Here is a 47399-nt window from a genome sequence, read left to right on the forward strand (position 1 = left end):
AGTGGGTGAACTTCTACGGCGGCCAGCTGGCGAAAGCACGGGTCGACGAGTTGTACGCCGAGGCCGTCCTGGAAGTCCGGCGCAACGACGTGATCGCGGCGAAAGCCGCCAAGAGCGTGACAGCGGCTAAGGCCGGGGCCGAGGCCGACCCCGAGGTCAAGGACGCCAAGGACGCCTACAACGACGCCAAGGCGGTACGGCTGCTCCAGGAGAGCGGCTACGCCAACGCCGAGCGGCTGAACTTCCTCGTCAGCCGCGAGCTGACCCGCCGCGTCGGCCGCTCAGATCGAGAGAACAGGAACACGAGATGGAACACCTGATCGCCACGGTGCTGGCCGGGCTGGCCCGCTACCGGCTGTCCGGCGACGAGGACTGCGGAGTCGACGTCCAGTGCCGCAACTGCAACACCGACGGCAGCAGCTTCGCCTACTACGACGGCGGGCTGGGCCCGAGCACCAACCCGGACGTCCCCAGCGTCAAGACCCTGCCGGAGCTGGTCGTCCTCGTGGCTGCCCACGAACTCACCTATCACACCGAGGGAGGAAAGGGATGAAGGCGACCCTCGCCGGGTACACCGTGGCGACCGAGCACGTCTACGACGCGCTGAACCCGCTGAAGTTCGAGGACACCATGCCGCGCCCGGCCGACCTGCTGGCCGAATTCGCCGGGCGGCTGTGTTACCTGAGCTTCCACAAGCCGAACCCCAAGACGCGGCTGAACCGGCCCTACCTGGACCACATCATCGAGCTGCAGCACAACAGCGTGCTGGAGCACGCCAGCGTCAGCTTCAAGGTGGAGGGCGTCTCCCGGCACCTGCTGGGCGAGCTGACCCGCCACCGGCACGCCTCCTACTCGGTGGAGTCGCTGCGGTACTGCCCGCCGCGCACCTTCGCCATCCACCCCACCGTGGCCGAGCACCCCGAGCTGGAACAGAACATGGCCGAGTGGTGGGACCTCGCGCTGGAGCGTTACAACGAGGTCTACGACTTCCTGACCCGCCGGAAGGTCCCGCTGAAGCAGGCCCGTGAGACCGCCGCCCAGTGGCTGCCGCTGTCGACGGACACCTCCCTGGTCATCACCGCGAACCTGTCGGCCTGGCGCTACATCCTCGCCCGGCGCCTGGACCCGTCGGCCAACCGGGAGATCCGCAAGCTGGCCGAGGTCGTCCTGGAGGCGCTGAAGGAGTATGCCCCGGCGACCTTCCAGGACATGGAGGTGGCCGCATGACCTGGCTGTGGGTCGTCCTCGCGTACGTGCTCGGTGTGGTGGGCGGTGTCCTTCTGCTCGCCGCCTGGATCGTCTACTGCGTCGGCGACGGCGAGCTGAAGATCGGCCACGACGACCAGGGCGTGCTCCGGGTGCGCTGGGAGGAGAAGCCGTGACTGACGCCGACGCCAACCTCCTGCTGGCCTTCTGGATCGGCTGGGTCGCCATCGTCCTGGCCGTCATCTGGAAGTCGTGATCATGTCCGCAATTCAAGCGATCATCAACATCTACTTCGCGGTAGCCATCGCGGTTCTGTTTTCGAGGCAGCCATGATCATTCTCGGACTCCACGGCTTCGCCCGCGTCGGCAAGGACTCCTTCGCCGACGCCCTGGTGGAAAACCACGGCTTCACCAAGATCGCCTTCGCTGACGCGCTGCGCGACACCCTCTACGCCATGAATCCGCCCCTGGTGGTGGAGGACGGCGAGACGGTCCGCCTACAGCAGGTCATCAACTCGATCGGCTGGGAGGAGGCCAAGGCGCTCTACCCCCACATCCGCGAGCTGCTGATCGGCCTCGGCGAAGGCGTGCGCGCTCATATCCACCCGCGCGCCTGGATCGAAACGGCTCTGCGGCGGATGCCCGACCCCGTCGGCCGCGTCGTGTTCACCGACGTCCGCCACATGAACGAGGCCCGCGCCATCCGCGAGCAGCTGGGCGGCCAGCTCGTCCACATCACCAAGCCGGGCGTCGGCCCGGCCCACCCGACCGAGACCCCGCTGCCGTCTGGCCTGCTGTCGTGGTCGGTCGCCAACGACCGCGACCTGACCTGGCTGCGGTCGGTCGCCGACATGCTCATGCTTCGACTCAAGGAAAGGGGAGCGGCGTGACCAAGAAGCTGCCCCGCGAGATCTACCTCATCACCACCGACAAGAAGTCCCAGGTCTACACCTCCAGGGGCCGCGCCAGCGCGGCACTAAAGACCAACGGCACCTTCAGCTCGGCCCGCGTCATGGGCACCGTCTCGGTCTACGTGGTCGTCGTCAACCCCCACGGCATGGTGCCGCTCGACATCGGCGAGGACGGCTGGACCGACGTCACCCACGAGTTCATCACCGCGAACGGAGAGATGAAGTGACCGCCCCGAACACCAAGAAGCCGCCGACGCACGTCTTCTTCGTCTACACGCCGGAGGACTACGGCGTGTACTGGAGGGTCGGGACCGTCAAGTCCGCCCTGAAGAACAGCCCGGACTGGAGCACACGGCTTCGCGAGAACAACTGGCATCCCCAGCCGCGCCCCGGCCTGACGATCCTGCGGTCGGAGATCGGCTCGACGGAGGGCTGGGTCGACTTCACCGAGGCGTTCGTGAAGGACGGGACGTGGGCCTGGTGAGCAACTACCGCAAGGACCGGGGGATGCGGTCGCAGAAGGTGTCGGCCGAGTACGTCCGCGACATCTGGCCGTTCGCCGACACCGCCGGGGCCGGGCGCTCCGGTCAGGACATCCTCAACACCCCCGGTTTCTCCGGAGAGGTCAAGGCCCGCACCGGCCTGAACCTCGGCGCCTGGCTGAAGCAGGCCGTCGAGGCCACCGCGCCAGGGGATTACCCGTATCTGGTGGTCCGGCTGAATGGGCAGGGAGAGGCGACCATCGGCGATTGGCCGGTCGTCATGCGGTTCTCCGACTGGAAGCGTCTGGTGAAGCAGGCCGGGTACGGCACCCCCGCGTTTTAACACCTCCCAGGAAACGATCCCGGAAAACGTCCTGGTCGGGGCTGACCATTACAAACGGAAATCGCTCCGCTCCTACCCTGGAATTACGTCCAATAAAACGTGTTCCAAAGTGGAGTTACATATGAGCGACACCCCGGCGCCGGGCGCCGACAGCAATTCGGTCGTCCTGCGAGTGAAGTCCTCGTCCAACGCGAACGCGCTGGCAGCAGCTGTGTCCCACGCGGTCTACGACGGGAAGGACGTCTCCCTTCGCGCCATCGGCGCCGGGGCCGTGAATCAGGCCGTCAAAGCTCTGGCGATTGCCCAGTCATTCGTCGCCTCCCGCGCGATCAGCCTTTCCTTCCGGGCGGGCTTCAGTGAGGCGAAGATGCCCGAGGGCAACGTGACCGCCATGGTGCTGAAGGTCCTGGTCGACTGACGGGATACCAATTTCCGGGCGGTCGAAATCTACACTGGAAACGGTAGAAGTTCATCGCCGGGAAAGGAGGCGGAATGACTGACGGTAGGACCACAGAATTCACTGAGTCCGCCCGCCGGAACGCCGCCATGTTCAACACCCGGCAGCAGGGCGCCGGACAGGCCGGATACCGGCCCGGATCGGTTCTCGAACCCGTGATCAGCAGCACTATCGGCTACTCCAACTCGGAATCCTCGCGCCTGCTCCCCGGCGGCCACGTGCTGCCCAGTCCCAACGGCCAGGCGGCCGAGACCTACCAGCGCCGCACCTGGCTGTCTGCGATCTAAGGAGTCCGAAGTGGCCGACAAGACCAGCCACAACTTCCCCAAGGTGGGGACCTCGGTTGCCACCAACTGGACCAACACCTCCGGCAACCCCCAGCGGGGCACCCTCGTCCCCAAGCACGGCCCGTCGATGGTGGAGGCCGCGCTGGCCGGTAACCGGCGCAACGTCCTGGAGCGCCTGGGTCACAAGGGCGCCGTCCAGGTCCCCATGTACTCCCAGAACGCGCCCGAGGCGAGCGCCACCCAGCGCAACGTCTACACCGTCCCCAGCAAGGCGGGCCTGTCCGACTTCTGGGCCAAGCGGCAGTACGGGCAGGTCCAGCAGTGATCCAGGCACTTCCGGCGATCCTCGGCACGATCGGACGCCTCGCGGCCGGAACCGCAGCCCGATCGGCGGCCGGTGCCGTCGCGGAGTCCGCCGCGTCCGGGGCCACGGGCGCAGCCGCCGGGCGTCTGGGCAACTTCGCCGCCAGCGCCGCCCGCTACACGGCGCTCCACGCGGCGACGCGGCCGACCCCGCAGCCGCAGCACCCCCCGGTCGTGGCCCCCGATCCGTTCCCCTACGAGCCGTACCGGTAGGTCGACGTGTCCTCCCCCTATAACACCTGGAACTACAACCCCCCCGTCGGCCAGCCGGGCGCCACGACGGTCGGCGGTGGGGGAGGCGCTACCGGCTTCCGCGACTTCAAGGACGCCCAGCGCTCCGGCCGCGTGCCGAGCATCCCATCCGCCCAGTACCCCGACGGCTACCTCGGCACGATCCGCTCCCGGCGCGAGGACCGCGTCCTGGACGCGATCAAGGGCAAGCTCAACGACCGCTCCTACCAGCGGGGCGTCCACAAGTTCGAGAAGATCCCGAACTCGGACTACTTCTGGCCCAAGGACTTCAACCCCAACACCGGGCTGCAGGCCCAGGCGCGTGGCCAGCGATGGACGGCGCCGGGTGACCCCGTGGAACGGCTGGCGCACGGGGGCAAGAACGCCATCACCTCCCCCAGAGAGCTGGGCCAGCTGGCGGCCAAGTACGGCGTGAGCAACTACGACCCCGAGGCGCGGCGGGAGACCGACCCCCAGTTCGTCGCCAGCATGCGACAGCACCTCCCCTCCTGGAGATAGCACCATGGCTCCTGCCGACTTCAGCCCGATCGACCCCCGCACGGTCACCCCGCGACGCCTCGGCATGTACCGGCGCAACGTCGAGACGCTGATCAGCAACGCCAACCCCGAGCAGCGCGACTACGGCCGGACCTGGTACCCGCGAGCCCACGACATCGCCGAGAAGGTCGGGCGCGGAGATGTCCGCACGGGGGCGGGTATCGTCGCCGCGCTGTCGCCGTCGACCGAGTGGGGCGCCAACGTCAACCAGGCGCACGAGCTGACCCGCAGCTTCCCCGACAAGCACCTCGCCGCGCTGCGGGGAGCCCACGAGCACCTGGAGGGCCTGAAGCGGCTGCAGACCGAGCACCGCCGGGCCCACGGCTTCAACAACCCCACCATCGCGGCCGACATCGACAAGGCCACCGAGTCCCACAACCGGGTGCGCGCCGAGACCGTCGGCAAGACCCGCGCGCTGCGACTGCAGGCCACCCCGAACATCCTCAAGGCGGCCGACATCCGCGACGGCAAGAACCCCGAGCAGGCCCTGCCGATGCAGATCAAGACCGGCAACTTCTACAAGAACATGGTGGACCCCTCCGACCCCCACCCGGTGACCGTGGACGTCCACATGCACGACGCCGTCATCGGCAGGGGCGACCTGGAGCACAAGGTCCCGCGCGGGCTGTCGTCCGTCGGCCGGTACAACCTGTTCGCCGACGTCGTGCGTCAGGCGGCCGACCGCACCGGCATGCCGACCGCCAACCAGGCGCAGGGCACCGCCTGGGTGGTCCACAAGGCGACCAAGAAGTCCCGCAACTCCAAGACGATGCCCTACGACGACCTCAAGTGGTGACCTCGCCGCCCAGCACCTCGTGCAGGAGGGCCAGGGCCTGGTCCTGCCGGTCCTCCAGGGCGTCCAGGGTCTCCTGGTCGGCGTCCGGCACATGGCAGCTGGCGTACAGCGTTTCGTACAGCTGCCAGGCCTGCTCGGGCCGCAGCACGACGGGGCCCTCCGGCTTGGGGGCCTTGGGCGGCAACTTCAGCACCTGATCCATGCACTCGACGATACGCGCCGGAGGTGACAGATCCCATGCCAGCAGGACCCTGGGCGTCCCTGCCCGAGCAGCTGGTGACCGACCGGCTGGCCGAGCTGATGTACGCCAACGCCGCCTCCATGGAGGCGATCCGCCCGCCCATTCCGAATATCGGGAAGACGGCCCCTCGATTCGGTTATCGGAGCAGGGCCCTCACAATTTACGACGTCGTTTCCGTCGACGAAACATATCCCGGCGCAAAGGCTGACGCGCTGAGCGCCCGGCCGGGCTATTCGGCGACGATGCTACCTGGTTTCGCCCAGTCCTGAATATCCTGGAATAGACAGCCGCTCAGCGCGATTGGAGGAGTCGTGGCCAAGAAGGCCAAGAAGCCACTGAAGGCCACCGACCGCCGCCGCGCGGGGGCCGGTGACAATGTCAAGTTCACGGTTTCTGGAAATGACGGCACCGGAAGGTCGTTTGGCATTTTCAACGACCGCCGGAAGCCGAACGGACACGGAAAGAAGATGGCGTAGATGGCCTATCCGCAGTCCCGCAGCTGCAACAGCGAGCTGCGCGAGGGCATGACCGACGGCGCCGTGCGCAAGCCGACTCCGAACCGGGGCGGCCAGGCCACCTCGCCGTCCAACACCTACCCCGGCCACGTCAACGCCGGGCTGATCGAGAAGGGGAGCTGCCGGTGAGCACGCCCTACAGCTCCCCGATCCCCGAGAACCGACCCGACCTCGCGCCGGTCACCGACGCCGACGGCCCGCAGGAGGGCGACGTCGTCGAGCTGCCCGAGTACGAAGACGGCTGGGAGGGCCACTGATGGGTCTGACCGCCAACCAGATGCTCAAGGTGGCCACCGCCGAGATCGGCTACGCCGAGAAGTCCGGCGCCACCAAGTTCGGCCAGTGGTGGGACAAGAGGCACGGCACCACCGCCTACGCCAAGGCCGCCTGGTGCGACATGTTCCTCGGCTGGTGCGCCTTCGAGGCGGGCGGCGAGGACGGCCTGGACATCGTCGGCGAGTTCGCGTTCACCCCCTGGCACGCCGCCTGGTTCGCCCGCAACGGGCGCTTCGGCAACACGCCGAAGAAGGGCAGCATCGTCTTCTTCGACTGGTCCGGGACCCGGAACATCTCGGCCATCGACCACGTGGGCATCGTGATCGGTGTCGACGGGTCCGGCCGCGTCGTCACCATCGAGGGCAACACCGCCAACCAGGTGGCCAAGCGATACCGCACCCGAGGAACGATCGTCGGCTACGGCTACCCCCGCTACACCAAGGACAGCCCGGCCAACGTGGTCACCACCAAGCCGGTCAGTGTGAAGACGCCCGCCAGCGCGAGCGCGGCCCCGTACTACCCACTGCCGCGCAGCGAGTGGTTCGCCGAGCGCGCAGGCGGCAAGGCCCACAACCGGGGTGACGCCGTCAAGCAGATCCAGCGCCAGCTCAACAAGCGGGGCTGGAAGCTCGCGGTGGACGGCATCTTCGGCCCGGCCACCGACCACGCCGTCCGCGTCTTCCAGGACCACCACGGCCTGACCATCGACGGCGCCGTCGGCCCCCTGACCTGGGCAGCGCTTTGGAACGCTCCAAAGGCCTGACCGTCCCCACGACCTGGAGAAACACATGTCGAAACTCTTCGAGAACAAGTCGACCAAGGACCGATCCGTCTGGGTCTGGCGATTCGGCGACGAACAGCTCACGGTCAGCGCCGCCAAGGGCGCCGACGTCGAGGTGGAGTACATCGTGAACGTTCCCGAGTACGAGGCGAAGCGGCAGCAGGCATGAACACCGAGACCGCCGGACCCAAGGTCCGCCTCGTCGTCTGCCGGACGTGCAAGTCCGTCGAGGAGATTCCCGACTTCCAAGGCCCGATCGAGTACGACGACCTGCTCGACGTCGTCGCCTCGCGGCATGAGTACGCCCTGAACCACCCCCACCCCGGCCTGAACATGTTCAACGTCGAGGAGAAGCACTGGCGCATCCCCGACAAACGCGTGCAGATCCTGGATCGGATCAAGGAGCAGGTCGGGGACGGCCTGGGCGACGAGTTCTACGAGGTCAAGGCCACGTTCAAGGACGACGCCTTCAGTTGCTGGAAGAAGCACAACAAGACCACCAACTGCGACGACTTCCGCTCCGACGCCAAGCGGCTGATCCCCAACACCGCCGCCGAGCGCAAGGAGGCGGGCCTGCCTAAGCCCACCTCGAACCGCTTCCTGTGTGACTTCTGCCCGGTCAACTCCGTGGCGATGCAGCGGATGCGGGCCAAGCGCGGCGACTACCACTACACCGGCTGATCACCACCACCACCACCACCTGCAACCACCACAAGGAGCACGACATGTCGGACTACGACGACGACGAGGGCAGCGCGGAGAAGCGCCCCGAGCGGGCCCCCAAGGCCCCGTTCCGGGACCGCGTCAGGTTCGTCCCCCTGGCCACCTACAAGCGCCTGCAGACCCTCCTGGACGCCGTCGAGGCTCGCATGGCCGACGAGAAGGCCCGCCACAGGGCCGCCTACGCCGAGGCCATGGCCACCGTGAGCCAGGTCGCCGCCGAGCGCGACGCGCTGCGCATCGAGCTGGAGCGGGCCCGGATGACCCCGCAGACCAAGGCCGACACCGAGGCCGCCTACGCCCGTGGGCTGGCCGCCGCCTCCCGCCGGTATGGCCGCTACTTCCTCGGCGAGGTCCTGCCCGAGCACGAGATGAGCGCGCGGAAGCTCTCCCAGATCGCCCGCGACCTGGCCAAGGCCGACCCCGGCCACGACCCCCACGCCGACGACACCACCACGACCCCCAACAAGGAGAACGACCAGTGAACAACTCCGGAGCCATCCCCATCCTCGGCCAGGACCAGCCGGAGAAGCCCCACCTGGAGGCCGTCCCCGACCCCGAGTCCGCTCCCGAGCCGGAGGACATCCCCGTCCACGTCGCGTTCGTCGTCTGGCAGGACCACGACGGCCAGTGGATCGGCTCGAACGACCCGAAGTGGGTGAGTGGCCTGCGGGTCGACAAGGTCGCCCACCCCGACGAGATCTTCGCCGGGTGCGCGGTCGTCCAGTCCGACCTCGTCGCTCAGAAGACGGCCATGCAGACGGTCCAGCAGCAGATGGTCCTGGCCCAGCAGGCCCGCGCGCAGGCGGCCAACGCCCAGGTAATGCAGCGACTGAAGGCCGAAGGCAAGCTCGGCTGATGGGCGGCGCCCTCATCATCGTCTTCGTGGTCATCGTCTGCATGGCGCTCATGGAATAGCAGAACGGAATTGTTTGGAAGCCCCTCGTCGACCGGCGGGGGGCTTTCTATTTCTAACGTCGAGAAAGCCGCCGAACCTAGAATTGGAGTATGGCCGTGGAATCCTCGGAATTCTATTTGAACCGCGTCGCCCAGGCCTCCCCGGAAATCCGGGTTGAGCCGGGCCACAGCGGCTACTTCAACGCGCCGGATTCCCGCCTGGACCCAAACCTGTTCCACGGAGATGTCCTGCGTCCGGAGGTCCGCGAGGGGATTATCAACAGGTTCTACGAATACATGCAGAACCGGTACCGGGGCGCCTACAACTGGTCGCGGCTGTGGCTGGCCGGGTCCGGCATCTCCTACCAGTGGGCCGGGGACCGGGGAAACGGCGACCTGGACGTGATGGTCGGCGTCGACCCCGTCACCTTCCGCCGGTCCAACCCCACCATGGCCGGGCTGTCCAACGCCGAGCTGGCCGACTGGATCAACGCCGAGCTGAAGCGCTCCCTGTGGCCGACCACGGCCGAGACCCGCTTCGGCGGCAAGACCTACGAGCTGACCTTCTACTGGAACGTCGACACCGACGCCAGCCCCGGCGGGGTCAAGGCCATACACCCGTACGCCGCCTACGACGTCACCGGCAACACCTGGACCATCCGGCCGCCCCAGCTGCCCGCCGACCCGCACAGCCTGTACCCGGCCGAGTGGTGGAAGCAGATCAACGCCGAGGCCCAGCGCGCGAACACGATCATCGGCCGCTACAACGACGCCCGCCACCGCGCCGCGAGCACCACCGGCCCCGGACACGTCAACGCGATGACCGAGCTTCGCATCGCCGCCTCCCAGGCCGCCGCGCTGTTCGACGACATCCACAAGGGCCGCCAGGCCGCCTTCGGCCCCGACGGCGCCGGGTACGGCGACTGGGCCAACTTCCGCTGGCAGGCCCACAAGAGCCTCGGCACCGGCCCAGCGCTCGCCGAGATCACCTCTGTCGCCCGCTCCGGCCGCCAGGAGGCCGACGTGGCCACCTATGGCTCGCAGGTCGAGGACGCCGCGCAGGCGCGCGTCAAGGCCCTGCTGTGGGCGAATCGGGGGATCCAGCGATGAGGGGACTCGTGCTGATCACCCTGGACGGCGTCCTTCGGGATCCGGCCAACGGCGGGCCCATCGAGACCGGCCGCGAGCTGTACCACGCACTGTCCTACGTCTACCGGCTGGCCGTCGTCGTCGAGCACGTGACCGACGAGGTGTGGCTGAACGTCAACGGCTTCGACGCCCACCAGTTCACGATCATGCGCAAGCCGGAGGACCCCGAGGACGTCGCCATCCGCCGCCTGCGCCAGGTCGAGCGGCTGCGCGCCACGCGCGAGGACCTGCGCCTGGTCGTCGACTGCGACCCCGGCGTCATCACCACCCTCTTCCGCGCCGGAGTGCCGTGTCTGCACTACGTGGAACCGGCCTTCCTGCGGCCCGACCACCACCCCGACCATGACGGCGCCATCACCCCCTGGGAGCAGATGGTCGCTGAGCTGGACCGTACGCGCGCCCTCCGGGCCGCCTTTCGCCCTGTGGAGGACGAAGCATGACCATGAACTGGGAACTCGCCACCCAGGTCGCCAAGGACCGCCGCGCCCGCGTGGAGAACTCCGGCAGGTGGATGGACAACCCGGAGCTGCGTAAGGCCGCTGTGGCCCACGACCGCGAGCGCTACAAGCGGCAGGCCGCCGCGCACTACAAGAGCCTCCAGGAGGCCGCCCAGGCCCGCCGCGCGGGCAAGGCGCAGCCCAAGCAGGCGCCGCTGGCCGACAAGCAGTCCGCCAGCCCCAACGCCAGGGCCGACTGGGGGCCGAGCCGCGCGCCGTCGGCCGACGCTGTCGACCTGTCGCGCTGGGACACCCCCAGCCTGAAGCCGCGCACGCCGGGCAAGTGGGGTGACAGCTACGGCCGGGTCGAGCACGGCGAGCCGGTGCTGGGAGGCCAGTGGCCCCAGCCGGAGCGCCAGGCCCCGCCGCCCGCATGGAGCAAGACCACCACGCCGCCGCCGAAGCCTCCGGCCGAACCCCGCCTCGGCGGTCAGACGGTGGGCAACGTCAATGGCGTCCGGATCAGCACCGCCCCGTCCGAGCGCGTCCCCGGCACGAACCTGCCTGCGGTGCCGCACCTGGGCACCCTGTCCAAGCCTCCGGCGCCCAGCCCGAACCGGCCGTCCTGGGGTGCGTCCTACGGTCGCGTGGAGCACGACAAGCAGGTTCTGGGAGGCCAGTGGCCGCAGCCCGAGTCGGCCGGTCGCCAGGCCTTCCACCAGCCGACCACGGTCAAGCCGCCCGCCATGCCGTCGGCGCCCGCAACACCCGCGCCGAACAACTGGATCGAAAACCGGCCGCGCAGCACGCCCACGCCCCCCACGGCGCCGAGCCCGAAGCCGCTCACCCCTGGGACCAACCGGCCGTTGCCGACCTCGATCAGCCCCGACCACCGGACGCCGGGCACGAAGATCCCGGTCTACGACCCGATGCAGGGGCCGAAGAAGCTCGGCGGGCGCACCAGCTACACCCCCGGCAGCGACGTGGTCCGGCCGGAGGAGTTCCTGCGGCGGATCGAGAGCCCCATCGTGACCCAGGGCCGTATCCAGCTCGCGTCCTGGACCAAGGACAACCAGCCGAAGGGCGGGCTGCGCGGGAATGGAATCGGGCGCAGCCCGAAGAACCCTGGCCAGGTCTGATGCTGTCGCTGTACTTCAGCGGCGCCGAAGTCCCCGGCTGGCGGAAATTCCTCGCCGAGCAGGGCGTGACCGAGGTCGGATTATCGTTCGTCGGCCTGCTGCGACGGACCAAGCTCACCCGGCCGTGGCTGATCGCGGATAAGTTCCCGGCCGGGCAGCGGATCTTCCTAGACTCCGGCGGCTACACCGTCAACGGATCTCCCGACAAGTACGGCCGGACCGAGATCGAGGAGCTGGCGGACAAATACCGGCGGTTCGTCGAGGCGAATCTGGACGCCGTCGAGATGGTCTCCGAGCTGGACGCGGTCGGAATGGGACCGGACTGGATCGCCCGCCAGCGGTCGGAATTCTGGGATGGACTGGGGGAGAAGTTCCTCCCGATCTGGCACGCCGACACCGGCCTCGCCGAGCTGGAACGCCTGGCGGATTCCTACGGCCGGGTCGGCGTCCCCCAGACCTCGGCCGGTGGCCGGGACATCGCCGGAATCCTCAACCGGCTGGCCCGCCGTGGCGTTCGGATCCACGGCGTCGCCCTGACCAAGATCGACCTCATGGAGTCGATCGGATTCGACTCCGTGGCCAGCACCTCGTGGCTGTCGGTGGCCCAGTACGGCGACAGCCAGATCTGGACCGGCCACGAACTCAAGCGGTACCCGAAGAAGTACAAGGCCCAGGGTCGGAAGCGCCACCGGGCCCACCTGGACCGCCTCGGCTTCGACACCGAGGCGTACGAGGCCGACGACACCACCGAGTCGCTGCGGGTGGCCGTGTGGTCCTGGCAGCAGCTTGTCGGACATATCAACCGCCGTTCCCAGAAGGTACTTACAATGTCGCCTGATCAGGTCCCCACCGAAAACCCGGAAGTCGACCCCACCGAAGTTGGGGCCCCCTCCGAGGAGGTGCGGAACAGCCCCCCAACTCGCCGAGAGGGCGAACGGCAGCTGCTGCCGGGCCTGTCCCTGGCCACCGTCACCCGCGTTGAGCTGGGAGAAGACGGCGAAAAGGTGGAGACGACCGACCGTATGCTGGGGGTCGCCAGCGAGGCGGTCCTGGCCTGCGATACTTGCTATTTGGCCGCCCGGTGCCCGGCGTTCCACGCTGGTTCGAGCTGCGCCTACGAGATCCCCGTCGAGGTGAGGACCCGCGACCAGCTCCAGGCCGTCCAGGACGCCGTGCTGGGCATGCAGACCCAGCGGGTGGCCTTCATGCGGCTCGTCGAGCAGTCCGAGGGCGGCTACGCCGACCCGAACTTGACCAAGGAACTGGCCCTGCTCGATCAGATGATCAAAAACCGGGTGGAGGCCGACACCGAGAGCGTCAGCATCTCCGTCAAGGCGCGCGGCCGGGCCGGTGCCGAATCGGGGGTCGTGGCGAGGCTGTTCGGCAAGGAGGCAAGCGAACAGGCCCGAGCGCTGGAAGCGCCCAGGCCTAGTTTCGAGGTAGCTCAGGAACTCGGCATCGTGGATGCCGATGTAGTGGAGTGATGACTGCCCCGACTGTCGTCTGTTAGCCTGATTACGCACTCGACTTTTGATTCCCTTCAAGTCAGTGCGTGGTGGTGGGGGAGGTCCCGTTCTGTGGTGGTTCAGGGCCTCCCCCGTTAACATGTCCGGACTACTCCGGCGCGGCCTCCAGATCCTCCGGGTTCATCCACGCCGAGAGCCGGTAGCGGTCGCAGTCGAAGATCACGCCGTAGCCCTCCCTGTACTTCTCGTGGACGTAGTCGACCGTCCCGAGCGAACCGGCGGGGATGGCGTCCTCCGGCGGGAAACCCGGCATGGACGTCAGCTCCACCGTAGACCGAACCCGGTCGCCAATGGCGTACGTGGCCATGGTCAGCTCTCCTTCTTGATCTTCAGAGCGTCGTTGGCCTCGGCGATCAGGTCGAGAACCACGTCAGGGAACGTATGCGGGTCGTCCGAGACCATCGCATCCCGCAGGCCCGGCAGCTTGGCCGCCACCTCGGCCAGCGCCACCAGCTTCTCCAACCCCTCCACGCCGATGCTCACGCTGTCGTACGGCCCGCCATAGCCGTACGAGGAAGTTTCCGGCGAGAGATAGGAGGTACCCAGCGCCTTGGCCCGCACCTCCAGCGCCTTGATGCGAGCCAGCTCGGCCTCCCGCCGCTGGCTGCGCTCCTCGCGTTCCCGAGCCTCGGTCTCGCGCTTACGGTCCTGCTCGGCCGCCCACTCGTCGTAGGGCCCGAAAACCTTCGGCAGGTGGGTTACGACATGCAGGTCCAGGCCCTTGGGGCGCTCGGACAGCTCGAAGAACTGCTCCAGGGTGATCGAGGCCGCCAGCGCCCGGTTCTCCGGCGTGTCGTCCCGTACCTGGACCATCGGGTAGCCGGTGTCAGCGTTGCGGCGGTACCCGGCACTCGGCTTTCCTGCGACGGAGCGCTTCATCAGCGGCTCGCCCTCCTTACGGAAGCCGTTCGGCGTGGCGAGCACGTCCGTCGACAGAATGTAGGTCGGGCAGATGTCGTTGCGGGTGCCGTAGGCGTACGGAACGCCCCGCCGGATGTCAGCCTTCTTCATCTCGGATTCCCTTCAAGATCGGCGGTCAGAATCGGCCGGGTAGCCGTGGCGGGGAGCGGACCGGATTCCTCCGGCCCGCGCCCCACCGTGGTCACTCGGACGGCTGGGCGTTGATCTCGTTGACCCGGTTCCACACGTCGTAGGCCAGTTCAGACTCCCGCTCCGGCGTCAGGGCGCCGTCCTTGCTGGCGCGCTCCATCTCCTCCCAGACCTTGTGCGCCGCCTCGGCCAGCGCCACCAGCCGCGCCAGGTCCTCGGTGTGCAAGTTCGGCTTGTAGGTGCTGATCTCGTACCGGGGCCAGATGTCGTACTTGCCGCCGAGGGCCTTGGACCGCGCCGACAGGTCCTCGATGGCCGCCTGCTCGGCCTCCAGGCGGTCCTGGCGCTCCTGCTCGATGCGGGCCGCCTCGGCGTCCTCGGCGTCCCGCTGGGCCCGGATCTCCTCGTAAGGGCCGAGCAGCTTGGGCAGGGTGGTGAGGATGGTGGCCGTCAGCCCGCCGCCCAGGTTACTGCTGACGAGGTCCAGGAACTGCTCCAGGGTCACCGCCGCCGCGCGCTTGACGTTGGCCTCGGTCACCGCCTTGCGGTCGATCTTGACCGCCGCGTAGCCGGAGGCGCGGCTGGAGGTGTGGCGGGTCGGCCGGGAGTCGAGAGAGCGGGTGTACAGCTTGGACTCGCCGGGCGTGTGGCGGTGGCCCCGGATGGTGTCCTCCACCAGCAGGGCGGTGGAGATGACGACCACCGGCTCGATGCCGTAGCGGCCCTCGTAGGCGTAGACGGTGCCGGGCTGGATGTCAGCCTTCTTCATGATCGGATTCCCTTCAGAAACGGGGGGTGGATCTGGCCGGTCGGCCGTGGCCGGAAACGGGCCGGATTGCTCTGGACCGCTCCCGACCATGGTGGGCCGGATCAGGAGGTGATGGCGCCAGCGGACCGGCGGGCGAGCCGGTTGTCCTCGGTGCCGATGTCGACGCGCTCCCCGGCCTCGTCACCGTAGGCCCAGCCGCCGCCGGACAGGACCCGCTTCTTCGGCCGGGAGATCTCGACGTCCTTGCTGGCCCACTGCTTGATCATCGCCTGGCGGTCGACCAGGACCAGTGTGGTGCTGGTGCCGTCGCTCGCGGTCGGAGTCTCGGCTACCGCCTTGGCCCGCTGCTCCTCCAGCCGCTCGTAGATCTTGTTCGCGAAGCCGAGCAACCAGGTCCGCTTAAACGCCTTCAGCTGGTTACCGCGCACCCGCCAGACGTCTGACAGGTCCTTCTTCATCTCGCGGGCGGCCTGCAGCAACATCGAGGTGTACAGCAGCTCGACCTGCTCGGTTTCGGAGGGGAAGCCGCAGACGATCACCTCGGTACGGAGGGTCTGACGACCCCTGACCAGCGTGCTGGCGTAGGAATACAGCCCCAGCGCCTTGGAGATCCGGCCGAGGAGGTAGGCCTTCTCCTTCGGGTACTCGCCGGAGATCTCGATCACGCGCTTCTCCAGGCTCTCGGTGGTCGCGCCGTGATGCTGGAGCATGGCCTGCTCGACGCCGTACTTGGCCATCAGGGACATCGCCGCGTTGCGGAAGCTCTCGGCCTCGCCCTCGTACTCGGTGGCCTCGGCCTTGGCCAGCAGTGCGCGAATCCGCTCCAGCTTGGACTCGGGGATCGGGTTGCTCATGGGGGATTCCCTTCAGTGCGTGGTGTGGTGGATCAGATCGACCCGAGGGGCCGTGGCCGGACGCGGACCGGATTACTGCGGCCCGCGCCCCGCCATGGCTGCTCGGATCAGACCCGGTAGACGTCGAGGATCACCAGCTCCTTGGAGACGTTGGCGTACTCCTCGGTCAGAGCCCGCCGGAGCTTGGCGACGGCCCGCAGTGCGTCGGTGGCCTCGTAGCTGTCGGTCTTGACCGAGTCGCCGGGCACGTCGCTCCTCCATTCCCACTCGATGGTGTAGGGGATGGCCTTGCGGCGCGGGTTGGTGGTGGTCATGTGCTGTCCCTTCAGTGCGTTGCGAGGTTGCGGCGGCTGTAGTAGCCACGGGTGATCTGGGCGCGCGGGTCGCGGGGGCAACCCTGGTTGATGTACTCCTGCCACCCGTTGATGTGGTCGGCCAGCGCCGCCAGCCGGGTACGGAGGACTCGCTTCAGGAGCGCGTCGTCGGCCTCGGCCAGCTGGGCCTCGACCTTCTCGACCTCGGCCTGCCGACCGGCGATCAGGGCCCGCGCCTCGCGCAGGCGCTCGCGGTGCGTGCCCGCTGCGAAGAGGTTCGCCATCTCGTGCTCCCGTTTGGTGCTCCGTCTTGCTGGTGAGACCAGATTAGCAGCTACATCACATGCCTTGCAACCCGTGTGGCGTATTGACTTGAAGAAAAGGGCCTCGGTCATGGACCGGGCCCTTCTCGCAGGTCAGGAGACCATGGCGCCGTCAAGCGCCAGAGCCTCGCTCTCCAGGAACTCGGCCAGCGGCACGACCTCGATCCGCTGGATACCCACCCAGACCCGCAGGACGCCGAACAGGCGCCTGTACGCGACGGTCTCGGCCTCGCGGGCGTCCCTGGCCTCCACGGTCACCCGTACCGCCGTGACGCCGTCAGAGACGCGCCCAGGGATGCCGTGGATCCCCTCCAGCTGCTCGGCCAGCTGCTCGGCCAGCTCCTCGGTAAGCTCGGCCTGCCAGTCCAGCCGTACGGCCCACTCACCCATGTAACCCTCGCTCTCACGCAGACGACCCCACCACCATTGTCGGTGGCGGGGCGCTGCTTGTCACTTCCGTTCTACTCGTCGCCCGTGGCCGGGTTGTAGCCGGTGACGGTGACGATGTCGCGGGAGAACTCGGTCTCTGCCCAGAACGTCTCCAGGACCTTGCCCGGCTGGGACTTCACCGTGTGGTAGCCGATCACCTTGCGGTCGCCGTGGTCGGTGTAGGTGTACCGCACGGTGAACTTCTGCAGCGGCTCGTGGTCGGCGTGGGTGTGCTCCTCCTCGTCCTCGGCGCGCGACACCTCGACCACCTGGAGGATGTTGGCCTTCTCGTGCTCCAGGTTCAGCTCGGCCCAGAACTCCGACAGCGCGGCGTCGGCGCTGGTGGCGCGCACGTACCGCGTGTCCATCGGCCGCAGCTGATCGCCGACCCGGTACTGCCAGACCACCTCGAAGACCGGGGTGTCGGTGGCCTCGGCCGCAGGCACGATGTCCACGAACTTGGCCGTCTGGCCGGGGGCCTCGCCGGACTCGGCCCAGAAGTGGCTCACCGCGACCTTGCGCTTGGCGTGGACGGTGAACTGGTCGAACTCCTCGGCGCGGTCGTGCTCCTGGCAGATCCGCACGTAGGTGATCGTGTAGTCGGCGGGCGTCTGGGCGTCGATCTCGGCGATGTCCCTGGCGCCCTCCTCGGTGGCGTAGTTCGTCAGCAGGACCAGGGGCAGCCCCTCGTCTTCCTGCCAGACGTCGCGGACGATCTCGAAGCCGTGGCCGTGGTGCTTCAGGAACGCCTTCAGCAGGATCGCCGTCGTCCAGCCCTTCTCGTCGACCTGGTCGAGCCAGTAGGCCAGCCGCCAGTCCAGGGACGGGCCGCCCTCGCCCGCGCCCTCGAACCGGCCGCTCTCGACCTGCTCCTCCCACGTGGCGCGGTCATCGGACCACAGCAACGGCGGGCTGACCAGCTTGGCGAAGTCCTCGCCGTCCATGTCGACGGTGATCATGTTCTGCTCCTCGTGCGTGGTGGTGTCAGGCGTTGGCGGGGTGGGCGCTGACCGTGTCGTCCCGCAGAGTGAGGACGTACCGGCGGCCGTCGACCGCGACGATCGCGGCGTCGTTGTTGGTGTCTTCGACCTCGTACGAGACGACCTCACCAGGCCAGCCGAGGCTGTCGGCCATGGCGAGCCAGGCCTCGGTCGCCGCCTCGGCCCAGTTCCAGCTGTCGGCCCGCGCGGGGCGCTCCACCCAGGCAATGATGTCGGTCGGACTCATGTTCTGCTCCTCGTGCGTGGTGGTGTGGTGGCCCGGCCCCCGGTATTGAGGGCCGGGCCGACAGTTCTAATGGCCCTTGTAGACGAACCCGTTGCGCCGGAGGAAGGCGATCGAGTTGGCCAGGCTCCGGATGTCGCTGGGTGTGCTGGCCATGGCCGTGATGAGTTTGCCGTCCAGGTACACCTTGAGGTGGTTACCCTTGGCCCTGGTCACCTCGAACCCTTGTGCCTCCAGCTCCTTGACCAGGTTCTTGACTTCCTTGTTGGCCATTGCCGTTTCCCTTCAAAGCGTGGTGGTTGCTTGGTTCAAAGTATTGCATGTGTGCCACATGAGTTGCAAGGCGTGTGGCGATATTGGCCGAGAAATCGGCGACCCCCGAAGCTGGGGGCCGCCGACGGCCCGGCTACTTGGCCACGTACGTCCGGTAGTACTGGGCGTTAACCCACGCATCCCCGGCCGCCCCGCCCTTGACCTCATAGGAGGTCGTGACCTCCTCGAAGCGGAACAGCTTGGCCTTGTCGCTGGTGTTGGGCAGGCGCCGCTGCACCTCCAGCTGCCCGCAGCGGGCAGCCGCGCGAAGCTCTCTGTGCTCGTGATCGCACTGCCATCCGGCCAGCGCCTTGCCGCCGATCTCGCGAACGAGGATGACGGCGCGGAAAACGGGCTTGCTCACGGTGGGGGTCTCCTTCTTGCTGACGTAGATGAACATGTGCTCATCGGTGACGTCCGTCCGGGCCGCGTATCCAAGGTCCTTGGTCAGGCACTCGACCAATTCGTTCAGCAGCTCGGTGTGACGGGCGTGGTACACGTCGTAATCGAGCGTGACCAGGACCTCGTCTCCACTCGGTGCCACGAAAACGCCCTCGTAGCGGTGCCGCCGACCGGCGGGCGATCTCGACGAGGGCCAGCACGTGGTCGAAGTGCCCACGCTCGGGGACGTCGAGGCTGACCAGCTTGTCGCCCGGCACCTTCTCCGGCCCGAGCGGCATCGCCATGCCGTCCCAGCGGACGCCGTACACCCAGTCGCTGTTGAAGCTGACGACGCGGCCGATGGTGCCGTGGCCGGTGTGGGCGACGTACTCGCCGATGCGGAACGTCTTGCGCATGATCGGATTCCCTTCAGATGTGGTGGCACCGGTCCTGCCGGATTCCCCGGCCGCCGGGCGGCGCCCTCGTCCGCCCGGTTGCCAGAGGACCCGTCAGTCCTGGTACTTGGCGATCAGGTCAGCGAGGTCGCGCAGGAAGGCGACGTTCTCGGTGCGGATCGCGACGTGGGCGTATCCGCCGCTGCTGATCTCGATGTCGCCGTTCAGGTTCTTGTCCCGATCGTCCGTCGAGTGCTGGTAGGGGAGACGGACCGCCCGCCGGTCGGCCGCGCCGTACTTGGTCGCACCGGGGATACGGCCGGTCAGGTCGTCGATCAACTCATCGAGCTGGTTGCGCCTCTTGTCGCCGTTGGCGATCTTGATCAGAGCCTGCTCGACGTTCGGCTCGTATTCCGACACCAGGCGCCGCGCGATGTCCTTGGCGACTGCCTTCGGGTCGCGGGTCATCGAGACGGTGATCTCGCCGCCCTCGATACCCCAGACGTCGCCGTGGGGGTCGTGGGGGAGGACTCCGGTGATCCTCGCGCGCCCCTTGTCGTTGTACAGCTGGTAGAAGCTGAGGCGGAAAATCCCGTCCTTGACCAGCTCGATGGTGGTGGTGTAGTCATCCCGCCTGATGAAGGCCTCATAGCCGTCCAGGTGTTCGGCGACCTTCTCGGCCAGCTCGACGGCCTGATCCAACGTCTCCCGGTTGTGCCACATGTGGCGTTCCCTTCTGCGGTGCTCCGTGGTGGATGGCTCCACTATGGCATGGACGCCACGCCGCTTGCAACCCGTGTGGCGAAGAAACTTTGTCCTCCACACGACTTGCAATCCGTGTGACACCCGTGCCATAGTGGTGGCACACCACAGAACGGCACCACCGAAGGGAACGCGCCATGTTCGGCGAACGACAGGTACGCATTCTGGCCGAGGAGATCGACCGCCTCACCGATGGCAAGCTGATCAGCTTCAACGTCGGCGGCGACCTCGGCAACGGCACGCGCTACTTCGACTACAAGAACAACAAGATCTGGATCGGGCGCGGTGCCGCACGTCAGGCTGCGTCGTTCTTCTACATGATCCTCGCGACGATCACCGAGGATCTGGACGGCTACGAGATGCCCGACCACGTCCACGAAGCCGCATACAACATCGGAGCCGTCAAGGTGGGCACTGATGACGCCGAGGCCCACTACATCGCCACCAAGTGGATGAAGACCAACCGGCCGACCCTCCGGCCGTTCACCTTCGAGGAGCTGCGCAAGATCCACGGCCTGAGCGAGCCGCAGGCGCTGCTCCTGACGGAGTCGGTCGACGGCTACGGGGGAGCGCACCTGGTCTACGGCCACGCGGCCACCCGCCGAGCGCTGGTCACCAAGGGCCTGGCCAGGGTCCACCAGTGGCGCGAGAACAACACCGGCCGGGAGCGCCATCATGTCGAACTGACGGAGAGGGGCCGCGATCTGGCCCGCGCGTTGAAGGCTGCGCAGCTCGTCAACGCGTGAACGGTGCGTTGGTAGGGCGCCCGTCCCGTACGGGCGTCCGGCCGTCCTACCGATCACCACGCCTTGAAGGGAAACGATCATGACCTGGGAAGCACTCCCGACTGAGCTGGCCGAGATCTTCGCCGAGATCACGGCCGACCTGGAGAACGACGAGATCGACCCCGACGACGAGCCGATCGAGGTGGTGGAGGCCCGCATCGCGCTGCGGCGCCGCTACCACGACGCAGCGGTGCGCCTGGGCATCTGCAACGTCCCCGGCTGTCTCAGGCCGAACCAGGGAGACCGCGCGCCGTGGTGTGCGGAGATGGACGTGCTGGCCGCTGACATTCTCGCGGAGATGCTGGCCGAGGAGACCGCCGAGGAATAGCCATCACGCGGCTTGCAATCCGTGTGGTGATGTAGTACCGTAAGACGTGTTCCACCAAGAACGGCCCGACCGAGGAGGTCCCGATGGCCACCACCGTCCACCTGTCTCTCCCCACCTCGCAGCTGCGCCCCGGCGACATCGTCCTGGAGTTCGGCATGCGGGTCCGCCTGCCGGAGCAGGAGCCGCGCACCTGGAAGGGCTTCCAGGGCCGCACCGTGTACGCCTGGAAGGGCCAGGTCGAGAACCTGGACGAAGTCCTGGCCGAGGGCCTGGTGCCCCGCGCGTTCCTGTGCGAAGACCGCTGGGATGGCGGCCGGTGGGTGTGCGAGCTGACCGGCGCCTGGACTGTCCAGGGCAACGACCTGGCCATCTACGCCGTCGAGCGCGCGGCTGAGTGAGCCTGTACGGGGACAAGCGGGCCGCCTCGGCCCGCCGGTCCTCGCGTGGGGTCACCACCACCACGGAACCACCACGTACAACCGGAAGGGAACCGGCATGTACCAGATCACCACCACCACCAAGCCGAACGGCGTCAAGAAGACCACGCGGCACCGCAACGCGGAGGAGATGGTCCTCAAGCTGCGCGCCCTGGGCGTGGACACGACGCACCTCCCGCTGCGCGGGACCTTCTTCGGCGAGGTTGAGTTCGCCCACGGGCTGACCGTCGCGTGGGGCGCCGTCCCCACCGCGCTGCCGACGCCCTCGGACGTGCGTAACGCGCTTCGCGGCTACATCTCGGCGCCGGTCCGGCTCAACGTCTCGACGTGGGACCTCGACAAGGACGGGAACGCCCACATCGAGATCACCACGGTCAACACGGCGCACGCGATCAGGGGCGCGATCCACAGCGGGGACACCTACCTCGCCGAGTTCCTGACGCGCTGGCTCGGGCGGCACTTCCTGCTGGAGTCCACCCGCGTGGGCAAGCGCCTGGCCTGGGTGAAGTTCGTCATCCCCGCGCAGCAGGACGCCGTTTTCGAGACGGTCGGATCGCTGGCCAACGCCTGATCGGAAACCACCACAGATCCCCGGTCGGATTCGGCCGGGGACCACCAACCACCACACCAAGGGAATCGCATTGGATCTGATCAGTGTTGACGGTGGCCTGTCGCGTGCGGCTGGCCTGTCCTATCCCGTGGCCCTGACGCGGGCAGTTTGGGACGACTGCGTCGCCTGGGAGCCGGAGGACAACGCCCGTAAGCGGGTTGAGCAGGATGCTGATCTTCGGCTGTGGAACCTGCTCACCGCGACGGCCGAGCAGCTTCGCCGGTACGGCCCGGCGGCCACCGACGGCGAGTCTTACACGGCTGTGGAGCTGTGGCGTATCGAGCGCTCCGGCGACTGCCGCGCCCCGCGCCCGGTGGACCTGTACGCCCACCTGACGTCCGGCGAGGGCATGCGCCCCGTTCTCACCATCAAGGCCCGTAGCGAGGCCTGACCCTACCCCTGCGCGAGGCCCCTGGTCGGTGACCGGGGGCTTTGCCGTGTCCGAGATTCTTTCACCACACGACTTGCAATCTGTGTGGTGGACATGCCATAGTGGTGGCACACCACAGAACGGCACCACCGAAGGGAATCCGATCATGACCGAGCGCCCCGACCTGAAGCCCGGCGTTCCCGCGCCGAACACCATGGCCCGCATCGCGTACGGCCACGTCAGCGAGCGCGTGCTGGTCCGTACGATCATGTGGCCGAGCGAGCGGCGCCCGGCTGAGGGCGTCGTGGCCATCGTGGAGCGGCCCCAGCCGCTGATGGGAGATCCGGAATTCGCCGTGGTCGTGTTCCAGCCGACCCGGCCACGCGTGGCAGACAGGATGCACCACACGCGGGACATCCGGGGCTGGTACTACACACAGCCGGACGCGGCCGGGGCGGCGGCCAAGGTCTACCGGCAGGTGTTCGAGGTCTCAGAGTCGGATTCCGAGCCCGGAACCGAGTCGGATTTCGACCCGGACATGCTCGGATCGGTGGCCGACCACCTGCGCGAGACCTGGCCGCACCTGTTCGACTCGGCCGACCTGCCCGCCGAGGAGCTGGCCCGCGAGACCTTGAAGGCGGCCCGCTCCTACCTGGCAGAACGCAGGTAGCGAATCGGATTCGGCCGGATTTCCTGGTCGGATTCGTGACAGAATCGGCGACAGATTCGGCCCGGATTCCCGACGGATTCCGGGCCGGATTCATACCACCACATCGGAAGGGAATCTGATCATGGAAACGAGGCTGGCCGCCCTCGCGGTGGCCGACGTATCGAGCACCTTGGAACGGCGAGGCGCATGGTCGAATCAGCGGCGGATTCTCGCTGTGGTCTGTGGGTGGCATGCCGGGGAATCGCTCCCGGCACTGTGGGTCCGCATCACCGGAACGGATCCCCTCGGTGAGCCGTACGACCGGGCCACCGTGGAAGCCGCCGCACGCGAGATCGGCGCCCGCATCTACCGCACCGTACGGTCGACCGTGACCACCGCTGACGTAGTCGCCACCACCGCCCGCCCGCGTGACCTCGGCCTGTCCGATTGGTGGCGCGTGCTCGACAGCCAGGCGGGCGCCGTATGGTGGCTGCGGGCGCCTGGCGCCTGTCGTGCCCGCGTCCGCGACAAGGTCGCCAGCTACTACCCCGGAGATCTCTCGCACGGGCGCCGCGTTGCACTCACGGCGCGCCCCGGTTCGTATCACTGAGGCCCTACGCGATACCCCCGTGCCGTCCGACGGCCGGGGGTTTTCGCTGGTCAGGGCCCTTTTTCGGTAAGTGATGCCATACGGCTTGCAATCCGCGTGGCGTCCTGTCATAGTGGTGTCACCACCACGAAGCACGGCGAAGGGAAACGGGCATGACGGACGCCAGGGACATCACCATTTACCGGCAGACATTCCTGCCGGAGGACGTGCGCAACGGTGACATCACGTACCGGGAGACGGTAGAGGACGTCTGGGGATTCGAGCAGATCACCGACCACGCCGACACCATCGGCGAATGGGTCTACACCGAAAACCCGGAGGGTGTCTGGGTGCCCGCGTCCCTTCCCGCCGCAGCCGCAGACATCCTCCTGAACGAGGGTCTTTCGGAGATCCAGGGAGATCACCAGTTCTACGACCCGGACGGGTCGTACGTGACCGACTACCGCACTGGTGAGCGTTGCCAGGTCTCCGGATTCCTGCACAACTGGCCCGATGCCGAGATCACCGAGGTTAACGAGATCATCCAGCGGCGCATTCGCGAGACTCGCGGCTACTAGGCGCCCGGCGGCGCCGTAGGGCGCCCGGCTAGTCCGGGCGTCCGGCGGTGACCTCCGGTCGCCAGCGAACCACCACGAACCACCACAGTTCCGAAGGGAATACCCCCATGACGCACACCCTCCCCACCGCGCCGATCATCCCGGCCGAGGTCGCGGAATTCGTGTCCGCAACCTTGGAGCACGGCGGCGCCACCATCACCCCGGCGACCGGTCGGATTCTGCCCGTTGGAACGGGCGGCGCCGAAACGGCATGGATCGTCGGCGTGCGGACCGACCGCAACGGCGCCCGCATCCCGTCGGAATTCGTGTATCTCGCGGACCTTTCGCCGGAGTACGTGGCCGGATTCGTGGGCCGCGTGTGGGCGAACACTGACGGAGCGGCGGACGCGACGGCCGGTAGCTGGGTGCTTGAGGACCCCACGCCGGAAGCGCGGGCGGAAGCCGCCCGGCGCCGCGCGGAGATCACCGGAATTCCGCACACCGACAACCCGGACACGGACGGCCCGATCGTTGCTCTTGACCACGGGTCGTTCCTGCCCTACCTCGACGCGCTGTCGGTCGCGTGGATCCACGGCGAGGAGTCGATTTTCGGTCCGGCGACGTTCGCCACGGTCTACACCGGCCGTAACAACGCCTGCCAGGTGATCAACGCTCTTGACGCGGCCAACACCCGTCTTGCCGTGGATTTCCTCGGACAGGTGACCGTCGCCCACCTCACCATGTCCCCCCGCAGCATGACCAGCGGCGCCGCCCGGTTCATCGCTGCGAGCCGTACGGCCCGCGCGGTGCTGTCGTGGGATGCCGACGCGCGCACCCTGGCCACGTCGCCGGAGTGGCTGATCCAGGCCATCGCACGCGCTGACAGCAACTAGGCGCCCGGCGGCGCCGTAGGGCGCCCGGCTAGTCCGGGCGTCCGGCGGTGACCTCCGGTTGCCAACACTCGCTCCGCCACACGGGTTGCAAAGCGTGTGGCGTTCTATTACCATGGAACATGTAAGGTTCACCACGCGTCGAAGGGGATCGATCATGACCACCACCACCACCGCAAAGACGCCGACAATCGCGTTCGCCCGCGCCCTGCGGGCCTTTGGCCTGATCCAGGGGGAAGACTTCAAGATCAGCGGCGACTACACCCGCGCCACGGTGGACGGCAAGCGGGTCAAGCAGCGTGAGGGCACCACCGCGCACCTCCACACCGACCGTGCCCGCGCGGTCGTGGTCGCCAACCGTGCCGAGATCATCGCAGCCGTGGAATCGGCCGGGTTTGCGGCGTTCGTGGCTGAGTCCCTTGTGTGCAACTACCGCATGGTCGTGCTCACCAACTTTGCCGGTTACCGCCATCTGGAGATCCCGGCGCCCGCGCCCGTGGTCGAGGCTCCGGCGCCCGCCCGCCCGGCGCTCCGTCTCCCGTTTGAGCCGGGCTACTTCCCCAACCAGGAGGGCGGTACTGACGTGCGCACGGGTAACGGCGACTTGATCGGTTGGACTGAGGCGGACGGGGACCGCTTCCGCGCCACCGTTCCTGACCACGCGGGCGGTAGCGGCTACCTGGGGCGCTTCCGTGACCAGGACGACGCGCTGTACGCCATCCTGGCCCACTACGGTACGCCCGTGGTCGAGGCTCCGGCGCCCGTGGTCGAGGCTCCGGCGCCCGTGGTCGAGCAGGCGCCCGCCGACGCGGCGCCCGTGGTGATCTCGGTTGACGTGGTCGAGCGTGACAAGGCCGTCGGTTGGGTTGAGAACGGCACGGAGAGCGCGCTGCCGCTCTGGGGGAAGCACGAGGATGGGATGTGGTACCTGTTCGCCGGTACGTCCGACGAGTATCGGGGATCGTCGCGCACCCTGGTTGGGGCTATCCGGCGTCTCGGCTACGCGGCCAACACCTATGGGCGTGCCCGGTTCTGCTTTGAGTACCGGGGCGGGCGAGACATGTTCGCCACCGTCACCAGGGAAGACGGGCCGGTGAAGCATGACGACGGCGTGAGGGACGATCGGTACACCGTTGGCCAGGAAGGGACGGGAGACCTTGACCGGCCGTACGTGGCGCGGTTCTGCGGCACGTGGGTAGGCAACGCTCCCACGGAAGTTGCCGCGTGGCACCTCGCCTGGGGTCACCAGCTCGCCAGGACGCGCGAGAACGCCTGACCACCACCACGGGCGCCCGGCGACGGGCGCCCACCACCACCACCACCACCACCACCACAGCACCGAAGGGAACCGATCATGAACAAGATCGACTCGCGAGAGATCACCCGCGACGGCATCACCTACCGTGTGGACGTCTACCCCGACACGGACGCCACGCCCAATGACGCGGACTGCTACAGCCCTGCCGACATCGCCGCGTGGCGCCGCGACGACTGGCACTTTGTCGGTGTGGTCGTGACGCCCATCGTGAACGGCGTGGAAATCGGCGGCGCCGACGCGTCCCTTTGGGGGCTGCAGTACGGTTGGGCGCCCAGCTGGCGCCGGTACATCGACACGGACGAACTGGTCGGCGAGTACCCTGTGCCGGACATGATCGCAGACATCGCGGGCAGGCTCGCCGACGGCATCACAGCCAAGCGCGCGGAACTCCTCGCCACGGCGGACAAGCTCGCTGCCTAGCCGCTCCCACAGCGCCACCACAGCCCCCGACCACCACGGTCGGGGGCTCTGCCGTGTCCGGGGGAAATCGGCACGCCTACGGGCGCCACAGCCACGCTCGGCCACCATGCCGACACAACGCCCGTTGCCGACACGCGCCCCCCTCTGCTCGGCGCCGTGCGCCACGCTGGCAGGCTCGCCAGCTTCCCCGCTCCCTGCTACCGGCGCCCCCGTGCTCGCCTGTTACCGGCCAAATCGGCGCCCGGAAATCGGCACGGCTGACGGCGCCCCGTACACCCCCATGGCATCCCCCATAGACGCATGACGTAGCGTCCCCACGTGCCGACTGGCGCGGGCGCCGTGCAGGCATGCCGGGAAATAGCAGCTGCAAATTCTATTTATCAGTCCGTGATAGGCACGTGATTATCCGGTGACGTGCTTGCAGGGTGCTTGCTCCCAGCTAACGCTCACGGAGCGTGACATGTCACGCGGTCGGCAGGCCGACGGCCTACCAACTGACCAACCGCCCCGACTCCCTGTAAGTCAGGGTGTGGGCCCACTCGTCCCTGTCAGGGTCTCCGACAGTGGCCGTTGTCAAGGGTGATTGTTACAAATCGCCAGCTAGTCACCAGCGCGGCACGCTCGGCTACCGGCTAAGGCCCGTCGGCGCCGCCCTCGGCCGCCTGGCATCATTGCAGGTCACAGCGTTGCTCGGCGAGGGCCTGACAACTACTGATTGTGCGGTTCAAGCGCGTCTTCCCAGGTCAGCGGCATGATACCCCGCAAATTCCCCACGTTTGGGAGGTGGTCCGGTATGCCTGACATGTCTGTATCGCAGCGTGTGCGAGGCTACTTGCGCTCGGTGACGTTGTAGGTTGGCGACAAACTTTCAGTTGTTACCGTTCTGTGCTTGACAAAAGCGACCCCTACCCACCGTTAAGTGGCGATTACGGAGAGTAAGGGGCCTGAGCTTCCACGTCGATGACGGAATGGCTGACAAGACAGTGGCCGGGGGGACGAAAAAGCTGGGTGACGCCGTGTAATTAACGCTCCGTGGGTGCTAGCAGGCCAGGTCAGAGGTATAAGACGCGTTAAAAAGGCCTGCAAACACTTATTTTCAGACCTGACACGTGCCATGACGGCCAACGAGCTGGAAATACGCGGAAAATGGCGTGAAAAAGGGGCTGCGCCCCCCGCCTGGGAGGTCGACAGCCCCTGGATCAGCGGTCGAGGAGGTCGCGATGCTCCTCGGCGGCGCGGCGTAGGGCCTCGTTGGGAACCGGCGGGTCATCGAGAGACTGCTCGATGGCCTCGTAGACCTCGGGTGGAACGACGGTGACCTCGTCACTGCTCATGAAAAACCTCCGTGGTGTGTTCTGAACCCTCCAGGCTAAGGGATGAGACATGATTTTGACCAGAAAGACCTGTACGCAGGTGGTAACGGGTGGGTAAGATCGGTGCATGACTTCCACCAAGAGCGCTGAGCCGCGCGTGTACATCGTCGAGTCGTGGCTTGACCGCACCGAGAGCATCGACCACGCGATCGAGAGCGTCCACAGCACCGAGGAGCTGGCGAAGAAGGGCCTGGAGCGGGCCCTGCGCACGGTGTATGGACCCGACGCTCCGATCGTCGTCACTCCGTGGACCGTCGAGGACCTTGAGGCCCAGCACCGCCTGGAGCACTTCCCGGCGACGTCGCGGGTGTCGGCCGACGGGCTGTTCGCCTGCAATAGGTTCGACACCTTCAAGGTCAACGAGTGGCCGGTCGACGAGGAGGACGAGGACCAGTGAGCTACAACCAGGTCATCTACAAGCTGGAGCAGTTCGGCCACCGCAGCGACGACAGGGCGCTGCAGCAGGAGATCGGCTTCTACTCGTCGCTGGCCAAGGCCAAGAAGGGCCTGCGGGCCTATCTCACCGACACGTGCCGCCTGACGATCGAGGAGACCGGCCTCGACGCCCACGCCACGATGCTGCGGCACGTGCGCGAGGGGGAGCGGAAGAACCGCGCGCTGCTGGCGGACGACGGGGAGACCGCGTACTTCGGTGAGTTCGGGATCGGGATCTTCGAGACTCCGATCGACGAGGACGACGACGAGGCCCAGGAGCCGGAGGTGTCGGCGTGAGCGAGAACGATCGCTGGGAGTGGCACGTCGCGCCGAGCCTCGGCGTCATGCTGCAGCATGACTGGCGGGTCACGAAGCTGGAGCGCAGCAAGATCGGGACGTACGTCGTGCAGGCCGTGCGCGAGCACTGGATGCTGGAGCTGGCCTCGGTTGACGGCATGGACGACTGCGGGACGCTGATCAACCTGTCGACCGGCGACCAGCTCCGGCTGGACCGGGATTGGCGGGTGCGGGCGTACGCGGCCAAGACCAACGAGGAGCTGGCGCAGGAGATGGCCAAGGCGGCCGACGGCGGCACGCTCGTGGTGGCCAAGCCGACGAACGAGGTCGCCGAGCTGGCCGACAAGGCCCCGTACATGACGGCCCCGGTGTGGCGCCTGCTCGACGGCCTGAACGAGAAGACCAAGAGGGTCCTGGCCGTCGCGGGCATCACCAGCATGGGTCAGCTGGCGCACCGCAGCGACCAGCAGCTGCTGGCCATCCGGCACTTCGACCAGGAGTGCCTGGACGACCTGCTGGCCAACCTCCGCAAGATGGTCGAGGAGTCGCGGTGATCCACCCGACCCAGGCGGCGAAGATCGAGTACTTCAAGCTGCTGTGCGCGGCGCTGGAATCGGCTCGCATCGAGTTCCAGGCGTACGGCACCAACTACAACGACCCCTCGGTGACGATCCCGCTGAAGGGCAGCGACCTGCTGGAGGTCGTGGCGATGGCCGGTGACGCCGTCCGGCTGTATGCGACGACGGTGGAGGGCGTCCAGCCGCCGAGGCTGCTCGGCACGCTGACCGACCTCGGCGACGTGCTGGTGCTGGTGAAGGCCCGGATCGACAGGAGTTTCGCATGAGCCTCGACGAGAACGTGAAGAAGCTGCGCCGGGCGCTGACCGAGGCCGGGATCACCAGCCACGAGCTGGTCGTCGAGGGCAGTATCCGGCAGGTCCGGGTTCCGGTCGGCGAGGACGGCACCGGCTGGGTCGACATCGTCATGATCGACCACCCCGAGGACGGCTGGGCCTACCGGCTGATCTACTCGGCGTACGGGCACGCGGAGACGGTGGCCGCCACCGACGAGCCGCGCGACGTGGTGGCGCTGATCCGGCGGCGGATGATCCTGGCCGACGGCAGCCCGGTCTCCGAGGCCGACTGGCTGGCCGACACCCTCGGCCGAGGGCTGCGGAAGGAACGCGCATGAACAGCTACGACATCGACAGGGCCTTCGCCGAGGCGATCGACCACTCCGGCGGCCGGGAGGCCTACACCCACGACGCGCTGTACAAGGCCGAGGCCGAGCGCGTGCGCGAGGTGATCCGGGTGGCCGGTGAGCTGGTCGACGAGCGCCGGGCCATGAACTGGTGGGACCGGGGCCGGTTCCTCGCCGATCTGGCCGAGCGGCTGCTGCCGGACCCGCGCGAGGCCGCGCAGCGCCGGATCGAGCTGGCGGCCCGCCTGGCCGAGGAGATGAACCGGCCGATCCGGATCCCGGTGGAGCTGACCGACCTCGCGGCCACCGACAGCCTCGGTTGGCCCGTCGGCGCGCTTCGCGCGCAGGAGGACGACGCCGAGCCCTGGCCCTACGTGTGCTTCAGCTCGACGGCGGCGATGAAGCGGTTCGAGAACAAGAGCACGACGTTCACCGAGTTCCGGCAGAAGGTCTCCGAGCACGGAAAGTGGACGGCTGACGAGGTCGCGGCCCTGGACGTGCCGGGCGGCCTGACGGCTGAGTACCACCCGCCGGGCGAGCTGCTGATCAAGCTCGACGAGAGGTGGACGCTCGTAGGGGAGACCGGCGGTGAGTAACCACGGCTGGGACGGGGGCTGCTGGATCGTCCTCGACCGCGACTGCAAGCCGGTGAGCGGATACCATCACCCCACCGAGGCCAGCGCTCATGCGACGGCGCATCCGGTCGACTTCTACGTCCGCCGGGAGGCGTGTATCTGCAACATGCCGGAGTACGACGACCTGACGGTGCGGATCGGGAAGATCGACCTGAACGCGCCGGACGACGAGGAGAACGGCGGTGAGTGAGCGCCTGGCGGACCTGCCGCCCGAGGAGCAGGTGGAGCGCGTGACCAAGTTTGTCGAGGCGTTCGTGATGCCGCACAAGCTGGCAGACTGGCAGCGCGAGTGGATCCGGAAGTGGTGGCTGCGGGGCTGCCCGAATCCGCTGAGGTCGGCATGATCATGTGGCCCGTCTACATCGACGGTGCCCCGTACTACCAGTGCCCCAAGCCCGACTGCGGCCGAGCCGTCAGCAGCGCCAGCCAGTACTGCTGCATGCCGTGCGCGTTGGCCGCCTCCGGCGAGCACGAGATCGACGAGCACAGCGACAACTGCGACAAGCGGTGGGCTGTGCGCAAGCCGTACGTGGAAAAGGCGACGATCTAATGAAGGCGGCCGACATCAAGGACGAGGGCTTCCTGGCCGCCGTCGAGCGGGTGAACGATAGCGAGGACCACTGGGCCCTGGTCTGGGACATCGAGGCCGCGTTCCCTGGCGTGCCGAGGAAGGTCCTGCTGGCCAAGGCCCGGCGGCTGATCCGGCGCGGCGTGCTGGACGGCTGCGACTGCGGCTGCCGGGGGGACTTCTACATCCCGGCCTGGAACGAGCGCCGGGTGGTCGCCTGGCGCGAGGGGAGTACGTCTTAGTGGTCTCGGACTGGCTCATGCGGAAGCTGCGGATGACCCCCGAGCTGCTGCAGGTCCTGCGGGACGGGTGCTCGGACTTCAACCCCGACCTTGCCTTCGCCACCCACACCAAGACCTGCGTGGCCTGCACCCGCACGCTCCTGGAGCAGCCGGGCCGGTTCCGCGCCGAGTCGCTGGAGCTGCTGGTCGACCGCGACCGGCTGATGGCGTCGCTGGACCTGCCGACCGGCCGGTTCACCACGTTCGGCCCGTGCCCGAGCTGCGGCGGCGAGATCTACGGGTCGCAGATCGAGCGCAAGCTGGTGTGGGCGAACCGGCTGGACGGCCTGCCGCACAACTGCGCCGACTTCCGGGACCGGCCGGTGGAGGTCGAGGCCTGGCGGCCGAGCCGCAGTCGCCAGAGCAAGCGCCGTGGTGGACGGGTGAAGCGGGTAAACGAGTGACGCTGAAGGAGATCGGAGAGCAGGCGGTCAAGGGCCGCCTCTCTCTTCTTCGGTACTGGTTCGACGAGCGGGCCGGGACGCTGATGGGGCTGGAGCTGCACGGGGTGGAGCCGGGCCGCCCGTACCCGGCCTCGGTCATGCGGGCGGCCGAGCAGATCCGGATGTTCCATGGCACCCACCTGGAGCACGCCCGGACCTACATCGTGCCCGACGAGGACGTGCTGACGATCCTGGACCAGGACGTGCGGACGTTCCCGACGGCGACGATCTACCCGAGCGACATGCTGTCCCCGGACGGCTTCGCCTACTTCGCCCGGCCGATCACCCACCCGGTCCCCGAGGAGGGGATCCCGCCGGTCCAGGCGATCACCTGGAACGTGGCCGGGCCGGACGACCCGTACTTCGGGACCAGCGACCCGGACAAGTACGTGATCTCGATCATCACGTACTCGGCGATCCGGGACATCCCCGAGAAGGCCCAGTTCCCCGACACCCTGCCCCGGCTGTACCCGACGTCCTCGGTGCTGTGGCGGATCGGGGTCGAGGACGGCGGGGAGGTATGGAAGGACCCGGAGACCAACCGGCTGACCAAGCGCTACCGCGAGCCGCCGGTCAAGCTGCTGGCCGCGTTCTTCGCCATCATCCGCCAGCGGCTGCTGGTGCTGGAGGAGACGCCGACGCCGCTGGCCAAGAAGGTCGGCCACGCCCGCCGCCGGTACCCGCGCATGGAGTCCGGCGTGCAGGTGGTCCGGATGCGGCCGAGGCCGGAGCGCCGGTACGACCGGCCGCCGACCGAGCGGAAGCTGACCAAGAGGTTCGTGGTCGGCTCGTTCTGGCGCTGGCAGTGGTACCCCGCGTCGGAGGAGAACAAGCCGATCCTGATCCGGCCGTTCGAGAAGGGCCCGGCCGAGGCGCCGCTGACCGGCGCGCACCGCGTGCTGGCACCGGCCAAGCCGCTCGGGCCGAAGCCGAGGTAGTCGGGACGACGAGGGCCCTGGGAATCTCCTGGGGCCTTCTTCGTGATTCGTTCGCCACATGGCTTGCAACGCACGTGGAGAGCTGATACAGTACTTACATGAGCGAAGGAAACGGCCAGAAGGTTGAGATCCGCCTCCCCGGCAAGATCGTCGACTGGCTGTACGAGCAGGGCATCAGCACCCACGACCCCAGCTACTCCGAGCCCGAGAACGAGTGGCGCGCGAAGCTTGGAAAGGCAGAGCCGCAGAAGCGCGGCCGGGCCACCTCGTACGTGTTCGAGGTCTCCATCATGGCCGCCCGCGAGCTGCGGGACGAGCTGTACGAGCGGGCCCGGTTCGAGGCGCTGACCGACTCCGCACTGCGGAGCATCGCCCCGAAGCTGATCGAGATGGCGGCCGACCGCGTCTACCACGTCCTGGACAAGCTGAACAAGCCCGAGGAGCACTGATGGAGCAGAACAACGGCCTGACGGCCGAGGAACTGGCCGCGCTGGCCGAGCTGGGTTCCGAGTACCAGGGCGTGCGCGAGGAGTACGAGTACTTCGCGCTCGGTCGTAAGCGTGGACACAAGAAGGTGCTGGCGGCGGGTCCGTACAACTGGGCGCTCTCGGCCGCCGGGCTGCGGAACTCGCAGAAGGTCGTCCGGCGCAAGAAGATCACCTCGTACACCGAGTTCGAGGTCGTCGAGTTCGACGAGAACGGCGACGCGATCGAGGACAGCAAGGCCCACGCGCTGGCGCGGTGGCTGGTGGCGCTGGACGACCCGGACGACGAGGAGGCCCTGGAGGCCCGCCGCACCCTGAACCTGACCGAGATCATCAAGCGGGCCCGCGAGGCCCTGGGGGAGGAGGAGTAGATGCCCACCACCGACCCGAGCGACCGGGCTATCTACCAGCGGATGGTCGACCGTCATAAGGCCCGGATGCTGTACCTGGCCAAGCGGATGAAGTCGAACTCGGACCACCTCTTTGCCGACCTGGAGGCCGGTGACGCCGTCGAGGCTCACCGGTACATCCACAGCCTCCAGCAGGACGCGACGGAGGCCAAGGAGCGGTACGAGGTGCTGGTCGCGCTCAAGGAGGCCAGCTTCCTGGTGGCCGACGAGGAGAAGGAGGAGTAGATGGCGAAGGTCTTCACGGGGATGGTGAGCATTCCCGGCGACTGGATGGAGACGGTCCTGCGGCGCAATCACCACCCGCAGGCCAACATGATGGTGGTCGCCCACCAGAAGTCCCACGTGGCCCCCCTGCTGACCGATCGCGGGGTCGGGCAGTGGGCGGCCGACCGCTGGTCCAAGGATCTGAGGATGCGGCGCCCGCCGTACTTCTGGCAGCCGGTGGTGGCCCTGTTCGAGTCCGGCCTGGCGTCCCTGGAGCAGCCGGGCGTCTACGTCTGGGACCTCGACGGCGGGCGGGACAAGCCGGTCGTCCGGCTGGAGCTGGACGGCACGCTGACGGTGCTCGGCCACTTCGCCCGGAACGACGCGGGCGGGATGACTGTCGTCCCCGTGGCCGAGAAGGAGGAGTAGATGAGGATCCGCACTATCCACCTGGACGACACGGGCGACCCCGAGCGCCTGGAGGTGGAGATGACCGCTGCCGAGGCCGCATTCCTCGTCCGGGTCGTCGGCAAGCTGAACTCGATCGAGTGCAACCGGTACGGCGTAAGCGCCGTGTTCGACGAGCTGGACTCGTTCTTCAACCGGTTCTACGACGACGGGGTGAAGGACTTCCCTACCCACGCCCCGAGCATCGTGGTGACGCGCTGATGACCTTCCACTACGTCAGCTTCAGGAGCCGGGTCTGGAAGGACGTGGACGCCGACCGCTGGCACTGGAAGTGCGACAAGCCGAAGTGTAGGGAAGGGTCGGCCAGCCACTGGCGGATCGCCCTGTTCTTCGCCGCCCGGCACACCGCACGCCACCACATCCGCCGGTCCGACCAGCTGGCCGAGCCCTGCTGCGACCAGCAGGGCAGCCACTACCACTGCCCCGAATGCGGCGAGATCACCGGCATGACCGGCCACCACGTCGGCGGGTCCAAGGGCCGCACCATCTGCGACCCTGTCGAGCGGCGGGCCTTCCTCGCCGAGCTGGCCGCCGCCACCAAGTAACCACCAAAACCACCACGTTTTGAAGGGAATTCCCTTGACCACCACGCCTGACCGCCGGTACGAGACCGGCGAGACCTTCCACCTCCAGGTGCTCAACGCGAGGGTCGTCCGCCACAGCGACGACGACGAGGTCTTCTTCGACTACGCGGGCCCGGACGGCGCCACCCTCCGTGGGTCCATCTTCCGGCCCAGCGGTTCCAAGGCCGTGACGATCACCCCGGTCCTCCCTGCGGCCGGTGAGCCGAAGCCTGGCCAGATCTGGACCAACGCCGAGGGCAGGCGCTGGATCGCGTACGGCAAGAAGGACAACCCCGGTCTGATGGACATCGAGACCGCGCAGTTCCGCGCCATTCACGAGGTCCACCGCGAGTCTGGCCCGATCTGGCCGGTCTACACGCCGGAGGACGCCGAGCCGGAGCTGAAGAAGTCGGCCGACTGGTACTACACCAGCGACGACCTCCACCACATCGTCCACGACCCCGACGGCAACCAGTGGGACCTGTCGATGAACTTCGTGGACGCCCAGGGCTTCAACTGGTACTGGGACGGCGCCTTCACCGACCCCGACACCGGGGCGAAGCAGCCGCTGATGAACCGCTCCGACGGCACCCGCTACAACGCGTGGTGGAGCGAGATCCCCGGCTTGAAGTACGCCCCCGAGGCGTAGCCGCTGGTCAGGGCCCCTGCTTCCGGGCGGGGGCCCTTCTTCGGCTCAATCCGCCACATGGGTTGCAATGCGCGTGGAGGTGCGCTATGCTGGTCCTACCACCACAAAGGAAGGGAAACGGCAATGGAAGACGAGACGTCCGCCGACATCGGCGCAGTCCTCCTCGGCGACATGGACCCCGAGCGCGCGATCGACCGCGCCGCCGTCCGTACCGCCGTCCAGCACCAGATCTTCTGCCCCTACACCAACGCCCTGCTCGACGTCCGCACGGCGGTGCTGATCGAGATGCACTCCGACGAGAAGCTGGCGAGCATGGAGGTCGTCGACTTCCAGTACTGGAAGAAGATCGGCGACAAGACGCGCGCCCGCTGCGAGAAGCTTGGCATCACCCTGAAGGTCTATAACGGCAAGGAGCTGTTCCGGTGACGCTGCACGACAAGAAGGGCCGCCCGATCGAGGCCCGCGACTTCGTCATTGAGATCGGCCACGAGCAGCGGTACGAGGTCGAGAAGACCGGCCGCAAGTACGTCACCGTCCGGCTCGTCCGGGAGGACGGCACGGTGGCCCCGACCGCGCTGCAGTTCGAGTGCTGGAAGGTGCTGGTCGTCAAGCAGGTCGACGGCGAGTGGGTGACCGACTGGGACAAGCCCCGGCCGAAGCCCGGCCGCCGCCTCGCCTGGGGTGAGTCGGACGACTTCTACAAGATCCACACTGGCTTCATCAACCGCGTCCCCGTGTTCAGCATCACCTGGGGCACGCACAAGGGCGCGAGCACCAACCTGCTGGGGTGCGTCCTCCCCGGATACACGAAGAAGACGTGGCCGGTCAAGAACCACGAGGCGGGCGAGGAGCTGGCCGAGAAGCTGTGGGTCGCCTGGCTGCAGGCCATGGGCGCCGCCCCCATCGAGAAGGAGAATGACCAGTGAAGTACGAGACCGAGACCGCCATCCACGAGGTTAACGTCCAGCTCACCGACGTGACCGAGGACGACGTCCTGGTGTCGGCGGCCGGGCGCACCTACCGGCCGCAGCGGATGACTATCCGCTGGTCGACCGGCGGAACCTTCCGTCAGCACCGCTCCTGGGTCCTTCACGGACAGCTCGTCCGCAAGTCCGACGGCGCGCTGTCGAGCACGTGGATGGAGTTCGTGGCCAGCATGTTCGCCGAGGGCAGCATGGACCCCGCAGTGTTCGACCAGATCGCCCGCGAGGTGGCCGCCCGGCTGTCCCCGCCCGCCGACGAGGCCCAGACGGCCAGGGACCGCGTCAGGGCCTACGTGGCGGCGCGCAGGGCCTCGCGGCCGGGCGTTGACTATGTCACCTACGCCGAGGACGAGAACGGCGGCGAGCAGGTGCTGAACCTGTCCGACCTGGAGAAGCTGGTCAAGTAGGCCGAGCGCGGCCCCTGCTCCGGCGGGGGCCGCTCTGGTTGGGGCTCCAGGTGCGTTTGGGCCTGGACACACATGTCTATGGGTGGGCATGCTCGGGACGTCAGGAACCCCTCAGCGAGGAGGCGAGGATGACCCTGTACGACTCCCCGAGCCCGGAGAAGTTCACCAGGCTCTGCGGCGGCAGCAACAACGAGGACGGCGAGGGCGAGAGCTGCCCGGAGATCGCCGAGGTCCCCGGCGGGTACGCACTGCGGGACAGTGCCAACCGCGCGGCCGGTGAGCTGCGGTTCACCCGCGATGAGATGGAACGCCTCGCGGATCGCTTCCGCGCGTAACCACCACACATGACCTCGGCCCCCGGCTGCAAGATGTCGGGGGCCGAGTGCTGTCTAGGAAGGGAATCACATGCACGTCCATGGCTTCACCTGGACCGGCCCCGGCGCCGATCTCGACAAGTTCGGCGAACGGTACCCGGCGCCGCCTCAGCGCCTCTGTGACTGGCTCCTGCGGCCCCGGAGGCGCCAGGACCCGGTGTTCGCCGATCCGGCCGCAGCGCTCGACTGGGCGGCCCGCTGGTACCGCGAGGTCGAGCCGAGGATGCTCCTGCGCGAGCAGGAGGCGAAGATCGGCCTGGACTTCAGGCTGGCCAACGCCGCCGAGGGCCTGGCCGACGGCAGGGACACCCACTGGACGTTCTGGCTGACCAACACCCGTATCGCCACCATCTCGCTCGTCTGCTGCCCGCACCGCGACGCCGACCACCCCTGCCCGGCGCGGTAGCTGGAGCCCCAACCCTGTCTAGGGGTGGACACGGGTGGGCAGCTTCGGCATGATCGTGGGCGTCAGGAAAGGTCCTCACCCGACCACTGACGCAGGTCGCCCGGCCCGAGTTCCAGCACGTTCGCGGGCCGGGCCCCTGCCCACACCGCAAAAAGGGCCCGCTGGGAGACTGTGCCTCCCGGCGGGCCCTTCTGTGTGGTGGTGGGGTGTTAGGCGGCCTGGGTGGCCTTGGCGGCCCACATGTCGCGCTCGGTGGTCCGCTGCACCAGCTGCTGCCGCAGGCGGTTCACTTCCTCCTGCAGCTCCGTGAGCCGGTCCGCGTACGCCTCGTCAGCCTCGGCGCCGACCTCGTCGGCCAGCTGCTCGTCGGAGACCTCGTCGACCGGCTCCGGCTCGGTGAGCACGGCCTCCGGCAGGCTGTCGATCAGCTGGGCCAGACCACTCTCGAAGGCGCTGTCGTTCTGGACGGCGGCGCGCTCGCCGAGGATCTGGGCGTAGATCTCGGTCCGGGCGTCCGAGCACCACTTGTACAGGGTGCGCGGGACGACGTGGTACCGGCGGGCGACGACGCGGGGCGCGATGTTCTTGTTGATCACGGCGTCCACGGCGGCGGCCTTGACGGACGGGTCGTACTTCATGCGCGGCTTGTAGACCATCGGGGCTTCCCTTCCAAGGACCTCTGTGGTGGTGAGAAAGACGCTACGCCGGTCGAGTTAGGATGCGTCAAGCGCGCTCCCGAAAAAGTTTGAAGCCCCTGGTCACAGGGACCAAGGGCTTCAAATCGGGCAGGTCAGCGGCGTCAGCCGTACACGACCTCTCCGAAGATGCCGATCTGCATGATGACGTCGGCGTCGTCGCCGTCGAAGTCAGGCTCCTCGGCGTAGCACTCGGCGCGCAGCCGCTCGCGCCGCTCGTCGTTCAGCCCCTTGACCGGCGCGTCCAGGGCCAGGATGCCGCGCCCGATGGTGTCGGGGTTGACGTCGTGCTTGAACTCGGCCGGGATCTCGTCGAGCTTGGCGGCCACGTCGGCGACGAGCTGGGCGCTGTTGAGGTACATCTTCTGGAGGATGCCGTCGGGCACCTCGTCAAAGCGCACCAGCGTGGCCGTCAGGGCATCGACGTCGTACTTGCAGACGGCGGCCCAGTAGTTCACCCCGCCCTCGCAGGCGGTGAAGAACAGGTCGCTGAAGTACGGGCTGCGTTCGGCCAGGGTCTTCGGCTTGTCGGCGGGCCGGGTGCTCACGGTGGTCTCCAGCTTCTTGTCGAACTTCAAGGTCAGGGAGGTCTGGCCAGGCATGCGCTCGACGAACCGGCTCAGCGGCTTCGGGTCCTCGGGGTCGGACAGCCACGGCTTCTCGACCATCTGGGTGTCCCACATGAGGTCGACGTCCTCGCAGGTGCCGGTGATCTCGTGGACCTGGCCCTTGTAGATGATCTCGATCCGGAAGGATGCCTTCTCGTCAGACATCAGGCCTCCAGGTCTTCGACGCGGCGGGGGAGCACCAGCGAGCTGGCCAGCTTGGCCACGGCGAACTGGATAGAGCCGACCGTGACGTGGTCGGCGAAGCCGTTACGGACAGCCGACGCGGCGGCACGGGCCATATGGTCCGGCTGGTCCTGGCGGTTGTTGTCCTCCCAATCGTCAGCCAGATCGTCCAGGCGTGATGCCAGGTCCTCCCGAGCCTCCTTGGCCGTGGCGTACTGGGGGCTGATCGCCTGCCAGTTTCCAGCCAGGTACCTGCGGACTGCGACGTACCGAATCGGCTGGTCGATGACGTATCCCATGGGGATTCCCTTCAGCGTGGTGGTGTGGTGGTTACTCAGCCTCGCCGCCGTTGCAGCGGATCTTGGCGCGCTGGTACAGGTCGCGCGAGCCGAACCGCTGCGCGCTGGCGATCTTGCCGGTGGGCGAGTCGACGAACGTCAGGTAGACCAGCAGGTGCTTGCCGACGCCGACCTCGCGGCGGTGGTACTGCGTGGGGGTGTCGGTCACAGGATGTCCTCCAGCTCCTTCTGGATCCGGTCCAGCTGCTCGGGGTCGATCCCCCGACCGGCCCATTCGCGCACCTTCCGGAGGGCGCAGTCGCGGCGAATCAGCCGCTCAACGTAGGTAGACCCGTTCACGCCGTCGTCCTGGGCGTTCTGACGACCCCGCTCGACGACGTCCACGTCCAGGTGGAGATTCCAACGCCTCTTCGCCATGGGGACACCGTACAGGCGCCGTGGGCGGATCACAACCCTGTGTTCCCGCTTGACACGCGAGTTGGGATGCGGGGTATGGTCGCGCTCACGACCACCACAGAAAAACCAAAAGGCCACCGGGTTGCAGCCGGTGGCCTGGCGGTTCTGGAAGGGAACCTTTCGCGTGTGCGCCTATCTTAGCACGTCGCGGCCCTGTTCGACCAGGAGCCGCTGATGGGATTCCACCTGTATCGCGAGGTGAAGCTCTACGCCCCGGACGAGCTGACGTTCCGGGAGCTGTGGGTCGCGGGGGTCTTGGCCGACGACGCCAACGACGACACCCGCATGACCTGGACCAGCGCCTACGACCCCGAGATCATGCGGACGGCCCGCGTCAAGAACGACCGCGACATGCGGAAGATCCTGGCGAAGCTCAAGGAGGCCGGAGTCATCGAGCAGGTGGCCGCCGGGCACAACGGCAGCGTGGCGAAGTTCCGCTTCCTCCCGCTCGGGGCGGTTGTGGAAAACCCTGTGGAAAACCCCGCTGAAGGCGGTACGGATCAGACCCCCTACGCCGATGGGACGAATCCACAGGGGGTTCGTTTTGAACCCCCTTCCGGCGCTGAAGGCGGTTCAAACTGGACCGGTAGGCGGTTCGATTTGGACCTCCCTACTCCTCATTCCCCTCAGAAGAACTCCTCCTCTTCTTCTTCTGCGGCGCCGACCCACGGAGAAGAAGACGAGATGATCCCCGAGGAGAAGACCCAGACCCCCGTCGCCGACTTCGTCACCGAGGCCGCCGCGCGCCACATCGTCGACCGCCAGATCGGCATCGACAGGGACCAGGCTCGCGCCGTCGTCGCCCTCCTCGGCCGCGAGGCGGCCAGCAGGGGCAAGCCTGTCGGCGCCTGGCACCGGTACATCGCCCGCTTCAGCGACGACCAGCTGCGTGACGCCCTCGGCCGCCTCCAGGCCAGCCAGCGGCCCGCTCAGCCTGCCGCCGAGGAATCGGCGCGGTGCGGACAGTGCAACCCCTCCCGGCGCCTGGAGGACGCCGAGGGCCGCGACATGGGCCCCTGCCCGACCTGCCACCCCTCGGCGAGGAAGCAGGCCCAGGTGAGTTAGGGATTCAAGCCGGAGTTGGGATTGGTTGAAACCGCTCCGGCGGGATTCAACTCAGCTTGGATCCGGCCGACATGATCTACTACGTAAAGAGCCCCCCACCGCAGCGGTGGGGGGCTCGTCGGACAGTGTCAGGAGGAGCAGCAGTGCTTGTCGGCCTTGGCGTTCAGCTCGTCGAGGGTGTCCCCGGCGTCGATGAAGCACACCAGTCCTTCACACGGCTCGTGGACCAGCGTCAGGTAGCCGCTGTCGCCGTTGATGTAGAACTCGCCCTCGTTCACAGGGCTCTCCTTACCTGCGCGAATCCGTGGCACCGGCAGGTCCTCGCCGAGACGATCGTCAGCCAGCCGTGCCGGTCGTACGCCTCGACGAGGCGCCAGCCCTCCCAGTCGTGGCGAAACCGGCGGAACCAGCCCTTCACGACTGGCTCCCGCAGGCGCCGCTCGCGCGGCGGCAGTCGGGGAACGCGGGGGACAGGTGGTACTTCAGCTGCGGCTGGCCCGGCTCAGGAAGCGGTCCGATCCAGGTGTGGCCGTCGCCCTCGATCACCTGGCCGCAGTGGGCGCACGTCGGCAGGACAGTGCCGGAGATCTTCACTGTGTCCAGGTCGGAGCGGTCGTCCAGGCCGCTGTTGATCCACCTGGTCGCGACCTTCACCAGCTCGTCGCGGCCGTAGTAGTCGCCCTCGAACCGCAGATCGACGACGAGCCGGACGTGGTTGACTTCCTCGGTCATGATCCGATCCCCAGTTCGTGCTCCAGCTCCTTGATCCGCAGCTCGCGCTCCTTGACGCGGACCTCGGCCTCGGCCAGCTCCCGCTTCAGCTCGCCGGAGGTCTTCGGCAGCTTCCCGGTGACGAGCAGCATGATCAGCGCGCCGGGCCAGAACAGGCCCACGAGGAAGCCCATCATGCGGGCCATCATCCGGTCCTCGGCGTCGTTCTCGCCGAACACCTTCTCGTCGTGCTCCAGGGTGCTGAGCGCGAACCTGCGGGCGGTGTAGACGAGCCCGGCCACGTACCCGCCGACGATGAGCCAGCCGGTCACCGCTGCCTCATCCGCCAGAGCTGGAGCATGACCGAGGCGGCCTTGTCGAAGGTCTCCTGGCTCATGTCCAGGTCACCTTCGTGGCTCCAGGTGCCGGTCACGTACTCGCGCAGCCCGTACAGCTCGACCGAGGCCATGAGGTGCGGAACCCGCAGCGTCGGATCCGGCTTGACGGAGGTGTCGTCGAGGCCGTCCCAGCGCTCGATCATGCCGTCCTCGTACCGCAGGACGTGCGTCGGCTCGCCGTCAGCCAGCTTGTAGATCCAGATGTCCAGGACCCTGCCGAAGTTGTGGTTGTAATCGGTGACGAGGCGGATTTCGGGGGAGTCGGTGGCGCCGGGCCTGCACGTGGTGACGTGCTCGTCCACCGTCGCCCGCAGGTCGTTGAGCCGGGCGCCCTCGTCGACCTCGCAGACAGGCTGCTTGCAGTCGAGGTGGTGGAGCGTCGCCTTGCCCTCGGCGAAGGTGACGTAGGCGTCGTGGGTGATCACCGGCCGCGCACCTGCCCGCCGGAGACGACGACCTGCTTGTGCTCGATCAGGCCGTTGATCAGACGGTCGACGCGGCTCTCGGCGCGGCTCACCTGGTCCTGGAGCAGCCGGAGGTTGGAGGACCCGCCGAGGGCCTTGCTCAGCTCGTCGAGCAGCAGGTTGGCCTCGGCGTAGTTGAGGGTGATCGTGGGCTTGACCACGGCCCCGTTCTCGACGTCGACCCACGTCCGGGCCTGGGCGGCGGTGTCGAACTGCAGGACCTTGGTCAGCTCGCCGACCTCGTCGGCCTGGCCGACGTAGATGTCGACCTCGCGGCCGAGGGTGGTGACGTTGGCGGCAACGCGCAGAGGCATGGCCATTCCCTTCGGGTGGTGGTTCGAGTGGTGGTTACAGGTGGTGGTTGGGGCTGTCAGTCGGTGACGACGGGGAAGGTGACGAACGGCTCGGGGCGGCGCAGGGACTTCGGCTTGCGCCACTCCCGCTTCCACGCCTCGTCGTACTCCTTCTGCTTCTCCAGGACGGCCTCGCGGGCCTTGTGGTACAGGTCGATGGCCTCGTCGCGGTCCCAGGCGCCGATCCCGTAGCAGGCGACCTGGCGGCGGATCCCGTGCTTGTAGCGGCTCTCCGAGAAGTACCGGCAGGCGTTGTCAGGGGAGTCCGCCGTCCGGATCTCGCGCTTCGCGTGGATCGGCGGCCGGTTGTGGTGGTCGACGTCGGCGGTGCCGGTCAGGCTGTACCAGGTGCCGACCGTCAGCGGGGCGTCGTGGACCACGATCGGGAGCACGTCGTCGGCCATCTTGTCGGCCACCAGCCGCTCGGCGTCGGCCCGGTTGTCGAACGCGGCGACGACGTCGTCCGGGGTGCCAGGGCCCAGCCAGCGGACGGCCAGGTAGATCTCGGTCACAGGTACTTGTCCTCCAGGTCACCCTTCAGCCAGGCCGTCAGGTACATCCGCTGGACCTCCTTGCGGACGTAGCCGCTCTTGTTCACCGGGATGCCGTGGTCCTCGGCCCAGGCCCGCAGCCGCGCGGGGTCGAGCCACACGGCCGACCCGACGTGCTTGGGCCTGCGCATCCGCTTCTTGGGGATGTGTCGGGCGGCCCGGATGTAGGGGCCGAGCGCCGCCCAGAACGCGGCGGCGTTCTTGTCGGACAAGTCGATCTCGAACTGCTCGCCCTTGACCGTGAAAGTGATCGTTTCCTCGGCGGGGGATCCATCCAGGTCGTCCGTGAGAACGACCCTCTCAGCCTGTGCCACTAACTTCTCCCATTACTGCGTCAACTACGTGGTGGTGTAGACGCGGTAAATATATCCAATTACCGGACGCCCCGGAAAGGGGGATCACGGGCGGATTAAGTAGTTAGTGTGTTCGATTTTCCTGGGCTGACCTGCGGTAACGGATCTTTCACCATCCGGAAAGACAGCTTACTGATACCGCTCAGACAGGCCCTACTCCTCGGCCTTTCTCGGCATGATCGAGGACCCAATCCCCGGCTCAGTCCGCACGACACCGGCCTCGCGGAGGTGGGCGATGGCCTTCCGGACGGTGAGCCTGGCCACACCGAACTCCTCGGCGAGGCGGATTTCCAAGATCAGGGTGTGGGGCTGGTAGACGCCAGCGTCGATCCGCCGGACGATCTCGTCGGCTATCTGCGACCACTTCGACCTGGTCGGATCCCATTCGATCATGGAAGCTGAGGCTAGGCGGCGACTCCCTACCACCCTCCGGCAGATCTGGCAATGGCTGACCATAGACAGGACTAAGGGTTGCCAAATATCCTGCGGCCATGACCACCACGCACCACAACGGCATGCCCGCGTCCGACATCGCGGGTGTCACCTGGCGCAAGTCCGCTCACAGCAACAGCACCGGTAACTGCGTCGAGCTGGCCGAGCTGCCCGACGGCCAGGTGGCCGTCCGCAACTCCCGCTACCCCGACGGCCCCGCCCTGATCTACACCCGCGACGAGATCCGCTGCCTCGTGCTCGGCGTCAAGGACGGCGAGTTCGACGGCCTGATGGTGTAGGAGGGGAGGGGCGGATGAACACGACGGTCCACCACACCGAGCGCACCCTGACCGGGGCGCAGATCGTCTGGCACAGCTACGTCATCCTGCCGGGATTCCGCGACAGGACCGAGACCTGGTACCCCGATGAGCACCGGCCGTGGTTCGAGAACGAGGCCGACGCCAAGGGATGGTCCGAGCAGTTCTTGCAGGCCAAGATCGCCCTGCCGCAGTACGAGCGGCGCCGGTTCCACATGACCGGCCACGTCGAGTGCGGCATCGTGGTCGAGACCAGCGGCAGGGCGGTGTTCGAGCACCTGCCGATGCCGTTCAACCAGATCTACGCCCTCGTCGGCGGCCGGTGGGCCTGGACGACCATCGGTACCCGCCCCACCCAGTAGCACCCCCGCCCGCGAGGCGGTAGAGTCGATCACGACCGACCCCCTGTACGCGCTCTTGGTGGAACATGCAGCGCGGCGGAAGCCAGGCTTCCCAGGGGGTCGGTCTTTTCAATTCCGGACCGGCTGAAATCACAACTTGACGCATCCGAACTCGGCCTCCGTAGCGTCGGGGACATGTCGAATCGCCAGCGTGTCCACTACGTCATCGCCAAGTCCCACGAAGCGGCTGAACCGATCGTCAAGCGGCTGAAGTCGCAGGGTCTGAAGAAGGCCATCCCGGTCACCACGATCTACGGCCTGCTGGGCGTCAACCCCAAGGAGTCCGCCCTGGTCCTCGTCCCCGGATGGGAAGACAGCCGCGACGCCCGCAAGATCGGCGACCAGATCATGTCCCTCGTCCGCAAGGGCATCGTGACCAAGCCGGTGCCCAGGGCCCCCGAGCCGAAGCCGGAGCCCCAGAAGACCCTGCCGACCCCCAAGACCTCCGTGGGCGGCGGCTACATGCGTAGCGCGGACGTGCTGGATGCCCTTCTCGGCACCTCGAAGAAGATCGCCCTGAAGACGGCGCCGATCGAGGACAAGATCCAGCCGGTGAACCAGCCCAGCAAGTACAAGCAGGTCTACCTCGGCGGCCCCCGCCACGGCCAGCAGGTCCGCGAGCCGGTCCTGCCGTACCAGACCGAGATCCGCGCGGTCGAGGTCGAGCCCGGACCGATCGACTACTTCAGCATCCGGTCCACGATCCCCTTCCGCGAGAGCGTCTACCGCAAGGCCGAGTTCGCCTTCCTCGGCGAGAACATCATCTTCTGGATCGACACCCGCCAGTGGAGCGACCGCCAGCGCCTCGTCCGCGACTTCATGCTGTTCCCCCTGGAGAAGTGATGCCGAGCCCGGTTTCTGAGCGCATCGCCCGCGCGTTCCACGAGGCCTACGAGCGGCTGGCGCCGCGCTTCGGCTACAAGACTCGCGAGTCCTCGGCGGTGGCCTGGGAGGACGTCCCGGCGTCCAACAAGGAGCTGATGATCGCCACCGTGAACGACCTGCGGATCAACGGTGTCATCCGGCCGAACCGCCCCTCGTCAGGCCTCCACGACCCCATGGGGGCCCTGGCCGACTGGCATGACGCCATCGGCCAGAGGCCGTTCCTGGAGGTGGACGAGGACGCCCGCATCGCACTCCTGAAGCTGCGCCTGACGCTGATCGAGGAGGAGTTCAAGGAGGTCAAGGCCGAGCTGGAGGCCGGGATTCGCCAGGACGGCGTGCTGGCCCACCTGGCCAAGGAGCTGGCCGACCTGCTGTACGTGACGTACGGCACCGCCCAGATCCTCGACATCCCCCTGGACTGGGTCTTCGAGGCCGTCCACGCCAACAACATGACCAAGGTCGACCCCGAGACCGGCCAGGTGCGCAAGCGCGAGGACGGGAAGATCCTGAAGCCGGACTGGTATCGGCCGCTTTCCGACGACTACGTCAATGCCATCATCATGGGGCACTAACACCCGAATTCGCCCGAACGGTACCCTCGAATTAGTTGCATCTACGACTGAATCGGCGGGTACCGTTGTCATTTCTAACCGCCCTGGTGGCGCAGGAATTCGACCCGGCCCAGCTGGTGGTGTTCGGCCCCGTTGTCGGGGCCATCCTCGCACTGTTCATCTGGGAATGGGTTGTCCCCGGCCCGACTCATCGCCGGGTGATCAAGGATAACGAGCGGCTTCAGCGGTCCAACGACCGTATGCAGCGGACCATCGAGAAGGTGGTTCCGCTCGCGCAGGGAATGGTCGAGGCGGCCAAGAAGAACTCGGCCGCGTTGGAAGACGTGGTCGACGTACTGGAAAAGGTCACCCACGCCCTCGACGAAGCCCGCAGCCCGAAGTCTGGTCACACGAAGGGCTGAGGCCGATGGCCTGGTCAACGAAACGGCGCCCAGAGGTCCCCGAGCCCGACCACGG

97 protein-coding genes (1 of these 97 only partly in view) are annotated in these 47399 nt (G+C 67.5%); 69 read left to right on the plus strand and 28 right to left on the minus strand.

All coding sequences use genetic code 11. The features are described from left to right. The 15 genes from AB0J39_RS01095 to AB0J39_RS01165 all read left to right on the plus strand — a co-directional run. Positions 1-130: the 3' end of a hypothetical protein gene (locus tag AB0J39_RS01095; protein WP_363460463.1), read on the plus strand. The gene continues 1052 nt to the left of window position 1, outside the view; only the last 130 of its 1182 coding nucleotides appear in the window; the start codon falls outside the window, past its left edge; its stop codon occupies positions 128-130. Further along, a complete protein-coding gene (locus AB0J39_RS01100; RefSeq protein WP_363460465.1) occupies positions 117-320 on the plus strand; it encodes a hypothetical protein in 204 nt (67 codons plus the stop codon). Before AB0J39_RS01095 ends, AB0J39_RS01100 begins: the two co-directional genes overlap by 14 nt. Then, entirely contained in the window at positions 308-553 is a 246-nt protein-coding gene (locus tag AB0J39_RS01105) for a hypothetical protein (RefSeq protein WP_363460467.1), read from the plus strand. Before AB0J39_RS01100 ends, AB0J39_RS01105 begins: the two co-directional genes overlap by 13 nt. Next, entirely contained in the window at positions 550-1227 is a 678-nt protein-coding gene (thyX, locus tag AB0J39_RS01110) for an FAD-dependent thymidylate synthase (RefSeq protein ID WP_363460469.1), read from the plus strand. The genes AB0J39_RS01105 and thyX overlap by 4 nt, the downstream gene beginning before the upstream one ends. Then, entirely contained in the window at positions 1224-1382 is a 159-nt protein-coding gene (locus tag AB0J39_RS01115; RefSeq protein ID WP_363460471.1) for a hypothetical protein, read from the plus strand. Before thyX ends, AB0J39_RS01115 begins: the two co-directional genes overlap by 4 nt. 153 nt (positions 1383-1535) lie before the next feature. Continuing rightward, a complete protein-coding gene (locus tag AB0J39_RS01120; protein ID WP_363460473.1) occupies positions 1536-2096 on the plus strand; it encodes a hypothetical protein in 561 nt (186 codons plus the stop codon). Then, positions 2093-2344: a hypothetical protein gene (locus tag AB0J39_RS01125; RefSeq protein WP_363460475.1), complete on the plus strand. Its 252-nt coding sequence runs from the start codon at positions 2093-2095 to the stop codon at positions 2342-2344. The genes AB0J39_RS01120 and AB0J39_RS01125 overlap by 4 nt, the downstream gene beginning before the upstream one ends. Then, positions 2341-2601 carry a hypothetical protein gene (locus tag AB0J39_RS01130; protein WP_363460477.1) on the plus strand — a complete coding sequence of 87 codons (261 nt, stop codon included), beginning with the start codon at positions 2341-2343 and terminating at the stop codon, positions 2599-2601. Before AB0J39_RS01125 ends, AB0J39_RS01130 begins: the two co-directional genes overlap by 4 nt. Beyond that, on the plus strand, positions 2589-2942 hold the full coding sequence (locus AB0J39_RS01135) for a hypothetical protein (protein WP_363460479.1): 354 nt from the start codon (positions 2589-2591) through the stop codon (positions 2940-2942). The genes AB0J39_RS01130 and AB0J39_RS01135 overlap by 13 nt, the downstream gene beginning before the upstream one ends. A 121-nt stretch (positions 2943-3063) precedes the next feature. Continuing rightward, positions 3064-3360 carry a stage V sporulation protein S gene (locus AB0J39_RS01140; protein WP_363460481.1) on the plus strand — a complete coding sequence of 99 codons (297 nt, stop codon included), beginning with the start codon at positions 3064-3066 and terminating at the stop codon, positions 3358-3360. Between the two features lie 74 nt (positions 3361-3434). Continuing rightward, entirely contained in the window at positions 3435-3686 is a 252-nt protein-coding gene (locus AB0J39_RS01145) for a hypothetical protein (protein ID WP_363460483.1), read from the plus strand. Positions 3687-3696: 10 nt separating this feature from the next. Then, complete coding sequence (locus AB0J39_RS01150; protein WP_363460485.1) at positions 3697-4011, plus strand: hypothetical protein; 315 nt, start codon at positions 3697-3699, stop codon at positions 4009-4011. Beyond that, a complete protein-coding gene (locus AB0J39_RS01155; RefSeq protein WP_363460487.1) occupies positions 4008-4262 on the plus strand; it encodes a hypothetical protein in 255 nt (84 codons plus the stop codon). Before AB0J39_RS01150 ends, AB0J39_RS01155 begins: the two co-directional genes overlap by 4 nt. A gap of 6 nt (positions 4263-4268) precedes the next feature. Further along, positions 4269-4799 (plus strand): hypothetical protein, encoded by a 531-nt coding sequence (locus AB0J39_RS01160; RefSeq protein WP_363460489.1) that lies wholly within the window; start codon positions 4269-4271, stop codon positions 4797-4799. Positions 4800-4803: 4 nt separating this feature from the next. Further along, positions 4804-5634 (plus strand): hypothetical protein, encoded by an 831-nt coding sequence (locus tag AB0J39_RS01165; protein WP_363460491.1) that lies wholly within the window; start codon positions 4804-4806, stop codon positions 5632-5634. Here AB0J39_RS01165 and AB0J39_RS01170 read toward each other — a convergent pair. Next, a complete protein-coding gene (locus tag AB0J39_RS01170) occupies positions 5624-5836 on the minus strand; it encodes a hypothetical protein (protein WP_363460493.1) in 213 nt (70 codons plus the stop codon). The two genes, AB0J39_RS01165 and AB0J39_RS01170, sit on opposite strands and share 11 nt — an antisense overlap. Before the next feature lie 74 nt (positions 5837-5910). On the opposite strand from AB0J39_RS01170, the gene AB0J39_RS01175 reads away from it, so the two are divergent. The 13 genes from AB0J39_RS01175 (at position 5911) to AB0J39_RS01235 (ending at position 13273) form a co-directional block, all read left to right on the plus strand. Then, entirely contained in the window at positions 5911-6144 is a 234-nt protein-coding gene (locus AB0J39_RS01175) for a hypothetical protein (RefSeq protein ID WP_363460495.1), read from the plus strand. 42 nt (positions 6145-6186) lie between these two features. Next, positions 6187-6351, plus strand: a complete 165-nt coding sequence (locus AB0J39_RS01180) for a hypothetical protein (RefSeq protein ID WP_363460497.1) — start codon at positions 6187-6189, stop codon at positions 6349-6351. Next, on the plus strand, positions 6352-6519 hold the full coding sequence (locus AB0J39_RS01185; RefSeq protein WP_363460499.1) for a hypothetical protein: 168 nt from the start codon (positions 6352-6354) through the stop codon (positions 6517-6519). After that, positions 6516-6647 (plus strand): hypothetical protein, encoded by a 132-nt coding sequence (locus AB0J39_RS01190; protein WP_363460501.1) that lies wholly within the window; start codon positions 6516-6518, stop codon positions 6645-6647. Before AB0J39_RS01185 ends, AB0J39_RS01190 begins: the two co-directional genes overlap by 4 nt. Beyond that, entirely contained in the window at positions 6647-7429 is a 783-nt protein-coding gene (locus AB0J39_RS01195; RefSeq protein WP_363460503.1) for a peptidoglycan-binding protein, read from the plus strand. The genes AB0J39_RS01190 and AB0J39_RS01195 overlap by 1 nt, the downstream gene beginning before the upstream one ends. Before the next feature lie 25 nt (positions 7430-7454). Continuing rightward, complete coding sequence (locus tag AB0J39_RS01200) at positions 7455-7616, plus strand: hypothetical protein (RefSeq protein ID WP_363460505.1); 162 nt, start codon at positions 7455-7457, stop codon at positions 7614-7616. After that, positions 7613-8128: a hypothetical protein gene (locus AB0J39_RS01205; RefSeq protein ID WP_363460507.1), complete on the plus strand. Its 516-nt coding sequence runs from the start codon at positions 7613-7615 to the stop codon at positions 8126-8128. Before AB0J39_RS01200 ends, AB0J39_RS01205 begins: the two co-directional genes overlap by 4 nt. A gap of 44 nt (positions 8129-8172) precedes the next feature. Continuing rightward, positions 8173-8652: a hypothetical protein gene (locus AB0J39_RS01210; protein ID WP_363460509.1), complete on the plus strand. Its 480-nt coding sequence runs from the start codon at positions 8173-8175 to the stop codon at positions 8650-8652. Next, a complete protein-coding gene (locus AB0J39_RS01215) occupies positions 8649-9026 on the plus strand; it encodes a hypothetical protein (RefSeq protein WP_363460511.1) in 378 nt (125 codons plus the stop codon). Before AB0J39_RS01210 ends, AB0J39_RS01215 begins: the two co-directional genes overlap by 4 nt. Before the next feature lie 155 nt (positions 9027-9181). After that, positions 9182-10174 (plus strand): hypothetical protein, encoded by a 993-nt coding sequence (locus tag AB0J39_RS01220; protein ID WP_363460513.1) that lies wholly within the window; start codon positions 9182-9184, stop codon positions 10172-10174. Continuing rightward, a complete protein-coding gene (locus AB0J39_RS01225) occupies positions 10171-10653 on the plus strand; it encodes a hypothetical protein (protein ID WP_363460515.1) in 483 nt (160 codons plus the stop codon). The genes AB0J39_RS01220 and AB0J39_RS01225 overlap by 4 nt, the downstream gene beginning before the upstream one ends. Then, complete coding sequence (locus tag AB0J39_RS01230) at positions 10650-11789, plus strand: hypothetical protein (protein ID WP_363460517.1); 1140 nt, start codon at positions 10650-10652, stop codon at positions 11787-11789. Before AB0J39_RS01225 ends, AB0J39_RS01230 begins: the two co-directional genes overlap by 4 nt. Before the next feature lie 65 nt (positions 11790-11854). Continuing rightward, a complete protein-coding gene (locus tag AB0J39_RS01235) occupies positions 11855-13273 on the plus strand; it encodes a hypothetical protein (protein WP_363460519.1) in 1419 nt (472 codons plus the stop codon). Between the two features lie 130 nt (positions 13274-13403). On the opposite strand, the gene AB0J39_RS01240 is transcribed toward AB0J39_RS01235, so the two are convergent. The 12 genes from AB0J39_RS01240 to AB0J39_RS01295 form a co-directional block, all read right to left on the minus strand. Then, positions 13404-13622, minus strand: a complete 219-nt coding sequence (locus tag AB0J39_RS01240) for a hypothetical protein (protein WP_363460521.1) — start codon at positions 13620-13622, stop codon at positions 13404-13406. A gap of 2 nt (positions 13623-13624) precedes the next feature. Then, entirely contained in the window at positions 13625-14326 is a 702-nt protein-coding gene (locus AB0J39_RS01245; protein ID WP_363460523.1) for a hypothetical protein, read from the minus strand. A gap of 91 nt (positions 14327-14417) precedes the next feature. Next, positions 14418-15134, minus strand: a complete 717-nt coding sequence (locus AB0J39_RS01250; protein WP_363460525.1) for a hypothetical protein — start codon at positions 15132-15134, stop codon at positions 14418-14420. A gap of 101 nt (positions 15135-15235) precedes the next feature. Continuing rightward, positions 15236-15988, minus strand: a complete 753-nt coding sequence (locus tag AB0J39_RS01255) for a DUF2786 domain-containing protein (RefSeq protein ID WP_363460527.1) — start codon at positions 15986-15988, stop codon at positions 15236-15238. Between the two features lie 107 nt (positions 15989-16095). Continuing rightward, positions 16096-16302: a hypothetical protein gene (locus tag AB0J39_RS01260; protein ID WP_363460529.1), complete on the minus strand. Its 207-nt coding sequence runs from the start codon at positions 16300-16302 to the stop codon at positions 16096-16098. A gap of 11 nt (positions 16303-16313) precedes the next feature. After that, positions 16314-16586, minus strand: a complete 273-nt coding sequence (locus tag AB0J39_RS01265; protein ID WP_363460531.1) for a hypothetical protein — start codon at positions 16584-16586, stop codon at positions 16314-16316. Positions 16587-16718: 132 nt separating this feature from the next. After that, complete coding sequence (locus AB0J39_RS01270) at positions 16719-17015, minus strand: hypothetical protein (protein WP_363460533.1); 297 nt, start codon at positions 17013-17015, stop codon at positions 16719-16721. A 71-nt stretch (positions 17016-17086) separates the two neighbouring features. Further along, positions 17087-18013: a hypothetical protein gene (locus AB0J39_RS01275; RefSeq protein ID WP_363460535.1), complete on the minus strand. Its 927-nt coding sequence runs from the start codon at positions 18011-18013 to the stop codon at positions 17087-17089. Between the two features lie 25 nt (positions 18014-18038). Continuing rightward, positions 18039-18281 carry a hypothetical protein gene (locus AB0J39_RS01280; protein WP_363460537.1) on the minus strand — a complete coding sequence of 81 codons (243 nt, stop codon included), beginning with the start codon at positions 18279-18281 and terminating at the stop codon, positions 18039-18041. Between the two features lie 66 nt (positions 18282-18347). Further along, complete coding sequence (locus AB0J39_RS01285) at positions 18348-18551, minus strand: type II toxin-antitoxin system HicA family toxin (RefSeq protein WP_363460539.1); 204 nt, start codon at positions 18549-18551, stop codon at positions 18348-18350. A gap of 133 nt (positions 18552-18684) precedes the next feature. Next, positions 18685-19134, minus strand: a complete 450-nt coding sequence (locus AB0J39_RS01290; RefSeq protein ID WP_363460541.1) for a hypothetical protein — start codon at positions 19132-19134, stop codon at positions 18685-18687. 346 nt (positions 19135-19480) lie between these two features. Beyond that, positions 19481-20089 (minus strand): hypothetical protein, encoded by a 609-nt coding sequence (locus AB0J39_RS01295; protein WP_363460543.1) that lies wholly within the window; start codon positions 20087-20089, stop codon positions 19481-19483. Between the two features lie 176 nt (positions 20090-20265). Between AB0J39_RS01295 and AB0J39_RS01300 the strand changes: the two genes are divergently transcribed. From AB0J39_RS01300 to AB0J39_RS01350, 11 genes are all read left to right on the plus strand, one after another. Then, entirely contained in the window at positions 20266-20874 is a 609-nt protein-coding gene (locus tag AB0J39_RS01300; protein ID WP_363460545.1) for a hypothetical protein, read from the plus strand. Between the two features lie 79 nt (positions 20875-20953). Then, on the plus strand, positions 20954-21241 hold the full coding sequence (locus AB0J39_RS01305; protein ID WP_363460547.1) for a hypothetical protein: 288 nt from the start codon (positions 20954-20956) through the stop codon (positions 21239-21241). An 83-nt stretch (positions 21242-21324) separates the two neighbouring features. Beyond that, positions 21325-21639, plus strand: a complete 315-nt coding sequence (locus AB0J39_RS01310; protein WP_363460549.1) for a hypothetical protein — start codon at positions 21325-21327, stop codon at positions 21637-21639. A 97-nt stretch (positions 21640-21736) separates the two neighbouring features. Continuing rightward, a complete protein-coding gene (locus tag AB0J39_RS01315; protein ID WP_363460551.1) occupies positions 21737-22249 on the plus strand; it encodes a hypothetical protein in 513 nt (170 codons plus the stop codon). A 127-nt stretch (positions 22250-22376) separates the two neighbouring features. After that, positions 22377-22679, plus strand: a complete 303-nt coding sequence (locus AB0J39_RS01320; RefSeq protein ID WP_363460553.1) for a hypothetical protein — start codon at positions 22377-22379, stop codon at positions 22677-22679. 145 nt (positions 22680-22824) lie between these two features. Continuing rightward, a complete protein-coding gene (locus tag AB0J39_RS01325) occupies positions 22825-23328 on the plus strand; it encodes a hypothetical protein (protein ID WP_363460555.1) in 504 nt (167 codons plus the stop codon). A 121-nt stretch (positions 23329-23449) separates the two neighbouring features. Next, positions 23450-23917, plus strand: a complete 468-nt coding sequence (locus tag AB0J39_RS01330) for a hypothetical protein (protein WP_363460557.1) — start codon at positions 23450-23452, stop codon at positions 23915-23917. A gap of 152 nt (positions 23918-24069) precedes the next feature. Beyond that, on the plus strand, positions 24070-24474 hold the full coding sequence (locus AB0J39_RS01335) for a hypothetical protein (RefSeq protein ID WP_363460559.1): 405 nt from the start codon (positions 24070-24072) through the stop codon (positions 24472-24474). Positions 24475-24581: 107 nt separating this feature from the next. Next, on the plus strand, positions 24582-25346 hold the full coding sequence (locus AB0J39_RS01340) for a hypothetical protein (protein ID WP_363460561.1): 765 nt from the start codon (positions 24582-24584) through the stop codon (positions 25344-25346). A 154-nt stretch (positions 25347-25500) separates the two neighbouring features. Next, positions 25501-26619, plus strand: a complete 1119-nt coding sequence (locus tag AB0J39_RS01345; protein WP_363460563.1) for a hypothetical protein — start codon at positions 25501-25503, stop codon at positions 26617-26619. Between the two features lie 78 nt (positions 26620-26697). Further along, on the plus strand, positions 26698-27081 hold the full coding sequence (locus AB0J39_RS01350) for a hypothetical protein (RefSeq protein WP_363460565.1): 384 nt from the start codon (positions 26698-26700) through the stop codon (positions 27079-27081). 1199 nt (positions 27082-28280) lie between these two features. On the opposite strand, the gene AB0J39_RS01355 is transcribed toward AB0J39_RS01350, so the two are convergent. After that, positions 28281-28415: a DUF1778 domain-containing protein gene (locus tag AB0J39_RS01355; RefSeq protein ID WP_363460567.1), complete on the minus strand. Its 135-nt coding sequence runs from the start codon at positions 28413-28415 to the stop codon at positions 28281-28283. A gap of 106 nt (positions 28416-28521) precedes the next feature. Between AB0J39_RS01355 and AB0J39_RS01360 the strand changes: the two genes are divergently transcribed. The 24 genes from AB0J39_RS01360 (at position 28522) to AB0J39_RS01475 (ending at position 38200) form a co-directional block, all read left to right on the plus strand. Further along, positions 28522-28851 carry a hypothetical protein gene (locus AB0J39_RS01360; protein ID WP_363460569.1) on the plus strand — a complete coding sequence of 110 codons (330 nt, stop codon included), beginning with the start codon at positions 28522-28524 and terminating at the stop codon, positions 28849-28851. Further along, a complete protein-coding gene (locus AB0J39_RS01365; protein ID WP_363460571.1) occupies positions 28848-29186 on the plus strand; it encodes a hypothetical protein in 339 nt (112 codons plus the stop codon). The genes AB0J39_RS01360 and AB0J39_RS01365 overlap by 4 nt, the downstream gene beginning before the upstream one ends. Continuing rightward, the gene (locus AB0J39_RS01370; RefSeq protein WP_363460573.1) at positions 29183-29740 is read left to right on the plus strand and encodes a hypothetical protein; all 558 of its coding nucleotides are present in this window, start codon (positions 29183-29185) and stop codon (positions 29738-29740) included. Before AB0J39_RS01365 ends, AB0J39_RS01370 begins: the two co-directional genes overlap by 4 nt. Continuing rightward, positions 29737-30030: a hypothetical protein gene (locus tag AB0J39_RS01375; protein ID WP_363460575.1), complete on the plus strand. Its 294-nt coding sequence runs from the start codon at positions 29737-29739 to the stop codon at positions 30028-30030. Before AB0J39_RS01370 ends, AB0J39_RS01375 begins: the two co-directional genes overlap by 4 nt. Then, positions 30027-30377 carry a hypothetical protein gene (locus AB0J39_RS01380; RefSeq protein WP_363460577.1) on the plus strand — a complete coding sequence of 117 codons (351 nt, stop codon included), beginning with the start codon at positions 30027-30029 and terminating at the stop codon, positions 30375-30377. Before AB0J39_RS01375 ends, AB0J39_RS01380 begins: the two co-directional genes overlap by 4 nt. Continuing rightward, on the plus strand, positions 30374-30982 hold the full coding sequence (locus AB0J39_RS01385; RefSeq protein ID WP_363460579.1) for a hypothetical protein: 609 nt from the start codon (positions 30374-30376) through the stop codon (positions 30980-30982). Before AB0J39_RS01380 ends, AB0J39_RS01385 begins: the two co-directional genes overlap by 4 nt. After that, positions 30975-31211 carry a hypothetical protein gene (locus AB0J39_RS01390; protein WP_363460581.1) on the plus strand — a complete coding sequence of 79 codons (237 nt, stop codon included), beginning with the start codon at positions 30975-30977 and terminating at the stop codon, positions 31209-31211. Before AB0J39_RS01385 ends, AB0J39_RS01390 begins: the two co-directional genes overlap by 8 nt. Then, positions 31204-31365, plus strand: coding sequence for a hypothetical protein (locus AB0J39_RS01395; protein WP_363460583.1), 162 nt, complete (start codon positions 31204-31206; stop codon positions 31363-31365). The genes AB0J39_RS01390 and AB0J39_RS01395 overlap by 8 nt, the downstream gene beginning before the upstream one ends. After that, a complete protein-coding gene (locus AB0J39_RS01400; RefSeq protein ID WP_363460585.1) occupies positions 31362-31571 on the plus strand; it encodes a hypothetical protein in 210 nt (69 codons plus the stop codon). Before AB0J39_RS01395 ends, AB0J39_RS01400 begins: the two co-directional genes overlap by 4 nt. After that, positions 31571-31831, plus strand: a complete 261-nt coding sequence (locus tag AB0J39_RS01405) for a hypothetical protein (protein ID WP_363460587.1) — start codon at positions 31571-31573, stop codon at positions 31829-31831. Before AB0J39_RS01400 ends, AB0J39_RS01405 begins: the two co-directional genes overlap by 1 nt. 17 nt (positions 31832-31848) lie before the next feature. Further along, the gene (locus AB0J39_RS01410) at positions 31849-32274 is read left to right on the plus strand and encodes a hypothetical protein (RefSeq protein ID WP_363460589.1); all 426 of its coding nucleotides are present in this window, start codon (positions 31849-31851) and stop codon (positions 32272-32274) included. Further along, positions 32271-33251, plus strand: a complete 981-nt coding sequence (locus AB0J39_RS01415) for a hypothetical protein (RefSeq protein ID WP_363460591.1) — start codon at positions 32271-32273, stop codon at positions 33249-33251. Before AB0J39_RS01410 ends, AB0J39_RS01415 begins: the two co-directional genes overlap by 4 nt. Positions 33252-33349: 98 nt before the next feature. Further along, positions 33350-33700: a hypothetical protein gene (locus tag AB0J39_RS01420; protein ID WP_363460593.1), complete on the plus strand. Its 351-nt coding sequence runs from the start codon at positions 33350-33352 to the stop codon at positions 33698-33700. Further along, the gene (locus AB0J39_RS01425; RefSeq protein WP_363460595.1) at positions 33700-34107 is read left to right on the plus strand and encodes a hypothetical protein; all 408 of its coding nucleotides are present in this window, start codon (positions 33700-33702) and stop codon (positions 34105-34107) included. Before AB0J39_RS01420 ends, AB0J39_RS01425 begins: the two co-directional genes overlap by 1 nt. Further along, positions 34108-34371, plus strand: coding sequence for a hypothetical protein (locus AB0J39_RS01430; protein ID WP_363460598.1), 264 nt, complete (start codon positions 34108-34110; stop codon positions 34369-34371). Continuing rightward, a complete protein-coding gene (locus tag AB0J39_RS01435) occupies positions 34372-34779 on the plus strand; it encodes a hypothetical protein (protein WP_363460601.1) in 408 nt (135 codons plus the stop codon). Next, the gene (locus tag AB0J39_RS01440) at positions 34780-35019 is read left to right on the plus strand and encodes a hypothetical protein (RefSeq protein ID WP_363460603.1); all 240 of its coding nucleotides are present in this window, start codon (positions 34780-34782) and stop codon (positions 35017-35019) included. Then, complete coding sequence (locus AB0J39_RS01445) at positions 35019-35363, plus strand: hypothetical protein (protein WP_363460605.1); 345 nt, start codon at positions 35019-35021, stop codon at positions 35361-35363. Before AB0J39_RS01440 ends, AB0J39_RS01445 begins: the two co-directional genes overlap by 1 nt. 34 nt (positions 35364-35397) lie before the next feature. Beyond that, positions 35398-36030, plus strand: a complete 633-nt coding sequence (locus tag AB0J39_RS01450; protein ID WP_363460607.1) for a hypothetical protein — start codon at positions 35398-35400, stop codon at positions 36028-36030. 123 nt (positions 36031-36153) lie between these two features. Beyond that, a complete protein-coding gene (locus AB0J39_RS01455) occupies positions 36154-36456 on the plus strand; it encodes a hypothetical protein (RefSeq protein WP_363460609.1) in 303 nt (100 codons plus the stop codon). Continuing rightward, positions 36453-36956, plus strand: coding sequence for a hypothetical protein (locus AB0J39_RS01460; RefSeq protein ID WP_363460611.1), 504 nt, complete (start codon positions 36453-36455; stop codon positions 36954-36956). The genes AB0J39_RS01455 and AB0J39_RS01460 overlap by 4 nt, the downstream gene beginning before the upstream one ends. Then, the gene (locus tag AB0J39_RS01465) at positions 36953-37420 is read left to right on the plus strand and encodes a hypothetical protein (protein ID WP_363460613.1); all 468 of its coding nucleotides are present in this window, start codon (positions 36953-36955) and stop codon (positions 37418-37420) included. Before AB0J39_RS01460 ends, AB0J39_RS01465 begins: the two co-directional genes overlap by 4 nt. Before the next feature lie 128 nt (positions 37421-37548). Continuing rightward, a complete protein-coding gene (locus AB0J39_RS01470; protein WP_363460615.1) occupies positions 37549-37755 on the plus strand; it encodes a DUF397 domain-containing protein in 207 nt (68 codons plus the stop codon). A 70-nt stretch (positions 37756-37825) separates the two neighbouring features. Further along, positions 37826-38200 carry a hypothetical protein gene (locus AB0J39_RS01475; RefSeq protein ID WP_363460617.1) on the plus strand — a complete coding sequence of 125 codons (375 nt, stop codon included), beginning with the start codon at positions 37826-37828 and terminating at the stop codon, positions 38198-38200. A gap of 209 nt (positions 38201-38409) precedes the next feature. On the opposite strand, the gene AB0J39_RS01480 is transcribed toward AB0J39_RS01475, so the two are convergent. The 5 genes from AB0J39_RS01480 to AB0J39_RS01500 all read right to left on the minus strand — a co-directional run bounded on the left by AB0J39_RS01480 (position 38410) and on the right by AB0J39_RS01500 (position 40402). Continuing rightward, positions 38410-38856: a transposase gene (locus AB0J39_RS01480; protein WP_363460619.1), complete on the minus strand. Its 447-nt coding sequence runs from the start codon at positions 38854-38856 to the stop codon at positions 38410-38412. A gap of 143 nt (positions 38857-38999) precedes the next feature. Beyond that, positions 39000-39668, minus strand: coding sequence for a hypothetical protein (locus AB0J39_RS01485; protein WP_363460621.1), 669 nt, complete (start codon positions 39666-39668; stop codon positions 39000-39002). Beyond that, positions 39668-39985: a DUF5954 family protein gene (locus tag AB0J39_RS01490; protein WP_363460623.1), complete on the minus strand. Its 318-nt coding sequence runs from the start codon at positions 39983-39985 to the stop codon at positions 39668-39670. The genes AB0J39_RS01485 and AB0J39_RS01490 overlap by 1 nt, the downstream gene beginning before the upstream one ends. Before the next feature lie 31 nt (positions 39986-40016). Then, positions 40017-40193, minus strand: a complete 177-nt coding sequence (locus tag AB0J39_RS01495; RefSeq protein WP_363460625.1) for a hypothetical protein — start codon at positions 40191-40193, stop codon at positions 40017-40019. Further along, a complete protein-coding gene (locus tag AB0J39_RS01500; RefSeq protein ID WP_363460627.1) occupies positions 40190-40402 on the minus strand; it encodes a hypothetical protein in 213 nt (70 codons plus the stop codon). The genes AB0J39_RS01495 and AB0J39_RS01500 overlap by 4 nt, the downstream gene beginning before the upstream one ends. 213 nt (positions 40403-40615) lie before the next feature. Between AB0J39_RS01500 and AB0J39_RS01505 the strand changes: the two genes are divergently transcribed. Then, the gene (locus AB0J39_RS01505; RefSeq protein WP_363460629.1) at positions 40616-41506 is read left to right on the plus strand and encodes a hypothetical protein; all 891 of its coding nucleotides are present in this window, start codon (positions 40616-40618) and stop codon (positions 41504-41506) included. A gap of 128 nt (positions 41507-41634) precedes the next feature. On the opposite strand, the gene AB0J39_RS01510 is transcribed toward AB0J39_RS01505, so the two are convergent. From AB0J39_RS01510 to AB0J39_RS01550, 9 genes are all read right to left on the minus strand, one after another. Continuing rightward, positions 41635-41784, minus strand: a complete 150-nt coding sequence (locus tag AB0J39_RS01510; RefSeq protein ID WP_363460631.1) for a hypothetical protein — start codon at positions 41782-41784, stop codon at positions 41635-41637. Continuing rightward, a complete protein-coding gene (locus tag AB0J39_RS01515) occupies positions 41781-41924 on the minus strand; it encodes a hypothetical protein (RefSeq protein ID WP_363460633.1) in 144 nt (47 codons plus the stop codon). The genes AB0J39_RS01510 and AB0J39_RS01515 overlap by 4 nt, the downstream gene beginning before the upstream one ends. Continuing rightward, positions 41921-42238 (minus strand): hypothetical protein, encoded by a 318-nt coding sequence (locus AB0J39_RS01520; RefSeq protein WP_363460635.1) that lies wholly within the window; start codon positions 42236-42238, stop codon positions 41921-41923. Before AB0J39_RS01520 ends, AB0J39_RS01515 begins: the two co-directional genes overlap by 4 nt. Next, entirely contained in the window at positions 42235-42549 is a 315-nt protein-coding gene (locus AB0J39_RS01525; protein ID WP_363460638.1) for a hypothetical protein, read from the minus strand. The genes AB0J39_RS01520 and AB0J39_RS01525 overlap by 4 nt, the downstream gene beginning before the upstream one ends. Further along, positions 42546-43040, minus strand: a complete 495-nt coding sequence (locus AB0J39_RS01530) for a hypothetical protein (protein WP_363460641.1) — start codon at positions 43038-43040, stop codon at positions 42546-42548. Before AB0J39_RS01530 ends, AB0J39_RS01525 begins: the two co-directional genes overlap by 4 nt. Further along, positions 43037-43393, minus strand: coding sequence for a hypothetical protein (locus AB0J39_RS01535; protein WP_363460643.1), 357 nt, complete (start codon positions 43391-43393; stop codon positions 43037-43039). Before AB0J39_RS01535 ends, AB0J39_RS01530 begins: the two co-directional genes overlap by 4 nt. 56 nt (positions 43394-43449) lie before the next feature. Further along, positions 43450-43944, minus strand: a complete 495-nt coding sequence (locus AB0J39_RS01540) for a hypothetical protein (RefSeq protein WP_363460646.1) — start codon at positions 43942-43944, stop codon at positions 43450-43452. Next, positions 43941-44297 carry an Lsr2 family protein gene (locus AB0J39_RS01545; protein WP_363460648.1) on the minus strand — a complete coding sequence of 119 codons (357 nt, stop codon included), beginning with the start codon at positions 44295-44297 and terminating at the stop codon, positions 43941-43943. The genes AB0J39_RS01540 and AB0J39_RS01545 overlap by 4 nt, the downstream gene beginning before the upstream one ends. Positions 44298-44489: 192 nt before the next feature. After that, complete coding sequence (locus tag AB0J39_RS01550; RefSeq protein ID WP_363460650.1) at positions 44490-44729, minus strand: winged helix-turn-helix domain-containing protein; 240 nt, start codon at positions 44727-44729, stop codon at positions 44490-44492. A gap of 98 nt (positions 44730-44827) precedes the next feature. Between AB0J39_RS01550 and AB0J39_RS01555 the strand changes: the two genes are divergently transcribed. The 5 genes from AB0J39_RS01555 (at position 44828) to AB0J39_RS01575 (ending at position 47344) form a co-directional block, all read left to right on the plus strand. Beyond that, positions 44828-45067, plus strand: coding sequence for a DUF397 domain-containing protein (locus tag AB0J39_RS01555; RefSeq protein WP_363460652.1), 240 nt, complete (start codon positions 44828-44830; stop codon positions 45065-45067). Positions 45068-45081: 14 nt separating this feature from the next. Further along, positions 45082-45447 carry a hypothetical protein gene (locus AB0J39_RS01560; RefSeq protein WP_363460654.1) on the plus strand — a complete coding sequence of 122 codons (366 nt, stop codon included), beginning with the start codon at positions 45082-45084 and terminating at the stop codon, positions 45445-45447. A 174-nt stretch (positions 45448-45621) separates the two neighbouring features. Further along, a complete protein-coding gene (locus AB0J39_RS01565) occupies positions 45622-46329 on the plus strand; it encodes a hypothetical protein (protein WP_363460656.1) in 708 nt (235 codons plus the stop codon). Beyond that, positions 46329-46943: a hypothetical protein gene (locus AB0J39_RS01570; RefSeq protein ID WP_363460658.1), complete on the plus strand. Its 615-nt coding sequence runs from the start codon at positions 46329-46331 to the stop codon at positions 46941-46943. Before AB0J39_RS01565 ends, AB0J39_RS01570 begins: the two co-directional genes overlap by 1 nt. A gap of 86 nt (positions 46944-47029) precedes the next feature. Continuing rightward, entirely contained in the window at positions 47030-47344 is a 315-nt protein-coding gene (locus tag AB0J39_RS01575) for a hypothetical protein (RefSeq protein ID WP_363460660.1), read from the plus strand. The last annotated feature ends 55 nt before the right edge of the window (positions 47345-47399 follow it).

This window comes from Microbispora sp. NPDC049633 (genome assembly GCF_040675265.1).
Taxonomy (GTDB): Bacteria; Actinomycetota; Actinomycetes; order Streptosporangiales; family Streptosporangiaceae; genus Microbispora; species Microbispora maris.

What these genes read in the sequence shown, in the direction of transcription:
- AB0J39_RS01115 (WP_363460471.1), top strand. Translation starts at nt 1,224, where the DNA reads ATGACCTGGCTGTGGGTCGTCCTCGCGTACGTGCTCGGTGTGGTGGGC.
- AB0J39_RS01315 (WP_363460551.1), top strand. Translation starts at nt 21,737, where the DNA reads ATGTACCAGATCACCACCACCACCAAGCCGAACGGCGTCAAGAAGACC.
- AB0J39_RS01330 (WP_363460557.1), top strand. Translation starts at nt 23,450, where the DNA reads ATGGAAACGAGGCTGGCCGCCCTCGCGGTGGCCGACGTATCGAGCACC.
- AB0J39_RS01440 (WP_363460603.1), top strand. Translation starts at nt 34,780, where the DNA reads ATGAGGATCCGCACTATCCACCTGGACGACACGGGCGACCCCGAGCGC.
- AB0J39_RS01535 (WP_363460643.1), bottom strand. Translation starts at nt 43,393, where the DNA reads ATGCCTCTGCGCGTTGCCGCCAACGTCACCACCCTCGGCCGCGAGGTC.
- AB0J39_RS01500 (WP_363460627.1), bottom strand. Translation starts at nt 40,402, where the DNA reads ATGGCGAAGAGGCGTTGGAATCTCCACCTGGACGTGGACGTCGTCGAG.
- AB0J39_RS01550 (WP_363460650.1), bottom strand. Translation starts at nt 44,729, where the DNA reads ATGATCGAATGGGATCCGACCAGGTCGAAGTGGTCGCAGATAGCCGAC.
- AB0J39_RS01250 (WP_363460525.1), bottom strand. Translation starts at nt 15,134, where the DNA reads ATGAAGAAGGCTGACATCCAGCCCGGCACCGTCTACGCCTACGAGGGC.
- AB0J39_RS01490 (WP_363460623.1), bottom strand. Translation starts at nt 39,985, where the DNA reads ATGGGATACGTCATCGACCAGCCGATTCGGTACGTCGCAGTCCGCAGG.
- AB0J39_RS01565 (WP_363460656.1), top strand. Translation starts at nt 45,622, where the DNA reads ATGTCGAATCGCCAGCGTGTCCACTACGTCATCGCCAAGTCCCACGAA.
- AB0J39_RS01385 (WP_363460579.1), top strand. Translation starts at nt 30,374, where the DNA reads ATGAACAGCTACGACATCGACAGGGCCTTCGCCGAGGCGATCGACCAC.
- AB0J39_RS01265 (WP_363460531.1), bottom strand. Translation starts at nt 16,586, where the DNA reads ATGGCGAACCTCTTCGCAGCGGGCACGCACCGCGAGCGCCTGCGCGAG.
- AB0J39_RS01230 (WP_363460517.1), top strand. Translation starts at nt 10,650, where the DNA reads ATGACCATGAACTGGGAACTCGCCACCCAGGTCGCCAAGGACCGCCGC.
- AB0J39_RS01280 (WP_363460537.1), bottom strand. Translation starts at nt 18,281, where the DNA reads ATGAGTCCGACCGACATCATTGCCTGGGTGGAGCGCCCCGCGCGGGCC.
- AB0J39_RS01305 (WP_363460547.1), top strand. Translation starts at nt 20,954, where the DNA reads ATGACCTGGGAAGCACTCCCGACTGAGCTGGCCGAGATCTTCGCCGAG.
- AB0J39_RS01260 (WP_363460529.1), bottom strand. Translation starts at nt 16,302, where the DNA reads ATGACCACCACCAACCCGCGCCGCAAGGCCATCCCCTACACCATCGAG.
- AB0J39_RS01210 (WP_363460509.1), top strand. Translation starts at nt 8,173, where the DNA reads ATGTCGGACTACGACGACGACGAGGGCAGCGCGGAGAAGCGCCCCGAG.
- AB0J39_RS01360 (WP_363460569.1), top strand. Translation starts at nt 28,522, where the DNA reads ATGACTTCCACCAAGAGCGCTGAGCCGCGCGTGTACATCGTCGAGTCG.
- AB0J39_RS01285 (WP_363460539.1), bottom strand. Translation starts at nt 18,551, where the DNA reads ATGGCCAACAAGGAAGTCAAGAACCTGGTCAAGGAGCTGGAGGCACAA.
- AB0J39_RS01485 (WP_363460621.1), bottom strand. Translation starts at nt 39,668, where the DNA reads ATGTCTGACGAGAAGGCATCCTTCCGGATCGAGATCATCTACAAGGGC.
- AB0J39_RS01275 (WP_363460535.1), bottom strand. Translation starts at nt 18,013, where the DNA reads ATGATCACCGTCGACATGGACGGCGAGGACTTCGCCAAGCTGGTCAGC.
- AB0J39_RS01350 (WP_363460565.1), top strand. Translation starts at nt 26,698, where the DNA reads ATGAACAAGATCGACTCGCGAGAGATCACCCGCGACGGCATCACCTAC.
- AB0J39_RS01555 (WP_363460652.1), top strand. Translation starts at nt 44,828, where the DNA reads ATGACCACCACGCACCACAACGGCATGCCCGCGTCCGACATCGCGGGT.
- AB0J39_RS01470 (WP_363460615.1), top strand. Translation starts at nt 37,549, where the DNA reads ATGACCCTGTACGACTCCCCGAGCCCGGAGAAGTTCACCAGGCTCTGC.
- AB0J39_RS01105 (WP_363460467.1), top strand. Translation starts at nt 308, where the DNA reads ATGGAACACCTGATCGCCACGGTGCTGGCCGGGCTGGCCCGCTACCGG.
- AB0J39_RS01345 (WP_363460563.1), top strand. Translation starts at nt 25,501, where the DNA reads ATGACCACCACCACCACCGCAAAGACGCCGACAATCGCGTTCGCCCGC.
- AB0J39_RS01445 (WP_363460605.1), top strand. Translation starts at nt 35,019, where the DNA reads ATGACCTTCCACTACGTCAGCTTCAGGAGCCGGGTCTGGAAGGACGTG.
- AB0J39_RS01310 (WP_363460549.1), top strand. Translation starts at nt 21,325, where the DNA reads ATGGCCACCACCGTCCACCTGTCTCTCCCCACCTCGCAGCTGCGCCCC.
- AB0J39_RS01295 (WP_363460543.1), bottom strand. Translation starts at nt 20,089, where the DNA reads ATGTGGCACAACCGGGAGACGTTGGATCAGGCCGTCGAGCTGGCCGAG.
- AB0J39_RS01340 (WP_363460561.1), top strand. Translation starts at nt 24,582, where the DNA reads ATGACGCACACCCTCCCCACCGCGCCGATCATCCCGGCCGAGGTCGCG.
- AB0J39_RS01355 (WP_363460567.1), bottom strand. Translation starts at nt 28,415, where the DNA reads ATGAGCAGTGACGAGGTCACCGTCGTTCCACCCGAGGTCTACGAGGCC.
- AB0J39_RS01405 (WP_363460587.1), top strand. Translation starts at nt 31,571, where the DNA reads ATGAAGGCGGCCGACATCAAGGACGAGGGCTTCCTGGCCGCCGTCGAG.
- AB0J39_RS01335 (WP_363460559.1), top strand. Translation starts at nt 24,070, where the DNA reads ATGACGGACGCCAGGGACATCACCATTTACCGGCAGACATTCCTGCCG.
- AB0J39_RS01435 (WP_363460601.1), top strand. Translation starts at nt 34,372, where the DNA reads ATGGCGAAGGTCTTCACGGGGATGGTGAGCATTCCCGGCGACTGGATG.
- AB0J39_RS01145 (WP_363460483.1), top strand. Translation starts at nt 3,435, where the DNA reads ATGACTGACGGTAGGACCACAGAATTCACTGAGTCCGCCCGCCGGAAC.
- AB0J39_RS01195 (WP_363460503.1), top strand. Translation starts at nt 6,647, where the DNA reads ATGGGTCTGACCGCCAACCAGATGCTCAAGGTGGCCACCGCCGAGATC.
- AB0J39_RS01480 (WP_363460619.1), bottom strand. Translation starts at nt 38,856, where the DNA reads ATGGTCTACAAGCCGCGCATGAAGTACGACCCGTCCGTCAAGGCCGCC.
- AB0J39_RS01300 (WP_363460545.1), top strand. Translation starts at nt 20,266, where the DNA reads ATGTTCGGCGAACGACAGGTACGCATTCTGGCCGAGGAGATCGACCGC.
- AB0J39_RS01380 (WP_363460577.1), top strand. Translation starts at nt 30,027, where the DNA reads ATGAGCCTCGACGAGAACGTGAAGAAGCTGCGCCGGGCGCTGACCGAG.
- AB0J39_RS01240 (WP_363460521.1), bottom strand. Translation starts at nt 13,622, where the DNA reads ATGGCCACGTACGCCATTGGCGACCGGGTTCGGTCTACGGTGGAGCTG.
- AB0J39_RS01200 (WP_363460505.1), top strand. Translation starts at nt 7,455, where the DNA reads ATGTCGAAACTCTTCGAGAACAAGTCGACCAAGGACCGATCCGTCTGG.
- AB0J39_RS01420 (WP_363460593.1), top strand. Translation starts at nt 33,350, where the DNA reads ATGAGCGAAGGAAACGGCCAGAAGGTTGAGATCCGCCTCCCCGGCAAG.
- AB0J39_RS01455 (WP_363460609.1), top strand. Translation starts at nt 36,154, where the DNA reads ATGGAAGACGAGACGTCCGCCGACATCGGCGCAGTCCTCCTCGGCGAC.
- AB0J39_RS01205 (WP_363460507.1), top strand. Translation starts at nt 7,613, where the DNA reads ATGAACACCGAGACCGCCGGACCCAAGGTCCGCCTCGTCGTCTGCCGG.
- AB0J39_RS01325 (WP_363460555.1), top strand. Translation starts at nt 22,825, where the DNA reads ATGACCGAGCGCCCCGACCTGAAGCCCGGCGTTCCCGCGCCGAACACC.
- AB0J39_RS01245 (WP_363460523.1), bottom strand. Translation starts at nt 14,326, where the DNA reads ATGAAGAAGGCTGACATCCGGCGGGGCGTTCCGTACGCCTACGGCACC.
- AB0J39_RS01430 (WP_363460598.1), top strand. Translation starts at nt 34,108, where the DNA reads ATGCCCACCACCGACCCGAGCGACCGGGCTATCTACCAGCGGATGGTC.
- AB0J39_RS01170 (WP_363460493.1), bottom strand. Translation starts at nt 5,836, where the DNA reads ATGGATCAGGTGCTGAAGTTGCCGCCCAAGGCCCCCAAGCCGGAGGGC.
- AB0J39_RS01225 (WP_363460515.1), top strand. Translation starts at nt 10,171, where the DNA reads ATGAGGGGACTCGTGCTGATCACCCTGGACGGCGTCCTTCGGGATCCG.
- AB0J39_RS01570 (WP_363460658.1), top strand. Translation starts at nt 46,329, where the DNA reads ATGCCGAGCCCGGTTTCTGAGCGCATCGCCCGCGCGTTCCACGAGGCC.
- AB0J39_RS01255 (WP_363460527.1), bottom strand. Translation starts at nt 15,988, where the DNA reads ATGAGCAACCCGATCCCCGAGTCCAAGCTGGAGCGGATTCGCGCACTG.
- AB0J39_RS01410 (WP_363460589.1), top strand. Translation starts at nt 31,849, where the DNA reads ATGCGGAAGCTGCGGATGACCCCCGAGCTGCTGCAGGTCCTGCGGGAC.
- thyX (WP_363460469.1), top strand. Translation starts at nt 550, where the DNA reads ATGAAGGCGACCCTCGCCGGGTACACCGTGGCGACCGAGCACGTCTAC.
- AB0J39_RS01165 (WP_363460491.1), top strand. Translation starts at nt 4,804, where the DNA reads ATGGCTCCTGCCGACTTCAGCCCGATCGACCCCCGCACGGTCACCCCG.
- AB0J39_RS01520 (WP_363460635.1), bottom strand. Translation starts at nt 42,238, where the DNA reads ATGACCGAGGAAGTCAACCACGTCCGGCTCGTCGTCGATCTGCGGTTC.
- AB0J39_RS01270 (WP_363460533.1), bottom strand. Translation starts at nt 17,015, where the DNA reads ATGGGTGAGTGGGCCGTACGGCTGGACTGGCAGGCCGAGCTTACCGAG.
- AB0J39_RS01425 (WP_363460595.1), top strand. Translation starts at nt 33,700, where the DNA reads ATGGAGCAGAACAACGGCCTGACGGCCGAGGAACTGGCCGCGCTGGCC.
- AB0J39_RS01505 (WP_363460629.1), top strand. Translation starts at nt 40,616, where the DNA reads ATGGGATTCCACCTGTATCGCGAGGTGAAGCTCTACGCCCCGGACGAG.
- AB0J39_RS01120 (WP_363460473.1), top strand. Translation starts at nt 1,536, where the DNA reads ATGATCATTCTCGGACTCCACGGCTTCGCCCGCGTCGGCAAGGACTCC.
- AB0J39_RS01140 (WP_363460481.1), top strand. Translation starts at nt 3,064, where the DNA reads ATGAGCGACACCCCGGCGCCGGGCGCCGACAGCAATTCGGTCGTCCTG.
- AB0J39_RS01475 (WP_363460617.1), top strand. Translation starts at nt 37,826, where the DNA reads ATGCACGTCCATGGCTTCACCTGGACCGGCCCCGGCGCCGATCTCGAC.
- AB0J39_RS01560 (WP_363460654.1), top strand. Translation starts at nt 45,082, where the DNA reads ATGAACACGACGGTCCACCACACCGAGCGCACCCTGACCGGGGCGCAG.
- AB0J39_RS01185 (WP_363460499.1), top strand. Translation starts at nt 6,352, where the DNA reads ATGGCCTATCCGCAGTCCCGCAGCTGCAACAGCGAGCTGCGCGAGGGC.
- AB0J39_RS01400 (WP_363460585.1), top strand. Translation starts at nt 31,362, where the DNA reads ATGATCATGTGGCCCGTCTACATCGACGGTGCCCCGTACTACCAGTGC.